Here is a 57,671-nt window from a genome sequence, read left to right as displayed (position 1 = left end):
GCCGGTCACAAGTGCCTTCTTGCCGGTCATCGAAAAGAGTTCGTCGAGGTAGCCCATACAATCTCCTGCTGCTCATTCTAACGGATTCCGTTGACAATCCGGGCGGCCGCCACACCGATGGCCTGCCGGCAAAGACACAAAAGGCAGTCCTGGTTCCAGCGGAACGGCTCCATCCGTGTGCCCTCGTGGATGCAATGTGTCCCATAGATTAGATAGGTCCTGATCAAAAGCCACGGTCAACTTCTGCTCCACGATATACAAGACCGATGCCTATTGCTTCATCAGGCGCATGACTGCGTCGACGATCTTTGGCGAGAAAGCTTCGGGGAATCCTCATCGAATGATCAGCATCAGGATGGCTTCCTTGCAAGCTACGAAAGTAGGTAGCATCTCGATCCGCGTTAAATCGTGTACTCATTTATCGAGCGCGCCGGCCCATGACGCAGATCATCACGATAGGGAAAGCTGCCTTGGTGAAAAGCATAGTTAACCCATTGAACATCTCACGATTTCTTCAAGTATATGATGACGACGCCACCGAAAAGGGCATCAACATTTCGATAGGATTCGATTTTCATAAGTATGTCTCGATCACACGGGCCACTCCAACAAAGAGTCCAACCTATCCGAATTTTCGGCCAGATCGTTCGCCAATTACAGCAGGCGAGGGATTTTGGATTGTCGGCCTCGACTATAATGGCGAAGTCGCGCTTCTTGATGCTGCTCGACTATATGACCTTTCACACAGCAATTTTGCAGAACATCTTCAGTCATTGAAGGCGTTTTATGCTGACCCTACCATACACGCACATCCTCACGACAGTTGTACTTGCATGGCACCGAGTGCAAAGAAAATCACCGGGAAGGTATCCTACTTCGGGGATCTTTGGGTGCGGAAAGACTACAGAGGACAGGGCGTGCCCAGGATCGCGGCAGGAATAGCATTCGGCGTATCTTTTGCCTTGTGGGCTCCAGACTTCCTATGTGGACTTGTAGCGCGTTGGTCACTAGAAAAGGGCGTCGTTGCGCAATATGAAATGCCGCATCATGAACCGGGCGGGTCAATATTAAAGCTGGTAGAAGAGAAGATTGTAGACGACGATTGGCTTGTTTGGCTAACCGGCGAGGAGTTGAGGAGCCGTATTGATTCTCACAACAAACCGAGCTAGTCAGATCGGATCGACCAATGGGTCGCATCGCTGGGCGTGGAGCGCAACGTCCGCTCGATCACGGCGGCGACCTGATCGTCATCGATCGTCCGGGGCCTGCCTGGCCGGGCTTCGTCCAGCAGACCCTCCACGCGATCCTTGAGGAAGCGGCGCCTCCACTTGCCGACCGTGTGCTCATGCACCCCAGCTCAGCTGCAACGGCCTTGCTGGGAATGCCGTCGGCGCAACGAAGAATGATCCGGCACCGCTCGGACATGGATCGCGCCACACGCTGCTGACGCACCTGTCGTTCCAGATACTCGCGCTCTCCCCGCCCCAGAACAGAGGCGCCGTCGGTCGGCCTGTCGCGTTCGCCATCGCTGCACTCTCGATCGAATAAGCAAACAGCTTACAATGTAACGAACTTCAGTTCCAGATGACTAGGCTAGTCTAGGCCGCAGACTCATAATAGCGTAGCCAGATACGGACTGAAGCGAGTTTGATTGCGGCGACGAAGTTGAGCGGATCTCGATCGTATCGGGTGGCTATGCCTCTGAACTTATTTGAGCTTGTTGAAATATCGCTCGACGAGATTGCGCTGCCTGTAGACCCATGAGTTGAAGGGGATGGTGCCCGTTCTGTTTTTCTTGGGCGGGATATTGGCCCAAGCGCCTCGCTCCGCGGCAAGGTTTCGGATCGCGTCGCTGTCGTAGGCGCGGTCAGCAAGCAGGATCGCAATGGGCTTGAGCGTTTCCAGCATGGCAGCGGCAGGCTTGCCGTCATGGGCCTGTCCTGCGATCAGGACGAGATCGATCGGCCTGCCTTCGGCATCGACAAGCGCATGGATTTTCGTGGTGAGCCCGCCACGGGAACGTCCCATGCAACCATCGTCGGAACCCCCTTTTTTGCCGTGGCCGCGTGCTGGTGAACGCGAACACAGGAACTGTCGATCATAACGATGTCATCGTCGAAAGCCTTGGAAACCGCCGCCAAAAGCCGATCCCAGACCCCGGCTTTGCGCCATCGAACAAACAGGTTGTAACAGGTGGTGTAGGGGCCATAGCGCTCCGGCACATCGGCCCAGGGTGAGCCGGTTCGGAAACGCCACAGGATGCCGTGAGAACCCGCCGGTCATCGACACCTGCCACGCCGCGAACCTTGCAAGGCAAGTTTGGCTGGATCACGCTCCATTCAAAATCGCTCAGTTCGTAACGACGCATTCAAGTCTCCAAAAGAAGCCTTGAAACAGAACGGCATACGGGTCCGTAGCACCCGGTTTGATCGGATTAAGCTTTCGCAGAGACGTGGAGGCGAGGGAGATCGAGAGACACGAAGTAATGGTTGCACAGGGCCTGTTGGGCCGCCGGGTGTCCTGACATGCACCAGAATCCCGTCGTTGAACCGGCGGCAACCGGAGCTCCGAACTTTGGTACGCCTTGACGACGCAGTTCCTTGAAGCGGTTGTGCCCGTTCCCCCATTGCCCCCAGAGATACTTGCGTAGTCTTCGGCCGATCCACGCTTCCAGGTGTGTGAGTACTCGAGGCGTCTGGCAGAAGCCGAAGTAGCCGCGCCAACCGACGAGCTATGGCTTCCGCTCCTTGATCAGCTGCGGCAGACTGATGCCCCGGGGTCGGCGTGTCATGTCCCAGATCCGCGTCTTGAATCTGGCGAGGGCCTTTGGGGCGATGCGCCGCTCGCTCCCGTGATTTGAGATGCTGAATCCCAAGGAACTTCCGCTCCTCCGGTCGCGCCCAGCGCACGTTTCCTCGTTGACCTTCAGCCGCAGCTTCACGGTCAGGAATCGGCCGATAGAGGCCATGACCCGTTCGCCGGCGGCTGCGAACATCGATGTTGCCGTTGTCAGCATAGCGGTAGGCCACGTCGGGTCAGTTGCCTGTCAAGATCGTCGAGCAGGAGGTTGCTTAGGAGGGGCAGAGCGAGCCGCCTTGTGGGATCCCTCGTCCACCGGACGGACGAGGCCGTCCTCCATCATCCCTGCATTGAGGAATGCACGGATGAGTTTGAGCGCCCGTTGTAGACACCCTGGCGGCGACGCGCCATCAGGCTATCGTGATTAACCCGATCGAAAAAGCTTTTCGAGATCAAGATCCACCACGTAGCTGTAACCCTCGGCAATGTAGCATTGCGCTTGGACTACTGCCTGATGGGCAGAGCGTCCCGGACGGAAGCCGTAGCTGTGCTCCGAGAACATCGGGTCCCACTGCTCTTGGCGGATCTGCAGCAGAGCTTGCTGGGTCGGTCTGTCGACTGCGCAAGGCACGGCGAGTTCTGACCCGCCGTCGGGCTTGGGGATTTCGCGGTTGACGGGTTCTGCGGTGAGCCCATTACGCAGCCGCGCGATCGAGGACATGACGCCTCGCAATCTGTCGCCGCCACGCAATCGATCCTACCTTCATGAAGGTGACAGTTCAGCCGTATTTGGGCGTTCGCCGGACCGTCTGGGGCTGGAGAACGTACGTGCCTATCAGGCCCCGACCAGACAATCTGCGCGCTCGGCTTCTTCAGTCTATTGCGTGACGCTGGATCCTAAATTCTCGAACGGATTGCTTGTGCCCGCAAGCCGCGCAAACAGTCAGCGAATTGAGCGCGGACTAGGTATGCGTTTTCTCAATGCGGTGCCGTTTCTGAAGTTACGCACCGCGTTGACCAGCGCCGTCGAGACGCCTTGCTCGTGATAGAACAATCCACTCTGCCACGGCAGCGGCCAAACCCACATAGGCTGAGACCTGCCTCCTGTTGTCGGGGCGAAAAAGGGCGGCGATCTCAGGCCTATACCCTTGATATCAAGCAGCATTCTCGCGAGCGACGGTTTAGCGCAGCTGATCGCTGTACCGCAACAGGGCGTTGCGTTCGGCCTCGACTGGCTCGACGTTTTTGAGCAGCAGCTCAAGCCGATTAAGGGCCCCGACCGTCCGGGCCATCTCGACGCAGAAAATAGGGCTGTTCCGGCACTTCGATATCGCCCGCAGATCGCCCTAAGCAAACTTGCGGCAGAGCGGATCGGTCCAACACGAGCAAGGCGTGTCGAAGCCGGTAACCCCCGGATGGGAAGGACGATGGTCAAGTTGGCCTGGTTGGCTGCGCAATCAGCCGGGCTCGGCGCTTGCCCGCTAGTTCCACGAGCGTGAGGCGCAATCAGGGGACCTCTAGAAGATAACCGTCGGTCGCCCTTGGCAAGGAAGCTGCTCGTTGCGCTGTGGAAATACGTGGCCGCAGGCGCGTTTATCGAAGGTGCCATTATGAAATCGGGCTAACGCGACTTGGAGTGCTCCCCGTTTCACCGGACAGTCGGCTAGTGTTGAGATTGCCCTGATGAACTCCCGAGGAGAAGCCATTTTGAGCGCGGAGTGAGGGTGGGATTCATTTAATCTGTCATCCATCCATCGATCTACCGGAGCGCGGTTTCGGCGTCCTGAAGGTTTGAGATGCGGACGTAGTCCCGCTTCAAGGTTTTGACGAACGCTTCGGACATGCCGTTGGACTGCGGGCTGGCGACGGGTGTGAAGCAGGGCGTCAGATTAAGTGCCTGAGCAAATAACCTGGTTTCCCGCACCGTGTAGGGCGAGCCGTTATCGGACAAGTGCTCGATGGCATGCGGCGCTCGGGTCGCGCCGAAGCGTTTCTCGACAGCCTCCAGCATCATGTCGCGGACATCGGAGCCCGATATCCCGGCATTGGCGACAGCCGCCCAGGCGATAATCTCCCGGTCGAACGCATCGATGATGAAGGCGAGACGGATGACCTCGCCATTCCAGCAGGTGAACTCCAGACCGTCCGAACACCAGCGCAGGTTCGAGCACATCATCATGACCTTGCCATCGTGGACACGCCCCTTGCGCACAGCTGTATGTTTCTCCAGCAGCATGGCGTGATGACCCATGATGCGGTGGACGCGCTTGGCGTTGACGGCTGGCTTATCGGCGGCTCGCCTTTCCCGATTGAGAAGGGCGGCGATCCGCCGATAGCCATAGGTCGGCCGCTCACTGACCAACCTTCGGATGGCTGGCAGCACCTCTGCATCCTCGGCCTTGCGATAGGGACCACGAGGCTTCGACTTGCCGTGCATTCGCTCGACGAGGTTGGAGCGGGAGACACCCAAGGTATCGGCCACCGTCTTCATCGGGAACCGTCCTTCGACAACAAGAGCGGCCGCGAGATCGGTTTTTTTGACTGGGCTTTGGAAAGGGCCTCGCGCACTATCTCGGCTTCCAGCGTATTGCGGCCGAGCATGCGCTCCAGCTCGCGCACGCGATCGAGCTTCTTGACTTCGGAATTGCCGACGACAGGTTCGTCTGAATCCACGGCGGCTGCCCCTCCCTCGCTCAACAATCTGCGCCACCGATAAAGGAGATTTGGCGCAACCCCATGCCGGCGGGCGGTAGACGATACCGTCTCGCCCGCCTCAAAGCTCTCCTCGATGATCTGCAGCTTTTGCTCGGTTGTCCACCGCCTGCGGCGGACGTCGCCCGTTATCACTTCAATGCGTCGATACTCTTTGGACATAAGCTTATCCCCAAGCCTGTGCTTGAGCCTTTCTGCTTATGCCGACTGTCCGGTCGAAATGGGGGGCACTTCAAACCGAGCCGCGTCACGCAATTGGGCCTAGCTGGATTCCGCAGCCAATTGGAGGCACGTGCCGCCCGAACACCCCGCTTGACATCAGCGTCGTCATGTGAGCCTGGGATCAAACATCTAACCTAATCAGCGGGCGTCAATCTACAAGTGCTGAGGGGCAGGTCGTTCGGGACTGTAGTGTCGATTTGTCTGACGACACCTTCTCTGCTTGTGCCAGCTCTCCTCGGAGAGCATGGCCATACCGATAATGCCCTCTCTCGCTAATTGCGCGATCTCGGTATCGGAGAGGCCGAGAAGCCCTGATAGGATGTCTCTGTTATGCTGTCCGAGTGTCGGCGCCGCTGTGCGTATCGCATAAGGCCCCGCACCTTCGCGGATCGGCATCGAGGGCTGCGGATGTAAGCCCACGAAAGCGCGTTCAACTTCTTGCAGAAATGCGCGCGAGGCGAGATGCCGATCCTTAAATAGGTCATTTGGCATGCGAGCCACGCCGGCAGCAACTTTTGCTGCTTGCAACTCGGACATGGCCTCATCCGCGTCGCGAATGCGCGTCCAGGCTGCGATGCCTCTCTCGATGTCATCCTCAACGGCCCGGCGAGCTTCCGCAGATTTCAGCGATGGGTCCGCACCCCAATCTGGCCGGCCAATAAGGATGGCGAGCCTCTGCCACATGTCCTCGTCGGTCGCGGCTACCATGATCCAGTTGTCCTCACCCGTACACCGGAAGCAGCCATGAGGCACAAACTGCGGATGTCGATTGCCATACCTTTTCGGCGACATACCGCCGATCGAGCCGACGGTGATCCATGGTGCCGCAAACGGCATCATGCATTCGATCTGCGCAAGATCAATGAACTGTCCCTGCCCGGTGTTGCGGGCATGAATCAGTGCAACCAGAACTGCAACGCAGCCGTTCAACCCACCAACGGCATCGCCGAAGGCGACGTGGCTCATCACGGGCGGCCCGTCGGGATCTCCGATCACACTCGGCAACCCTGAGCCCTGCTCGAGAGTTGAGCCGTAGGCCCGGCAGTCGCGATGAACGCTGTCCGCACCAAAGGCTGACATCGACATCATGACAAGGCGTCGGTTGAGCGTTCTGAGCACGTCGTACCCGAGTCCGAGCTTCGGCAGCACGTCGACCGAATAATTGCTGACGACAATATCGGCTCCCACTATAAGCCGTTTTGCAAGAATGAGGCCTTGCGGCCGCGTCAGGTCGAGTGTGATACCGCGCTTGTTGCGGTTCATGATGCAGTAGCACATCGCCTTTTCGTACAAATGGTCGTCGAGGTAAGCAGGGCTTCGATCAACACCGCGAAACCAGTCCGGATATTGGATAGCCTCGATCTTGATGACGTCCGCGCCGAGATCACCCAGGGTGCGCGTACACAACGGGCCCGCCCAGCCCATCGAGAAGTCGATCACGCGAATCCCCTGCAACGGCTGCGAGTCGGCATCGATGCAGCCGGACGACGTCAATGCGGTGCCGGTCAAGTGTGTTCGCTCATTCGCGAAAGCCTGCTGCTCGCCGGGAGATGGAACCTTCCCTCCCCGGCGCGGCTGCGTCAATGTCAGCCGCTGCATCGAGCCCGCGGTCAAGCCCTTTTCTTCGCCAAGCAAGACAGGCACGATCGCGCCGCGCGCTTTTTTCTCGGTATCGCGGAGCAGATCGGATATTTCCGGTACTGGCACGATGGGGATCTTCCGTTTCAATCCCTCCTCGAACCAATCTTGCGCTGTTCGCTCCCTCAGCTTTGGGATGAACTGTCGTTCAATATGTTCCATGTGTTGCAGACGATCTTCGGCGAGGACCAGAGCCGGATCATCACGCAATTCGGATAGGCCGAGCATGTCGCAGAATGCGCGCCATTGTGCCGGGGTCCACGTCGTGACGCCAAGCCAACCCCTCTTGGTTTTGTAAATGCCGACCGGAAAGCCCGGCCAGAAGCGGTTAGTGCCAATCCGGTGCATCACGTCGCCGCGCGCAAACGCCTCGAATATAAGATACTCGCTGACAGCGAGGCTCGATTCGAAAATACTGAGGGACCATGATCGCCCTGCCCCGCCCTGCATTCGCGCAACCGCCGAAGAAGCCACAGCAATGAAGCCCCACAGGCCGGCAAGGATACCCGTCTGGAAATCGGGCGCGTGCAACGGCGGGCCCTGGACCGGTCCGGCCAGCTTGACCAAGCCAGCGAGCGCGCGGACGGTCGAATCAGTTGCTACGAATCCCGCATAGGGCCCCTCGCGGCCGAACCAGCTCGCTTCGAGGTAGGTCAACCCGGGGCGCCGCTGCCGGATTGCGGCGATATCAACGGACGGGCAATCCGCGGAACCGACATCGCGGCCATCGATCAGAATGTCGCAGTTCTCGATTAGTGTCGTCAGCCGGGCGATCGCGTCCGGGTCGGTGGCATCGATGATGTTGCTAGACTTGTTGAAGTTCAGGAATGCGAACCACGCGCTCTGTCCACCCGGCGTGACTGGCGCGGTGCGGCGAAGTGGATCGCCTGTTGGCGGCTCGACCTTCTGAACGTCGGCGCCAAAATCGGCAAACAGCCGCGCGCAATAACTGGTTGCGGCCGAGCTTCCGATCTCGACGACCTGCAGATGCGATAACACTCCCATCGAGGGCTCCTTCCCCGGCCATGCTGATGCTCCAGAACATCGTCGGCCACGCGATGCGAGCCTGTGGCAACCGCGCCTACTTAAAGCCTCGCCAGCGCCAGCGTGCAGTCGATTTTCTTGTGATCACGGTAGCAACCGCCCGCAATGGCCCGTGCTGTCCGCATAATTGTCAGCAACTTGGTCGTACCTCGCAGTTCCATTAAATTCCTCCGCTGAATCGTCATCAACACCTCAGGGGAGGATCGGCCCCGTACGGGGCTTGCCGGATGTGTCGGCTACCTTTTCGAAAATGCGGTCGCACAGCCGCTCTATATCTCGGACCTCATGATCGGCCGTAATGCACACGCGGATCCCCGCCATTCCTTGCGCGACGGTCGGGAAGAACGTCACCGAGGTATAGAAGCCTGCATCGAGAAGCTCTCTTGCGATTGCAATCGCCTTGGTCTCCGATCCGATGGCGATCATTCTGATCGGAAGTGAATTGCCTTGCTCGGTGGTTGCGACACGACGGTCAAAGAGATCTATGCGTTGCGCCAATCGCCTCTGCCGCTGGCCGAGTTCTGCCGAGCGGTGAATCTTGCATGAGCCAAGCGCCGCGCCAACCGCCGCCAGATTGGCGGCCGCCGAGAACGCATGGGGGATGGAATACCGTCGAAACAGAGCCTCCTGGTTGGCCGTTCCGAGCATCAACATGCCGCCCGAGGCGCCGAATCCCTTGCCCAGCGAGGCCGCTATGATCGTGCGGTCACCAAGCCCTTGCGGAAACTGAGAGCGCGCAAATCCCTGGCCGTGGCGTCCGAACAGCGATATGCCGTGGGCATCGTCGATATAGAGAAAGAGCCCATAGCGTTGCTGGAGCTGGCGCAGTTCCTTGAGCGGCGAATGGCCTCCCATGGAGTAAACACCGTCGCATACATAGGCGACCACGGGCTCCTGGCGGCACAAGCGTTCGAGAGCGGCAAGGTCGTTGTGCTCAATCGTTTCCACCCGCGTTTCATCAGCCACCATCGGCTTGTGATAGGCGAGCGAGATGTGCGCAACGCGATCGAACACAACGACCGGCTTCCTCCCGCCTGTCAATTGGCCCGAAGCAAGCAGTGGCATCGCGCCGAGATTGGCGAGCATGACACTGGAAAAGGCGAGCACGCGCGCGGAGAATATTTGTGACAGGGTTGCTTCAAGCTCTGCCAGAAGATCGAAATTGAGTCGCGTTCGTGCGCAGGACCAGTGCAATGACCGGTGCGCCTCAATCGCCTCGATCGCACCGGCGATGATCATAGGATGGTTGTCGAGACCCAGATAGGAGCATCGCGCGAAATCAATCACCTGCGGTCGACTGTCAAGCGGACCGGTGCCCAAAGCAAAAGTGCGCCCTGTCGTGGAACGCCCATGGACAGCCAAGAGACCAGCCGCGTGGGCCGCATCGAAATACGTCCTGCTCTCGTTGATCACGTAAGGGGTGTTCCGAAAGTGTTCGGTCGGGCGATCACCATCCGAGAGAGCGATTCGCTGTTGCATTTCATTCTCCATTCTGATCTGCCCAAAATACGCCGCGACCGCTCAGATGAGTCGGCACAAGAGCGCGGGTTGGCGACATGGGTCCGAACTGAAGTGCTGCACAGATCTTGCCGCAGTTCGATCGGCACCTTGGTTCAAGCCAACTCAACCACTGGCCATGTCGATTGAAAACCTACCAACCCAGATAGGGGTCGAGCGTGAAGCCGGCGCGAACAACGCAAACGGTCGCTTCCCCACAGGTGGTGTAGCTCGGCGGTAGCGAAGCCGCTCGCGAGCGCGCCCTCGATAGCGCTGTAGCGAGCGAGCGGCTTTGCGGTGGTCATCGACAGTTCGCCGTTAAGGTCGGGTTGCTGACACCAACCTGATTCGAAGGAACCATCGATGACCGACGACATGATGAACCTGCGCGCGCTCGTGGAGAAGACTCCGGATTCCGATCTCTTGCGCGAGATGATTGGCTTTGCCGCCGAGCGGCTGATGGAGCTGGAGGTTGGCGCCGCCTATGGCGAGAAGAACCTGTTGCGCACGGCCCAGCGCAACGGCTATCGCGAGCGCGATTGGGAGACGCGAGCGGGAACCATCGAGCTGCGCATCCCCAAGCTCAGGAAGGGCTCCTATTTCCCCGGTTTCCTAGAACCGCGCCGCATGGCCGAGAAGGCGCTGACCGCCGTCATCCAGGAGGCCTACGTCCCAGGGTATCTCGCCGCTCAGTCGACGACCTGGTCAAGGCCATGGGCATGAGCGGCATCTCCAAAAGCCAGGTCAGCCGGCTGTGCGAAGAGATCGACGGCAAGGTCAAAGCGTTCCTTGAAAGCCCATCGAGGGCTACTGGCCATACCTGTGGATCGACGCTACCTACCTGAAGGTGCGCCGCGGCGGCCGCATCGTCTCGGTCGCCTCATCATCGTTGTCGGCGTCAACGCGGACGGCCGGCGCGAGGTGCTGGGCATGGTCATCGGCATCTTCCCAAATGATGACGCCCTCGTCCGCCTGGTTGGCGCGATCTTGCTCGAACAGAACGATGAATGGGCCGTGCAGTGCGCCAGATACATGAGGCTGGAAACCATCAGCCAAATGAGCGATGATCCTCTCATCGCCTCCCACTCGTGGCACGCTGATCAGTCCGGCCCCATGCCGGAGAGCGCGGCGGCCAAGCCGTCAGCTACACCACTCTCTGGGACACGATGACGCAAACGGTCGCCAGCGGCGTAACCGGCGAGCCCACAGCGCCAGGAAGGCAGAGCGGTGCCGCAGTCAGGAGGAAATATCGTCGTTGTCGTTGCCGCATCCACTTGGCCAGCTCCGTAAGATACCAGAGCTCCCCCAGTGCATCCGGACCTTGAAAAGGCAGAATTCGTGGAGTGGTAATGAGGCATGTTTTTCACCATCGGCCGCCCGTGCGGGAATTGCCTCTATCCCGAAATTGTCCGAGATGAGCGCGGAACTTGAGCAGGCGTTGATCGCGTCCATCCAATTCGGGGCAGTTGGCAGGTTGTAAGTCAGAGCGATCGAGCTTGCCCGCAGATGAAACGACAAGGTCACCAAAACCTGAGTAAAAGCACACTAGATCTCCCGGCTTGACCTCAATACCATCCGCCTCAATTATTCGCATAATATCGTCATAACCGACGACGCGTCGGGTGCGGCCGAGATGGTGACACAAATATTAGGCCGCGCCCCTGCAGGCCAGCTCGCGCCATTGTGTCTACACCTAGACGAGACGTTTGGCGGCCGGGCGAACACAATGGAACGTTCCGAGGCAACAACCTAGCATTCGTGACCGCAACGTCTGCGTTGCGGAAATATTGGACGAATAAAAAGCTGTCAGGCAGTGTTACGGAAACGGGACGAATCCTGAGCGAGCGCCTTCGGCAGGTTGCACAAGGCAGCCGAGATTTCAGCCTTTCCGTGCGCGGAAGGGGCATGATGCTGGGCCTCGATTGCGGCATGGGCAAACTGGCCGAAAAAATCGTCCGCAAGGCCTTTCAAGATGGGCTGGTGGTAGAGCGATGCGGCGCAGAGGGCCAGGTTATCAAAGTTCTTCCTCCCTTGACGATTGACCGGCAGACGCTTCAACGTGGTCTGGACATTCTGGACAAGTCCGTGCACGCAAGCGCCTACAGGAGTTGTCGACCACCGTCGCTAGGCATTCCCGGCTGGAGGTCGTAATGCAGGCGGCGACAGCCGATGCGCCGGCGTTCTGCTGCAGCGTGTAACCTCATGTTCAGGCAGGAACCGTGCGGCCGCGACGAACGGTCCAAACGCGGGGCAAATGCCCACTGCACGGAGTTGATAGGGGGAAGCGCACCGTCAGGCCTCGAACTCCGACCAGCCGATGCGCCGGCTTTTCTGGGCACGCCGTCTCAGACGCCGTAGCATATCCGGCGCATTTGCCGATGGAGTCCGTCGAGCGCTGGGTAGTTGTGCGGCCTGCCGTAGTAGCCGTAGTGTCCACACAGAACGGCGGCGAACCACCTGTGCTGCGCAGCATTTGGCGCGTGCATGAGCCGTCAGGCATCCTGGCGCAACGCGGTCAGCTTGCGCGTCAGGCGTTTCCCTTTCGTCTTGTGTTTCACGATAAACCGGCGATCCCGGGTCCGCCCGCAGTAGTGGGTGAAGCCCAGAAAGGCGAAGGTCTCGGGTCGCCGCTCGCCCCCCGCTGTCGTTGAGAGGGCCGCGCACCGCCCAAACTCGATCAACCGCGTCTTGTCCTCTGGAGTGTCAGGCCAAGCCGGCCAGCCGCGCCTTGAGGGTCAACAGTATCTCCTCTGCATCGGCCTTCTTCTCAAAGCCCATGACGAAGTTCGTCGGCGTAACGCACGATTACAACGCAACCGTGTGCATGGCGACGACGCCATTGGTGGGCCCAGAGATCGAGGATGTAGTGCAGCAAGATATTGGCGAGGAGCGGACTGATGCCCGCCCCTTGCGGTACCCCTGTCCGTCTCTTGCTTCTCGCCGCTCTCAAGGACGCCAGCCCGCAACCACAGCCCAATGTGCCGTAGGATACGAGGATCAGCGATCCTGTGCGCCACCATCCGCAGCAGCCACTCGTGGTCGACCGAGTCGAAGAAGCTGCGGCATCGAGCACCCAGTTCACACGCTGGCTCATGATGCCCGTATGCAGGTCATCAAGCGCCACGGTGGGGCTCCGCCCAGGCCGGAAGCAGTAGGAAAATCCCGGGAAGTCGGGCTCGTAGACAGCACTCAGCACCTCGGCCACCGCGCTTTGGACGATCTTGTCTTCCAGCACCGGCACCCCGAGAGGCCGTTTACCGCCAGCGGCTTTGGGAATATAGACCCGCCGCACCGGTGCCGGTAGCGTCCGGTGCTGACTCGTTTGCAGAGATTGCGGAGGTTATCCTCCAACCCCTCTTCTTATCTCGCCTCTGTCACCCATCGACCCCAGCACTCGCCTGCCGCTTCTGTCGCCGACCGGCAGGCGCTGCATCAACGAGGGGAAAGGAGCCGATGACGAAGGCGATTGGAGCACTCCCTGGACACGATCGCATCTCTCGGTCTGGAGCAGCTCGTGTCTCCCAACGAACGCGGAGACGAACAGGCGTCCATAGTGAATGGTTATATTTGGCCCAGAGCCTTACTGCACATTTCCTGGGGCATTATTTGCGGGGATAAGCAGCGAACTGTAAGCCGAGCGCTGTTTAGCCATTCTCGACCCAAACGGTTCGCCAACTGCTCCAGGATACATTCGTTCATGAATCTGGCGCGCCAGGGAAATGGCGCGCTCATAATCATCGTCCAAGTGGACGCGCAACTCTGAAGAATCAGCCTCTGTCACTGCGGTTCTTGATCCAATGGCGATCGAGCGATTGCCCGTCAGCTCGATAAACCGCATTGCGAAATCAATGTCGCTCAAAATGCATATACCAGGCCCGTCGATGTCGTCCGTACAGATCGCGGTGATACCGTTTTCATCAAGAAGAGACCGGAGGTGGTCGCGTTCTTGAAGGCTGGCGCACGATAACACCGCCGCGTCGCGAGAAACTGTCACGGAACGGGTGTTCCCATGGCCTGCTACAATTGTGCCGGTGACGGCTCCTTCGCCGGTGAGCGATTTGCAAAAAATGGTGACCCCGTGTTTTTCGGCGTAATCCACCGCCCCGTGGTGCAGTACCTTTGCGCCATGTCGCGACATCTGTGCGATTGTCCCATACGCAATCTCCGGAATCAGCTGTGCCTCCGGGAGGAGATGAGGGTCCGCCGTATAGACGCCCGGAACATCCGAATATATTTCGCAAGCGTGCTCTCCCAACATGGACGCGATTACGATCGATGTCAGATCAGAGCTGTTTCTGCCGAGCATCGTTAACCTGCCGGACTGATCAATTGCCTGTCCGCCAGCGGCAATGACAACGTCATGTTCCTGAAATGCTGCAGCAATTGGCTTAGGATCTACGCTGTGTATTGAAGCGCGACCGAAGTCTGAATTCGTACGTATTCCAAGGGAATAGGCGTTCAAAGACATTACCGGAATCCTTAGCCGACTCACGGCTGCCTCCAACAGGCAGGCACTGAGCATCTCTCCGGTTGCAAGTGCCGCATCGAGGCTCGACGGTGATGCATGCTTGTTGACGTCGAGCATGACTGTCTTCAGGTTTCCGGTTGTTCCCGACATCGCGCTGACCACTGCAACGATTTTGTTTTCGCCTGCCGCCAGTCGGTCGGCTATGTGCCCAGCAACTCGGCCGTAGTCTTCAGGATGCAGAAAAGAAGAACCTCCAAATTTCAGAACGGTCGCGTTCATGTTCCACCAATCAGGTTGTTGGCAATTGAAAGTTGTGCGATGAGAAGTGCGTTAAGCGCAGCCCCAACCTGAAGATTGTCTGCGACCACCCAGATCCAGAGCCCGCACGGATCCCCTGGATTTAGTCTAACCCGCCCGACGTGAACTTCCGCTGGATCTTCCAGAAAGCGCGGCATGGGATATCCCTCGCGAATTCCGTCTGCGTAGAGCCGAACACCTGGCTCTTTCGCGAGTAAGTCATGAACCTGTTCGAGGCGAACCGGCTCTTCGAACTCAAGGTAAACCGCCTCGGAGTGCCCGTTCATCACGGGAACTCGAACGCAAGTGGAGGTCAACCGGAGATCAGGCACGCCCAAGATTTTTCTAGACTCTTGAACCAGCTTATGCTCTTCGACCGTTACGCCTTCCGGGCTTATCTCGCCAACTTGGGGAATCGCATTGAACGCAAGTGGGAAAGGGAAACGCTCCGCGCTTGGTCCCGCACGCCCGTCCAGCGCGCTTCTGGTCCCGTTCAATAGCTCGTCAATCCCTACCAGGCCGCCCCCTGAGGCGGCCTGGTAGGTGGCTAATATGATCTGATGAACGTCAAATGCCTTGACCAGCGGTCTCAGAGCTCTGACCAGCTGGATAGTGGAGCAATTTGGGTTTGCCACTATACCCGAGCGCGGGCGAACGGCGAGTGCACTCGGGTTAACTTGCGGTACGACAAGTGGTACATCAGGGTCCATTCGAAAGGCGTTCGAGTTGTCAATCACCAGGGCGCCTTGGGCTGCGAACCGAGGCCCAAATGCAGCGCTTACTGCGCCGCCTGCCGAAAAGAATACGATGTCGGATTTGATATCGTCCACCTCTCGGAGTGGCTCTACGATGCAGACTTCCTCTCGAAAGTTCGACTGGCGACCGCTCGAATTGCCGGACGCTATCAGCCGCAACCGAGAGACCGGAATTCGGCTTGATTCCAGCAGCCTTATTAATTCAGCTCCGACGGCCCCAGTGGCCCCAATGATTGAAATATCAAAGGCTTTCATGATATCCCTCATTCGGGAGTCGCGATGACAGTGTTCCGTCGCGGGAGTTGGTGCAAGAGAAGCGGTAACTCTGCCGCGTCTTGGAGTACGTAGTCCACGCCGAGCGAAAGCAATTCCTCTTTTGTTTCGGCTGCCTGTTCTCGGGTGACGCCAAGATTGCCGCCTACTATGACTGGGCATGAGATCAGAAGATCCCTCTTCGCGTCTCGGATGGATTTTAAGTCCTCATAAGCATGGCCATTTAAACTGCCTATAACTATAGCATCGGCGTACGGATGCGACTGAAATGCGGCCACGAACTCGTTGACCGGTGTGCATGCACCGAGGTTGATCACACTGAATCCAGCGAGGCTAAGTTCGTATTCGATCAGCTTGTTCGCAACCACATGAGCATCACTTTCGGCAACCCCAAGAATTATGAACCGACCTCCAGAGGACTGTTCGACGGCAGGTCGCGGATTAGCGGACATGTTCACTGCTTCCTCCTTTTGAGATCGCGTCAGGTTCCCGACTGGGGATGTCCGTGCACAAACTAGGCGGGCATGAAATTCTCAGAAACTACCAGGACCGGTAGGCGGCAGTGTTGGGTGCGCTGGCCGTGCCTCTCGGTGAGAAAGCATCCATTACACCAGTGCTGTATGCCTGCCACGCGCGACCGTGTGGGTAAAAACGGGCGCGGTCGCGGGGATGTGAGCGGGAGCGTCAACTACCAGATGCCGTTGTATCGATGCTTGCCCGTGGCGGCTTGACAGGGGAAGCCCTCGAACCCTCCACCTAGAACGGTTCCTGATTTGACGGAATCGAAGGGGATTCCGGATCAGTCGGTTTTGTGATTCAAGATCGAAAGCTTCAACGGGCGGATGCGGGACGAGTTGCTGAGTTCGGCCTCGACCATGCCCGAACAACCATCGCCGAATGGGCAGACGACTAGACGACTACAACCGATCGCGCCCACATTCGGCGCTCGGATACATCACGCCTGCGGCCTATGCCGCCAATCTCACCGCAACGGACGATCGGCTGCGCAACCCCGACCAGCTCCGCCGATCACCCGTTGCTCAACCCGCGCCATACGGCGTAAAACCCGCCGAGGCTCTAACTGCAGCCGGATGAAAATTCAGTGGCAGGTCATCCCGAACCTGCCGGTCAAAACTCGGCAAGGTCGTGAAACAGATTGAGACGCCTCGCTCTCCTACCCCATCATGCGGCGGACGAGCGCCGACCGCGAAGAGAAGTGAGTGACCTGCGGGATGGTCCAAGTGCAGGAGTGGCTCGATCTAACGATCCCAATCAGAGAGGACTCTTATGTTAAGCGGAAACCACTAGGTTCGGAGCCAAAGACCACTTTCAATGAGTTCGTGTCGGAAATGGTCGAGGCTGATCGCGTCTATGGGGTCAGCTAACGTGAAAGGTAACGATTTCGCTGGAGGGCAAGCGCATTTGGTCGCCAACCCTCGCGGCATGGTTGGGCCCGGACTGATGGGCGGCTGTCCGGCTTGCCCGAGATAAAGTCCTCATGGCGGACAGTCGCCATCTGAACTAACTGATCGCGCAGCGACGCTTCCTGTTAGCAGCCGTTCGTCCTGCCTCCGAGTTGCTGGAGATCAGCAACCAGATCAGGTGATTTGCGACAATCGCGTCAGTTCCTGATTGTGAGGGAAGTCTTTGAGAGCAGTTTGGATTAGGGTGCCCTGAGTTCCATCAAATCGCCGGCTTGCCACAATCGTCCGGAGCGCCGCAAACCAGGTCGCACGCCCGGTCATCGACGGCCTCGATGTGACGAACGTGGGTGGCCGCGCCACCAATGACGCGGCGGGAGCGAAAGCGCATGTCGTTGCCGTCCTGCCACCATCCGACGTCCTCCTTTGGCAACTGCCGCCATTTTGCCGCCCCGGCAGCGGGCGTTGAAGCGACAACTCCCCTATCCGACATTGTCGAACATCCGACAGGGTGGCAAATCCGCTAATTCCTTGTTCTAATGAAATTTCTGTCTCTGGCAAGGTCCATGCAGGCGGGTCTCCGAACGCACTAGCGAGATGTCGACCTGTGATTAAGCTCCCGAATGCCGTCTGCCGCAGTGAAGACTGTGCTCTCGCGTGAGGCCGAGCCGGTGGAAGGCTTTCGCATCATCGTCGAGGCGGCTGGCCGCACGGGCGTCAAATACCCCCATTCACCTTCGACAACCGGACTCGCAGAAAAATGCGCCTGCGGCGAGTCCTTCGGCTAAACACGATGACGAGAGGGATCTGCTCCATGTGGGACTACAGCGACAAGGGCATGCTGGAGACCGTCAATGCGGCCGGCGAGGTCGGTGCGATCGCCTGCGGCGACGGTCTCAAATTCATGATGAGCATCGACCCTAAGAGCGAGACGATCACTGCCGCTGAGTTCCAGACCTTCGGCTGCGGCTCGGCGATCACCGTCTACTCGGCGTTTGCCGAATTCATCGCCGGCAAGACTGTCGATGAAGCCCTTCAGATTGCTAATCGGGACATAGCGGGCTTCCTCGGCGCTCTACCCCCGCAAAAGTTGCACTCCTCGGTCGACCGCCTCCTGCTGGAGCGTGGCTTGGGACTGATGAGCGAATCCTTCCGTGCTGTGAAGCAGGCCTTTAGGGAGACACCAGGGTTGTCACGCCTCGTACTGGTTAAGGCCTTATCCGCATGAGCTACGCTATGGAGGCGCTTTACGTTATGAAAGGCGCAGAGCACGTGGAGTTCGGGCGAGTGGGTTTTCGGTGCCGAACCCGCCGCTGTCAGCGGATGCATGGCCACTTATACGTGTAGCGTGTCTGGAAGATCCCGCCGATCCAGATACGGGCTTTGTTGCCGATTTCCTCGATGTCGAGGCTGCTTTCGGACCGCTTTGGCAGCGTCTCGACCATCATTGTCTGCGATCTGGATTTGGGACCAGCCCAAGCCGGTTCTTCCTCAATTTGAGTCAGTAAAAGTTTTACGAGAGACCTCAATGCTGGCACGAGGGTAGACACGATGCAACCCTCTCCGGGCAGGAAACTCTGAACTGCCCGACGAGGCAGCCCTAGCCGAGGATGCGGATTCGGCCGCGCAAAGGCTCGGTTCTGTCGTGACGATCAATACGACTCCTCAACTCCTTGCCGGTTAGCCAAATAAGCCAATCGTCGTCCGCGATGTCCTCTTCCACCAGCCTTAATATCGACCCGCCAGGTTCATGATGCGGACGACCCCCTTATCCAATAACCAGCGAGGTACAAGCGAACATAGGAAGTCAGGATTCCACAAGGCAAAAGCAACGCCGAATGCCATTCCCGCCACGATCCTTGGCATACCCTGTCCTCTATAATCTTCGCGCACCCAAAAATCACCATGGTAGGATACCTTACAGATTATCTTCTTTGCGCTCGGCGCTGTGCATTTACAACTATCGTCGCGATTGGCGTGTATGGTCGGTTCATCAAAACGCCTTCAGAGATTGAAGATGCTCTGCCAGATTGCTTGATGAAAGATCATACAGTCGAATAGCCTCTAAAACCTCGACGTCGTTATTTTTGCCGACACCTTTAATCCAAAATCCCTCACCTGGGTTAATTCGCGAGCGATCTGGCCGGAAATTTGGATAGGTCGGGCTCTTTGTTGGAGTGGCCCGTGTGATTGAGACATACTCACGGAAATCGAATCCTATCGAAATCTTGACGCCTTTTTGGGTAGCATCACCATCATATACTTGAAGTAAGCGTGAGATTTTCAGTGGATCAGTTACGGTTTTCATTGATGCGCCTTTGTCCTGTCGCGCCGAGATGCATGAGCGGTACGTGATATTGCACCAGTAACAAGGGTCGAGATCCTACCTACCCTGGTGGGTTGCAAGAAGCCTAATTGGGGCGCATGGGAGGATGGATGCAGCCCAATTAAGCTCCCTGCAACAAGCCATCCTGATGTCATTCTCATCGACGAAACCACCGAAGCCCCCGGTCCAAGATCGCTGGCGCAGTTGTGCGGCTGATCTTCGAGATGTAGCAGTAGGGCATCGGTTTGTGCTCGGTAAGCAAAAATTGACCGTCGCGCTCGAGATCAGCGACAGTGTCTACGGGACACGGCAAGGTCAACTTGGAGGCACACTGGGGAGCTCCGCCCTCATAACGATATTCGACGCAAACGGTTGGAGTTATGCAAATGGTTGGAGGTATAATGGGCGGGCTCGGTGGCTTGGTTGGTGGCAACAGCAGGGTGTACGGGATTGTCGCCGATCCCATCGCGCAAGTCCGCGCACCTGAGGCGATGAACGAAATCATCGCGGCGCGCAAAAGCCACGCCGTGTTCGTCCCCTTCCATGTCCATGCAGATGACCTGCCTGTCTTTGTTGCCGGCCTTAAGGCATTGCAGAATCTTCCCGGCTTCACGCTTACGGTGCCCCACAAGGAAGCCGGACGCTTCCAGTGTGATCGCGTTGGACCGATGGCAACGATAACTGGATCAGTTAATGTTGTTCGAAAAGGCTCCGACGGTGCGTGGGAGGGCGAAACCTACGATGGCTTCGGTTTCGTGTCCGGATTGAAATCCCAAGCTATTGATCCTGCCGGCGCCTGCATCTATGTTCAAGGGGCCGGCGGGGCCGCCAAAGCGATTGTGGCGGCACTCGCAGAGGCTGGCGCCGCGCGCATCGCCGTGGCGAACCGCTCGCTGCTTAGGGCCACGACGCTGATCGATCGCTTGGAAACAGCATATCCTGGTCGTTGCGTGATTGCTGGGCCTTCCGATTTGGTTGCGGCAGACATCGTCATCAACACAACATCCGTTGGGCTGAACGTGAACGATCCTTTGCCGATCGACGCTTCGGTACTCCACTCAAGGCAGATTGTTGCCGAGGTGATTATGCGCCCCGATACCACAGCACTCCTCGATGAGGCACAGGCACGCGGCTGCCGCATTCATCAAGGCATCCACATGCTCAATGGCCAAATCCATGAGATCGCCAACTTTCTTGGGATCTAATCCCCGCTCACGGATGGAGTGGTTGATGACATGGCGCACGATCTCAGCCTCGAAGGCGCATGGCGCTTGTAGCATTTGCCGATCACGAAGCCCGAGGCGATATCGAGGGCTCCTAACAAGGAAGTAGTGCCGTGACGGAGATAGCTATGGGTCCGGCGCTCGGGAATGCCGGGCATCATCGGCGAGACGGGCTGTTCGCGTCGAGGGCCTGGATCTGGCTCTTCTCATCGACGCTGAGAACCAGCGCCCTGTGGGACGGTGACGGGCAAAGGCCGACGATATCGCGGACTTGTCGACTAGCAGCGGATCGCTGGAAAGGTTGAACGTCTGCGAGCGATGCGGTTGTAGGCCGAACGCGAATCGTGCGCGCCCTGCCAGAGCGCGCTTCATCCAGCAGGCCGTCAACGCGCTCCTTCAAAAAGCGCCGCCGCTATTTGCCGATGTTATGCTCATGAACACCGAGCTCGGCCGCCACGGACTTGCTGGGAAGGCCATCTCCGCACCGCAGAATGATCCGGCATCGTTCAGACATCGACCGCGCCACACGACGCCGGCGAACCTGACGCCCGAGATATGCCCGCTCATCCGCACTCAACACCAGCAGCGAAATCGGCCGCCCCGTCGCATTGGCCATCGTCTCGCTCCTTATTCAGTCGCGAACACGACCCCTAATGAGATGAACCAGTTTCAGATGACTAGGTTATTGCACTACAAGAAACAGTGGGTTGCTGACCTGTCGATTACATGGCTCTCTCCAAAGCAGCACACAAGAATCCATGGAGTGTGACGCATGACGGTGCAGACGGTGACGGGGCCGATCCCGGTCGAGCGCTTGGGCCGCACACTGATGCACGAGCATCTGTTCATCGCCTTTCCTGGCGCATGGTTTGATCCGCTCGCGAAATTCGACCGTGCGGAATTCATCGAGAAGGCGGTCCGGCGTTTGGTGCAACTGCGCACTGAGCATGGTGTGCGCACCTTCGTCGACCCCTGTCCGATCGAACTCGGTCGCGACGTCATGATGATGAAGGAGGTTTCAGAGAAATCCGGCATGCACACGGTCTGCACCACGGGATTTTATCACGAGGAAATGGGGCTGCCGTTCTACTGGCGTGCCCGGACCGTCGATGAGATCGCAGAGCTGTACGTCCGCGAAATCACGCACGGCATCGCCGACACCGGTGTGAAGGCCGGCGCCATCAAGGTCTCGACGGGCACGCCGGTTGTCACCGCGCATGAGAAGAAGTTCCTCGCCGCCGCCTGCATCGCACAGAAGGTGACCGGGGTGCCAATCATCACCCACACCGAGGACGGCTGCGCAGGCCCTGAACAGCAGCAGCTGTTCGCGGCCGGCGGCGTTGCCCCCCATCGCTGCCTGATCGGCCATAGTTGCTGCAACCTAGATACTGCCTATCATCGCCGCATCATAGATGCTGGCTCTTACATCGGATTCGATCAGATCGGGATGTCCCACCGGCCGGACAACGTCCGCGCGGACAATTTGGCGAAGCTCGTGCGCGACGGCTTTCGTGCGCAGGTCATGATTAGCATGGACCGCTTCTGCGGCAGACTCGGCAAGTTTAGTCGCCAGCTCACTGCCGATGAGATCACCAAGATCGAAAACCTGAAGTCGCAGGGACTCTACCAAGCCCACACCTACATGTTCACGGACTTCGTCCCAATGCTGTACGCCCGCGGTGTCACTCAGGCGGATATCCTCTCAATCCTGGAGGATAACCCGCGACGGTTCTTTGCCGGCGAGATTCTGCCCGAAGGGGCAACCCGCTAACTGGGCCGCAGACTAGTAGCACTATTTTGGCAGTTTAGGTTTGAGGGCGTCTGCGAGCAGCTTCTCACAGTGAGGACATCGCGGGGTCGCGGCCGCGTGAAGAGGTCGAGAATGGCTTGTCTAACAGCTGGCATGCTCGGTTGTGGCGGTGTCGCGTAGCCCCGTCCACATCGAATGGTCGGGCCAGAACCGTTCGATCCCCGTTCAAGATGACCGATCACGCGGTCGTTTCTTACCTCGAAAAACAAGGCGGAGATCGACGCCTTGCTCGCCGCTCCAGATCGTCGGACGGAGCAGGGTCGGCGCGACTACGCCCTGCTGCTGTTCCTCTACAACACTGGTGCGAGAGGGTCAGAGGCGGTCGACGTCAAGGTGGCGGACCTGGACCTGAACCCCCAGCGTCAAAATCCATGGCAAGGGCGGCAGGCAGCGATACTGCCCATTGTGGACCGCCACCGTCGTCGAGTTACGGGCACTCGTTGGTGACGGAGCCCCTTCTCGATCCGTCTTCCTCAATCGCTGCGGCCAACCCATCACTCGCGTCGGGATCCACACCGCCGTCGAGCGTTATGGCCTGAAGGTCGTCGCCAAAATGCCGTCGTTGGCGACAAAGCGCGTAAGCCCCCACTCCATCCGCCACACCCGGCGACCCATCTCCTGCGCGCCGGCGTCGACATCAACACAGTCCGCGGATGGCTAGGGCACGTCTCGCTGGACACCACGAACGTCCATCCAGAGGTCGAGTCGAGACCAAGGCTAAGGCGCTTGAAAAATGCGAGGCGCCGAGTCTCGGCAAGATCCAAAGCGATGGCGTGATCAACCGGCGCTGATGTCCTTCGGTCCCTGTAACCCGCTTTGTTAGGTGGGGCTCGGCGTCCTCACCGGCCTACCGCCTCTGGCCCGAGGCGGCCGACGCCACATCTCTACCGAAGCCACATTACGCACCAGCTCTTCCCGAGGGTAACCTGCGTCCTATCCGGGCTTGCGCCCAAGTTCGAGTGATGCGTGGAGCTAGCCGGCACCGGCCGGCCGATCGCCTGCACCTCCTCGATATACCGCGTTGTGATCGTGCGCTGCGCTGACGACTTCGTCATGGCTTTGAGAAGAAAGCCGATGCAGAGGAGATACTGTTGGGCTTCAAGGCGCGGCTGGCCGGCTTTGGCCTGACATTCCACGACGACAAGACGCGGTTGATCGAGTTTGGGCGGTTGGCCGCCCTCTCACGACAGCGCCGTGGCGAGCGGCGACTCGAGACCTTCGCCTTTCTGGGTGTCACCCACTACTGCGGAGTGACCCGGGATGGCCGGTTCGTTGTGAAGCACATGACGGAAGGCAAACGCCTGACGCGCAACTGACAGCGCTGCGCCTGCCTGGCGGCTCATGCACGCGCCAAGGGCTGCGCAGCACAGGTGGTACGCCGCCGTTCTGCGTGGACACTTCGGCTACTACGGCAGGCCCCGATGGAATCCGATGAGCGCTGTGTACGACGATCAGCACCCTGCTGGGTCGAGCGCTTCGGGCGTTTCTAGGCGGAGCCAACGGCCATGGCTGAGCGGCGGTAGGGCGATGGCCTTGGCGAGCGAGGCGATGATGTCGGCGAGCGTGGAGAAGTAGACGCTCTTTGCGGCCTTCACGGCCTCGACGGCGAGCGCGGTCGCCAAGTGGCTTTTGCCAGTGCCGGGCGGGCCGAGAAGATGGACTACCTCGGCGCGCTCGATGAACTTCAGTTCGGCCAGCGCCATGATGCGGTTTTTATCGAGCGATGGCTGGAAAGCGAAGTCGAAGCCGGCGAGTGTCTTGACGGTGGTCAGGCGCGCCATCATCAGAGCAGCCTTGATGCGCCGACTTTCGAGTAGAGTTAGTTCTTCGACCAGAAGTTGGTCGAAGACCTAGATGCCGTCGATCTCGCCCTGCTCAATGCGCCGCAGGGTCGCGTGAAGTGCTTCGAGCGCCCGCGGCATGCGCAGCCCGACCAGGCTCTTCCTGATGCTGTCGATCGTGGATGCGTGCATGGTCATGGCCGGCTCCCCGCGACGGCCAGTCGCTCGGCGACGGCCTGATAGAAGTCGAGCGAGCGCCGGGCGACATGGTCGCCGAGACGGCCGACGATAATATCCGGGGCGCTCTTCCTCGCCGCATGGCGAGCTGCCCCCTGACGATGAGCCGGATCGGTCCGATGTTGGCGGCGCCCCTCGAGCATAGGATGGCTGGCAACCAGCCTGCCTTCGTCCAGGATGCGGATGCACTCGGCAAGCTGATGAACCTCGACAAGGCGCCGGGTGCGATCGGGAACGCTATATTAGTTGCCGCCGGTCGAGACGAGACCATCATGGCTGACGCGACGGTCCAGCTTGAGAAGCGCGTCGAAGGGAACTGCCGGGAGAGATTGAAGTTCCGGCTGCTCGGCCGCAAAGGCTTCGCTGACGATGCGTTGCGTGGTGCCGTGCAGGCGAGCATTGGCGACGGTGTGGAGCCAATCTTGCAATTGCTCGTTCAGGTCGTCGAGATTGCGGAAGCTGCGGGCCAGGAAGAAGTCCTCGCGGATATAGCGGAATGGTCGCTCGACTTTGCCCTTGGTTTTGGCGCGACACGGCCGGCAGGCTCTGGGCTGGAAGCCAAAGTGCTTGGCCAGCGCCAGCAGCGAACGATTGTAGATGTAGGCCTTCGTTATCTTCGCCGCTAAGCGCCGTCTTCATCCTGTCGTAGAGGATCTCGATCGGCACTCCTCCAACGGCGTCGAAAGCCTGCATATGACAGCGCAGCAGCGTCTGCAGGTCCTGGTGCATGACGTAGCGGGCGAAGATGTAACGCGAGTGGCCAAGCACAGCGAGAACAGCCAGACAATGCGCATCACGCCCGGCGCGTCGGTGAACTCGGTGACGAAGCGCGCGAAGTCGACCTGTGCTCGATATCCGGCCGGAGTCTCGAAACGCACCTCGAAGGGACGCACCTGCTCCTGCGGCCGGACCGCGGCCACGAAGCGCTTCACGGCGGTGTACGCGCCATCATAGCCGCGCTCACGAATCTCGCGCGTTAGGCGCACGGCGCTCAGATCGGGAAAGGTCGAGACCCGTTCGCGCAGATAGTCGACAAACGGCGAGATCTTGTTTGGCCGCCCCGCCTGCCGCGGGCCATAGGCGGGAGTTCGAGCCCGCGCTCGATGTATTTGCGGACGGTCTTGGGATCGCGCCCCGTTCGCCGGGTGATCGCAGTCACGCACAGGCCCTGACGGTGTAGTCCAATATCATCAGAAGTTCTCCAAGTTGGACCACCAGCGCCGCTCCCGTCCCGCAAAGGTCGGGACGGACTATCGACACCCGGGGCGAAAGCCGCCAGTTCCGGGACGCGTCGCCCGCCGCCCTCAGCCGGCGGCTCGCCAGAGCCGTTCTTCGGCTTGATGCTCTTCATCAACACCCAGGCCTCGATCAATGTGCCATCGACCGAGAAGTGATCGGTCGACAGAAGCCTCTTCACCTTGGGCTGGGCCAGCACCGCCGCCAGGAACTTCGCCGCGATGTCGCCCTCAAGCAGCCGGTCGCGGTTCTTGGAGAACACCGAGTGGTCCCACGCCGCGTCGTCGACGCCGATCCCGACGAACCAGCGGAACAGAAGATCGTATTCCAGCCGCTCCATCAAAAGCCGCTCCGAGCGGATCGAGTAGAATGCCTGCAGCAACATCGCCCGCAGCAGTTTCTCCGGGGGGATCGATGGCCGTCTGATCGGCGAATACAGCGCCGCGAACTCTCGCGCCAGCGCTGACAGCGCCTCGTTCACAATCAGCCGGATTGCGCGCAACGGATGATCGCGTCGCACCCGCGCTTCAAGATCCACGTAGCTGAACAGTTCGCCCGTCAGTTCGTCCCCGCCTCGCATGCATCGGTCTCCGAATCCCTTCGCAGACAATGAATCATCGTTGCAGACTGTGGCGAGTTCCTTTTTCAACAGATGGGGTGATTGGGGTCTCGCCCGAGCCAAATTGAGGGCGGCTGCTCCTGTCGAGATGTGAGAACGTGGTCGATGTAGATCGCCACAAACATCAGGAGGAGCAGCCATGAAGTATTTTGCCGGACTTGACGTGTCTTTGGAAGAGACCGCGATCTGTGTCGTCGACGAGAGCGGCCGGATCGTGAAGGAAGGGCGGGCGGCGAGTGAGCCGAGGGCGCTTTATGAAGCCTTGCGGAAAATCGATCTGCCGCTGGAGCGCATCGGGCTCGAAGCCTGTTCGCTGACAGCCTGGCTTTATGACGGTATTCGCGCCGAAGGATTGCCGGCGATCTGCATCGAGACCCGGCAGGCCAACGCGGCGATGAAAACGATGCCGAACAAAACCGATCGCAACGACGCCCGCGCCTTGGCGCAGATCATGCGCACCGGCTGGTATCGGCAGGTGCATGTGAAGAGCCAGCAGTGTCGGCTCTGGCGATCCCTCCTCGTTGCGCGACGCACGGTCCTCAATGAAATGCGGACGATCGAAAATGTCGTCAGGGCGATTCTGCGGGAGGCCGGCATCAAGCTCGGCACTCCAGGCCGCGCAGCTTTCGCCCATCGCGTGCGCGAACTGATTGGCGCAGATACGGTCATCATGGCGCTTGTCGAGCCGCTTCTGGCGATCGTGGCAACGATGTTGCGCGAGTTCGGGCGACTGACAAAGCAGGTCTTCAATATCGCCCGCAAGGAGTAAGTCTGCCGGCGCCTCATGTCCGTGCCCGGTGTGGGACCCATCACCGCGCTCGCCTTTCGTGCCACGGTCGATCAGCCGGACCGCTTTCGCCGATCGAGGGATGTCGGAGCGCATTTGGGTCTGACCCCGGCACGCTATCAATCTGGCGAGACGGACATTTAGGGCAAGGTAAGCCGATGCGGTGACGAGCTCGCCCGCACGGCCCTCTATGAGGCGGCTCATTCGCTGCTTGTGCTCAGCAAGAAATGGTCGAGCCTCAGAGCGTGGGGTATGAACGTCGCCAAGCGGCGCGGTATGGCCCGAGCCCGAGTTGCTGTTGCTCGCAAGCTCGCTGTCATCCTGCATCGCATGTGGAGCGATGCGACAGAATTCCGCTTCGGCAAGGCACACGGCCCCGTATCGGCATGAAATACGGGATAACGGACCAACGAAGGAGGAGTTGATTCCGCCCGAAGGAGCGTGATCCGGATCGTTCCCGTGGGGACGATGGGCAAGGCGATCTCGTTAGCAGGCACGATCCTGGGACGAACTCTCCCAAGGTCGTTCAACAGATTGAGAGGGCTCGTGCCAACTCGTAGATCGTGACGATCGTCGGATTTCTGCGGCCTTTCTCCAAACCGCTTATATACTGCTGACCGAAGCCCGAAATCTCGGCAAGCTGCTCCGGCGTCAGATGGTTCTTTTGCCTAAACCTCTGCACATTTCGTCCGACCAACTGGCGCATGTCCATCCGCCAAGTCAGCGCATTAGGCATCTTGACTTTATCAACTACGTTTCAATCCGCCCGCGCAGCAGAGCGTAACGTCACCGTCTGGGAGAAAACATTCCGATACTGCCGTCCGTCAACGCATGTCAGCGCTCCGATGACTGCTGCCGTGGTTCGACGATTTTCTGATAGACGCTTCCACCCCTGCTGCCACCCCTGCTGCTCAGAGGCCGCGAGCGAACTAGCGCTTCGGCGGGGATTATCTCGATGATATCGAGATGGACCTCGCCCAGGACTATAAACCGAATCGAGGCAATATCTGTGTCGACCACTTCACGAATCAAAGCCAGATACTTGTGTCCGACTAGACGGGTATTCATGTATGCGCCATCATCGAGAACATGGACCACGAAAACCCTTGAGCGCAGCGCTTGCAAGCAGTGTAGATCCTGCCCCTTCATTCCTACAAGCGTCGTGAAAATCCGGATGCCAGGCCTCTGGCGTAAGGGCGCTCGACCATTTCGGTGCAATCCGGATTGAGCCAAGGCTCGGAGTACCCGGCGAAACTAATGTCGACGGAAGTTGGTACGCGCGCCAGACATCGCTTGAAAACTTCAAGACGAAGATGCTTCACATGAGAGACCGCTCTTTGCCGATGGGCGAACTTGTCGTGCGGACAATAAGAACATCCGACGATGCAGCCGGTGGTCGTCGTTATTTCCAAAACCCTGCCGCCCGGGATGGCAGAGTCCAGTTCCTGTAAGATCATCGGATTGCCTCTACTTTTCTGGCTCTCTTGAACAATCATGAATTTTCAAATAACAAGGTGACTTGTTTATTCCGGCGGAACGTTGTTTCTCCCGCAAGCATTATTGAATAATGTCTCTTATGATATCTGTATAGCAACCAGGATCTAATATTACACGATAATACGTTCAGCGAATTTTCGATTTACTCAGCAAATATCCATCGATCAAAATTTTCCAAATGAACTCAGTCAGCTTCGCGTTGGGCGGCAATCAACCGCCGGCTCCCTCGGTTTGCTGGGCGGCCCTCGAACCAGCTTTGGGCGCATCGCCGGCACGGCAGGACAGCGAAATCGTAATCTGTCGAGCGTCAGCCGTTGCGGAAGGTGTAGCTTTACCGTTGATGGCCGGCCCGCCGCCGAGATGCGCGCAGAGCACCTCGATCCCTCTGAAAGAAGCCTTTCTGGACGAGGTCGATCATTTCTTGCATGGATTTGCCCTCGTAGACGGGATCGGTAATTATACCCTCGAGCCGCGCACACAGGCGATGGCCTGCTTCGTTGCCTTGGACGGAAGGCCGTAACAGGGAGACGCGTACCCCTCGAGCAGCACCACGTCATCCTCGACGGTTTCCATGCCAAGCTTGACGAGCTTCGCAGTGTCCCGGGCAATGTTTAGCACCTGCGCCTTGGTTTGGGCGGGGCTGGCGGAGGCATCGACACCGAGCGCTGTCGACCGTCCTCGGCGAACCAAACGAGCATGCCGGCATGCGTCGAGCCCGTGACCGTGCAAACGACGATGTAGTCGAAGCCAAACCCAAGCTGTTTCTCCTGGGCGCGCACCTCCTAAGCGAACCCGACGTACCCACGCCCGCCATATTTGCGAACTGAGGCCCCGGCCGGTATCGCGTAGGGCCTGCCGCCCCTTGACTTGACTTCATCGAGCGCCTGTTCCCAACTGCGGCGGATGCCGATATCGAAGCCCTTGTCGACAAGGCGCACTTCTGCTCCATGATGCGGCTCAAGTGAATGTTGCCGACCCGGACGTAGACGGCATCCTCATGCGGAACCCGGCTCTCCTGAACCAGGAGGCATTTCATGCCGACCCTGGCGGCGACCGCGGCGACCATCCGGGTGTGGTTGGACTGCACGCCGCCAATGGAGACCAGCGTATCGCATTTGATGCGATCGCGTCGGGGATGATGTGTTCGAGCTTCCGGAGCTTGTTTCCGCCAAACACGAGACCGGAGTTGCAGTCCTCCCCGTTGGCTTAGATTTCCACCTTTTCCCTAGATGCTCGCCGAGGCGGTCGAGCTTCTCGATGGGCGTTGGTCCAAAGGTGAGCTGATAGCGTTCGAATTTTTTCCAGCATGTTCTCTCCGGCAACACGTGATGGAGCTGAATTAGCCATTCACGATTGATTCTAGAGGCGTCTTTGATTTGACGTCATCTTGCATACGGCGCCAGAAGAGCTCCCATTGCTATTTCCAGCGCCTCGTTCTCATTGAGAGTTGCAACCGCACGCCGGCGTGCGAGAGACTACCCCAATGCGTATGGCATTCAAGAACTGCATCTCTTGGATTGACTACAATGACCGGATTGCGGTCACCACGGACCTCTCAAGCACAGTATCCTTCTAATATCTGCCCAATGTTTATGGTTGGTCCAAAGTGGCGCCAGCTTGAGCACTGACCTTGTCATGGCGCCTCAAGGCAGCAGCAGCGATATGGCCAACATTTGATCGCGCTGGAGCAAATCTGCGGATTCATTCGTCACCTCATCAAGGCCTGGCGGCTCGGATCCAACTTCCTTGCAACTGTAGAAATGCAAAGCCCTTTGGCCAGCTCGGCTAACGCAGCCAGACCGCCAGATCAGAAAGAGCACGCTTGCGAAATAGGCCAACTGAAGGAGCAACGAACAAGCCAGCGTCGTGACGACTACTGTGCGGATGGAATGAGAAGCGAAGTAGACAATCAGAGCGTTGCTGCACAGCACCAGCCCCAGGACGCGACAAAAGATTTTTAAGGGCAACGCCGTTCTCCTGGTTTTGTCTCCTCAGATCATGCTGCGACCTGGTCGGCCGCAACATGGGTCTGGCAGTTCTTCGGGCAGACGCGGCCGCAGGCTCCGCAGCCAATGCAGCGGCCGGCATGGTCGACGACCATGATCATGCGATTGAGCTCGCCATCGAAGTCGTCGTCGTCCTCGCCGTCGCAGGCGCCGAGGATTTCACCCGCGTTATCGACGCTGTAGGGGTGCATGACCTCGCGCGAGCAGACTTTGAAACAGCGGCCGCAGCCGATGCAGGTCGTGCCGTCTATTGCGGTCAGATATTCCGGCATCCATCCGGAGCCGTCGCGGGTGAATGTGCTCCTCATCGTAACTTCTTCATTGCAGCGAGCTCTCTTTTAGCACCATCCAACTCGGCAAAAACGGCCGACGTTTCCTCGGCAACTTCCTCTATGTCCGTCCATTTTCCCGGGAGATTTTCTGCAAGGTCGAGCAATTTCATCTTGGCAATTGCCGCGCGTAGCTGAAGCTTTCGGAATTCCTTCCGCATCTCATCTAGCTTTGACATACATCCTTCCTCGAAATCGGTTTCATCACGCCGGCGCCACGCCGGGATAGGCTTCAATGGCTGCAGTCGCATCGTCGACCAGTTTCGTACCGGCCTCCGCGAGCTTCCTGAACGTCTCGAAGCCGAACCGGTGGATGTCTCGACAGAGCGACCAACCGCCCGGCCGTGAACACCAGGCGTCCGAAGCCCCCATGGGTTTCATCTCCGTCATTGGCGATGTCATCAGGCCGGAGCGCTCCTCGATCGCGAGCCCGACGGCGGTGTAGAACATGTCGAGCCTCCACAGCACGTCCGGCTCGGGATCGCCGATGACAGGCATCGCATGGCGCTGTTTTCTGGTGACGATGAAGTCGGCCAGCAGTTCGGCGTCCGATTTGCCTTCCCACGAGCCGTAAGAGTCTTGAGCACGGATCAGCCGCACGAGGCATCTGACGAACGGGTTGGCAAGGGCCGCCTCGTCCTCGTCGACAGCGGGGCTAACCGCGGCTTCAGACATTTCATTTCTCCTCATTCAGTCCTCTTCCTCGAAGGACGATTTCTGTTTTCTGGGACGCCTACTTTGGGCACACTTGCGCAGCCGACGCCCGGCTCGGGGCGGCCAATTCCACGCTATTGGTGTCGCTACGGCCGACTTTGGGCGCGTCCTCGACTGCGAGGTCTTCCACCACGGCGAGAATTCGCGACCTTATGCGCGAGCTTGTTCCCCCTTTGAGACGGGGCACGAGGGTTCAAGGAAGGGAGAGCATCGCTCGTCTTGCGCATCTGCGTGCAGTCAGCCTTCACTCAGTGTTGCTGACTCTCAATTCGCAAAGGCCGTGCCAACGCGCTAAGCGCGCAGTAAATGCTTGATTGCACTTAAAAACCGTCCGGGTGCCCAAGATAGCCGGTTGTATTGGACGCGACACTGTCAGGTCTTGGACACGCATCACGTGCTTCGCGTCGCCAGAGAAGCGTGGCCACGGACGACTCGACATATATTCGGGCTGATGGACGAGCAGATGGACATCGTGACTGCGTTGGCTACCGCCAGACTCGTCATCATCGTCGGCCTCAAGCCTTGCTTGAGCTTCTTGCCATCTCGGTCGCTGGTGGTAGCAGAACGCCATTGCGATTGCAGGGCCGCTCCATCCGAGCATCGCCTCTGCCCTACCCTTCCGCTTTGCCATTGATTTCCTGGCTCGCGACGCAGGAGTTCTTCACGAGGCCCGGTCCAGCTGCGGGTCGCGAGTACCGTCATCACCAGATTGACGATGACGATCGTGGCGAAGAGGGCCAGATGAGTGCCAGCATATGCCGGCCGGTGAACTCTGCGGGATCCCTCTTTGTGTTTACTTCTGTCTTCCGGTGCTCAGGTGCAACGGGACCTCGCGGCGCGACGTGAGCGTTGGCGGAATTGCAAACCCAAAGACCGCTCGGTCGCCACGCAGGTTGGGCCGGACCAACGGGAAACGCTGGAGATGCGGCTGTCCGCCACTAACCCGGGCTACGATCCCAGAGATGACAAGGCGATTGATGCCATCGTTCGCGCCGACGCCGGCAAGAGCCCGACCGTCCCGACTCGAAGGTCGGTGCCTTGGCCACTGCACGGTCGTTGCGGTGGTCAGCTCCCGGCCAGTGGTGAGGGAAATCGTGATAACGCCAATACGATGCGGCTACGGTCCGAACGCGGCCTGCCGCGCTGAAGCGACTCTCTTTCTCGACCTGACGCCGACCTGAAGCGGTGGTTCTGCATTGAGGAGCGCCTGTACCTCTGCGCGGCCTTTGGGCTCCGCGTTGCGGATCATCTCGGGCGAGGAGAACCCCCGAGCGCGCGTTAGAGACGTCCGGGATGATCCGGCGACGGCGCTTGCAGATTCGAGCCTCGCGAAATTTGCGCTTTGCGCGATCTTCCTCCGACTTGGCATCAGGATAGGTGACCCAAGGGGGGTAGAGCTTCGAACAGCGTCGGTGCTTGCTTGGAACCGTCAGCGAGCCAAAAACAACGGCAATGACGGCTTCCCAACTATCCATCTCGTCACGCCGCCGAAGAGCCGCTCGCGCAGCCGGCGGCTGCCGTAAGCGCCCATGACTATCATGTCGGCAGACGTGTCGATTGCGTGCTGCGCGAGCACCGTGGCCACTGGTTTGCCGGCGCTCGCCAGCCGGTCAATCGACACCCAAGCACCGTGCCGAGTGAGATAGGCGGCGATGTCGGCTCCCGGCTCGGTACCGTTTCCGGTGCAGGTCGCCTCCGGATCGACTAATGCGACACGAACTTCCTCAGCACCGGCTAGCAGATCCAGCGCTTCCCGAACCGAACGGGACGCCTCGACTCGCGAATCCCAGCCGACCAGCACGCGCCGTGGCGATAGAGTCGCCTCAGCGCCCTCCGGCACGACAAGCACCGGCTTTCCGGTATCGAACAGGCTGCCGTTGATAACAAGGGGTCCGAGATTAATGTCGTTGAGAAGTGCGGGGCCGACGATTGTCAGGTCGTTGCAGAGCGCCCGCTGTCGCACCGCGCCACCGACGCTGGCCTGATCGCAGTTGGCGATATCGACATCATAGCACCGCCACGTGGCTCTCAGCAGTTTGTGAATTTCCCTGAATGTCGTTTCCAGTCTGACCATGTCGTGTGAAAATCTCTCGATTTGCCTATATCGTTTTTCCAGTCTGGCAATGGCCTGTGCGCGTTGCGTAGGCCACACGGGGATGCCATCGCCCAGCAGCGGAGGCGACATAACGAGCCGCGGAGGCGACATAATCAGTACGGACAGATACGCGCCGACCTCGGCACACAGGCCGGCTGCTATTCTTATATCCTGATCGGAGTGGTCCGCTCCCGTCACACTGAGTACGCTTCTGAAAGCCATTTGACTGCTTCTTTCTGAATATGTCGTACCTGCCGGCGCGTTTCGAAGCCGCAAGACTTGCCCTCAGCACGGCGGAAATGCGGAGTGGCACCACATCGGTTATCTATTCAGCCGTCCGGCCACTCGAGCGAGTAGCCGGCCGACCTGACGGTACGAATGACGCTGGAGGGGGAGGCCGCCTTCAGCGCCCTTCTGAGCCGGCTGATATGGACATCCACGGTGCGTACACCGACATGGATATTGGCCGGCCAGGCCGCGCTGATCAGCTCGTCTCTGGTGAAGACCTTGCCGGGAGTCTCAAGCAAAAGCCGCAGCAGGTTGAACTCGATCGGCCCAAGGTGGACTTCGTGGCCATTACCCCGAACCCGGTGGGCATCGAGCCTTATCTCAAGGTCGCCACAGGAGATCCAGCCGCCGTTTTCAATCCCGTTTGAACCCGGCTTCGGCAGCGCCAGCTTCGTCCGTAAACAGTCAAGCAGCTTGGCCGGCGCGATCGGCCGCACAAAGCTCTCGTCAATGCCTGCCTTCAAGAGATCGAGGTGCTGGTTCTCGGCGCCGGGCGCGATCAGGGCAATAACCGGCAGGCCGCCGGTCCGGGGCTCCCCCTTGAGCCGGGCGCAGATTGTGGAGCCTGTCGCGCTTGCTGGCCCGCAGTCCAGCACTACCGCCTGGAGCTCCCGTTCATCGGCCAATGCAAGTGCTTCCTTCACGCCGCCTGCCGGCTCACTCGTGAAGCCGTCCACTCCCAGAATGTGGCTGAGGAACAGATACAACTCAGCATCTTGCGAACAGATCAGGACCAGTGGCTTCATCAGCGCTACCCCAAGAACCAAATCGGCCTCGACCGCCTCGGTTGAGTGGGCTGGCCATCGCATGTCCTCAAGGCCTGACATGATCCCCTTGATCGAAAATCGGTTTCATCACGCCCGCGCCACCTCGGGATGAGCCTCAATGGCTGCGGTGGCATCGTCGGCCAGTTTGGTACCGGCCGCGGCGAGTTTCCAGAACGTCTCGAAGCCGAACCGGTGGACGTCGCGCAGGGTCTTCGACAGAACGACCAACCGCCCGGCCGTGAGAAGCACGCGCCCGAAGCCCTCATGGCTCATCTCCATCATCGGCGATGCCATCAGGCCGGAGCGCTCCTCGATCGCAAGCCCGACGGCAGTGTAAAACATCTCAAGCCTCCACAGCACGTCCGGATCGGGATCGCCGATGATCGGGATCGCACGGCGCTGTTTTCTGGTGACGATGAAGTCGCCCAGCAGCTCGGCGTCCGATTTGCCTTCCCAAGACCCGTGGGAATCATGAGCCCGGACCAGCCGCACGAGACATTTGACGAACGGGGTGGCAAGGGCCGCCTCGTCCTCGGCGACAGCAGGGCTAACCACGGCGTCAGACATTTCGCCAACTCCTCATTTCAGTCCTTGTCCTCGAAGGACGGTTTCTGTTCGGCGACACCTGCCCTGCGCCAGCACCTTGCGCAGCCAAGGGGGAGGACACGTCCTGAGCATCATCTGCGTGCGCAACAGCACCTCTTGGATGGTTTGGGGGTGCGGCACTTTGATCGGATGAATTTTTGCCGAAACAACCTTGGCTGCCGAAGGTCCGCCGATCGCCAGACAAAACAGGAGATGACAGCCCTTCAGCGCCTCCACCTTCGGGGTGATGCGGTCGTCGCCCTCAGTTCGGTGCTCCCCGCTCTCATCGGAAACGTCATCGAAGGCCACGGCCTCGACGAGATTCCACTCCTCGCGCGTCACGTCGTAGACAGCAAAGCGCCTGGCCGAACCGAAATGGGCGTTGAGGTTCTTCATGTCCTGCGTGGCGACCGCCACGCGCAATGCGCCGGCTTGGCGTTCCGGCGTCGGTGCGTGAACCTCGTCAGTGACGAGCGAGAGGCGACGAACGGAGCTCATCTGGCATTTCTCGCTTACGGAGTGGATCGAGCGCCTCAGGTGTCGGCGCGTGCCGGTTGGCTTCAAAAATGTTGGCAACCTCGAAGATCAGGTCGCGGGTCCCTTGGTAGAGGATTGTGAGCTTGTGCTGGCTGCCGAGCCGGTCGAAGATCGGGAAGCCGACCCGCATGAGCGGAATGCCGAGGCGCTGCGCCGCCTGGCGGCCATGGGAATGGGTGACGAGAAGATCAGCGCCGGCGCCAAGAGCTTCCAAATCGCCGAGATCGCCGATCTGAACCGACTGCGCCGGTACTTCCTCCAAAATTTTCGACATGTCGGTCGTGGTGACCGCCGCCGCGATTTCGGAGCCCATTCCGATGAAGAAGCTCGCGAGTTGGTAGAGTTGGTCTGGTTCAGCAGCGATCGCAATTTTCTTGCCTCCAAAGTGGAAATGTCCGTCGAGCAACGCGTCCTGCAACTGCGCCCGGCGACGGCGCACCCCAGCCGGCGCCGCCGCGCCCGAAACCGCGGACAGCAGCGAGACGAACCGGTCGGCGTCCTTCAATCCAGTCAGCGACCGGAACAGCACGTAAGGCACGCCGGTCAACCTCTGCAGCAGCTCCGCCGGGCGGCGCATATGCTCACCGATGACGATGCATTGCTCGGCCGTGCCAAGCTCACGGATATCCTCGACACTGGTGCCGCCATAGGTGGTCGTGACCCAGCGGTCGGGCACCGTACCGTCGAGCGAGCCGGAGACGTCCGGCAGAATCACCGGCTTGACTCCAAAGCTTTCAACCATCTCACGCAAATGCTCGATATCAGCCACGGTGAGGTTCCAGCCAGGCAGGATCACGATCTTCTTCGACTGCCGCGCCTGCTCGCCGGGACGCGTAATCCTTTCGATCATGGCGGTGACAGCCTTGGCCCAGCCCTCTTCGATCGCGCCGTCGAAATCCGGTGTGTTGGCTAGCACCACCTCCGTACCCGCGAGTTCTTCCGTGCGCTTCAGCCTGATACTGGCGATATCTCCTGCGCAGTCTTCGCCCCGGGTTTCCACCAGCGCCGTCGTGCAGACCCCGATCAGCGTTGGCTTTGTGCGGGCCTTGAGGTTGAGGATCGCGTCTTCCAGATGCTCTGCCCCGCCGAGGATCGTCGCCACCTCGTCCATCGCCGTTGTCTGCAAGGGGATGGCTTCCTTGAAATGCCGCACGAAGAGCACGAGGGCGAAGCTGGTGCACCCTTGGCTGCCGTGGAACAACGGCATCGCACCGTCGACGCCAAGAAAGGCCAAGGCGGCACCCAGCGGCTGCGATGACTTCAGCGGATTGACCGCCGCCGCTTTCGTCTGGGGAAGGATGCGGACCATCGGCTTTCCTCAACACTCGCCGAGATCGTCGGCCATCGTGCCGGCGAATTTCTTGAAAGCCTGGACGGTCGCGGTCTCGCTCCTTGTGCTCGGCAGTTCCTCCCTCACCGCAGGCTGGCAATCCCATGGTGCCGGCTCCCGCACCTGGCGCCAGATCGGGTTATGAATGGCGAGGTCGATCTGGCGTACGAGTTCCACCATGCCGTCATAGCCGGCGTAAGGGTGTTGGCGCTCCTGGTTGATATCGAGCCAGGGTGTCTTGGCCTTAAGCGCGATGAACTGCGTGCGCCCGCCCGACAGCATGATATCGGCCTTGTGTTCTGAGAGCATCGCGTAAAGCTCGCGCGCTGCCATCTGCTCGAATATGTGGTTGTCGTCCTTGAGTATCTGCTTGATTCGCTCCTTGTCTTCGACCGTCGACTTCTTGACCGAGGTGCCGACGATCTCGATGCCGATCTCCATCAGCGCATGAACGACGGACCAGGACTTCACACCGCCGGTGTTGAGCAGCACGCGCTTGCCTTCGAGCCTCGGCCGGTAGGCCGTGAGCTTCTTCCAAGCGATCGCCTCCTCATCTGCAATCAATGCCTCGGTGCGGCCGAGGATCTCCGGATCGGCACCCTTCTTCACGAGCAGCTGAGAGATCTGCCGGAGCGCTTCCGAGGTGTCGGTGATGCCGTAGAAGGAGCCCTCGAAGAACGGAATATCCCAGTGCTGCTCCATCTTGCGGGCGAGATTGATGAGCGCGGTCGAGCACACCATCATAGCCGCCCGGGCGCGGTGCGCGCAGGCAATGTCGAGGTAACGCGCGTCGCCCGGAATGCAGGCGCGCACCCGGATGCCGAGCCGATCCAGCAGCGGCTTCACCAGCCAAAATTCGCCCGAGAGGTTGAATTCGCCAAGAATGTTGATGTCGTAAGGGCCGGCATCGTCGGGCTCCACCGTGCCGATGACATGCTCGAGCAACGCCTCGCCGGCAAGCTTGTTGCCGAGATTCTTGGAGCCTACGAAGCCCGGCGCATTGACCGGCACCACCGGTAGGCCGAACTTTTCCGCCGCGCGCGTACAGACGGCCTCGATGTCGTCGCCGATCAGCGCCGTCACACAGGTCGGATAGACGAAGATCGCCGGCGGCCCATACGCTTCCTTGATTTCGCGGATCGCTTTGAAAAGCTTCCGCTCGCCCTGCCCCATCACAACATCGAGTTCGGTGAGGTCGGTCGTGAAGCTCGTGCGCCACAGCGTTGGCCCGGACGAAGCCGCACCGCGGTTGTCCCAGGAATTGCCCTCGCAGGCGAGCGGCGCATGGATCAGGTGCGCGACGTCGGTGATCGGCTGCAGCACGATCTTGGCGCCATCGAAGGCACAGCCGCCGGCCGCCGCCCCGGGGGTCAGTGGCTTCGAACAGCCCTCCTTGCGCGCCTTGGCATCCTTGCCGCGGTTCTGCTCGCAGGCGGGCTCGTTGAAGACATCCTGGATTTTGGCTCTGAGCGAGGACATTGCGTCGGTCTCCAAAGTCCCTCGGGAAGACGACCGGCCTCACCGACGAGCCGGCGCCACGCTTAGCGGGTGAGGTCATACGAATAGTCCGTCACGCCCGTCTCGCTTGTCTCGCGATCGAGCTTGTCGAAGATCTTGTCGAGGATCGTCGTCAGGACGCGCAACCCGCCTTGGTAGCCCATAAGCGCAAACCGATGGTGATGGTGGCGGTCGAAGATCGGAAACGTCAGCCGGATCAGCGGCGTCCCGGTGTCGCGCTCCAGATACTTGCCATAGGAGTTGCCGATCAGCAGGTCCACCGGCTCGGTGAAGAGCAGCGAGCGCATCGCCCAGAGGTCCTTGCCCGCCCAGACTTGAGCATCCTTGCCGAAGGGTGATGATGCAAGCAGTTCCTTCAAGTCCGCTTCCCATGCCGAGGTGCCGTTGGTGGCGAGGCAATGGGTCGGCTCGCCGCCCGTCTCCATGATGAAGCGGGCCATGCCGTAGACAAAGTCCGGATCCCCGTAGATGGCGTATTTCTTACCGTGCAGCCAGGATTGGCTGTCCGCCATGGCGTCAACAAGTCGGCCGCGCTCCAGGCGGATTGCCTCGGGGATTTGCTTGCCGGAAATCGCGGAGACCTCCATCAGGAACTCGTCGGTCGCCTGGACTCCGAGCGGGTAATGGAACGAGGCAGTCGCCTGCCCTACCCCCTCGCAATACTCCAGTGTTTTTCGGGTGTTGTAATGCTGTAGCGAGAGTGTCGCCTCCGCGTTGAGTGCCTTCCTCACGTCTTCGATCTTCGTGCCGCCGTCGTACATGCGGTATTCGCCGTCCGACGGCGTGTCGAACTGGTCAGAGGCGTCTTGGATGAAGGTATAGGACACGCCTATCAGATCGAGCAGGCGCTTGAGCTCCCGGTTGTTGCCAACGCAAAAGCCGTCGAAACCCGGAATGATGTTGATGGTTCCCTCGGCTTCGGTTCGCTCCTCGCCTTTCCAGAAGTGCTCCAAAATGCCCTTGACCGTTACGTCATAGCCGTCGACATGACTACCGACGAAGGCCGGCGTGTGGGCGAAGGGCACGTCGAAGTCGCGCGGGACCGAGCCTTCGTCCTTGGCGTTCTCGATGAAGCTGTGCAGGTCGTCGCCAATGACCTCGGCCATACAAGTGGTCGAGACGGCGATCATCTTCGGGTCGTAGAGTTGGTACGTGTTGGCTAGCCCGTCGACCATGTTCTTCAGACCGCCGAACACTGCCGCGTCCTCGGTCATCGAGGAGGAAACTGCCGAAGCAGGCTCCTTGAAATGGCGCGACAGGTGCGAGCGGTAATAGGCCACGCAGCCCTGGCTGCCGTGGACGAAGGACATGGTTCGCTCGAAGCCCGCGGCCGCGAATACCGCGCCGAGCGGCTGGCAGGCCTTGGCGGGGTTCACGACAAGCGCTTCGCGAGCAAGGTTCTTTTCGCGGTATTCCCACGTCTTGGTGAATTCGCGTTGGTCGGTAACGACCTGGTCCGGGTGCGGACATTCGAAATTCAGCCTCTTCTCGGCGAGCATCTGCCTGTATTCCGGCTCGCGGAACAGGGGCGCGTGGTCGAGAACTTTTTCAGCCGACTGCGGCATGGGTGTTTACCTCTTCTCCCATCTGGCCGCGCCATACGGCGGGACAGGGACATCGAAACGTTTCAGGTCTCCCGCGGACAAAGGGCCACAGGCGTTTAACGGCCTCCCGGCTTACGGGAGGCCAGGTTTTCATTCGGCTGCGATCGCCGCCGACGGCTCGGCTTTTTTCTTCCAGGGGGCGTCGTAGAGGTTCCAGACCGGGTTGTTGATGGCCAGATCCATGTCGCGGGCGAAGATGGCGAAGCCGTCGTAGCCGTGATACGGGCCGGAATAATCCCAGGAATGCATTTGACGGAACGGTATGCCCATCTTCTGGACCGGGTACTTTTCTTTGATGCCGGAGCCAACGAGATCAGGATGGATCCCCTCAATGAACTTCTCCAGCTCGTAACCGCTCACGTCGTCATAGATCAGCGTGCCCTTCTTCACGTAATGGCCGGTACGCTGATAGTCGTCGTTATGGCCAAATTCATAGCCAGTGCCGACGATCACCATGCCCAGATCCTCATATGCCGTGACGACGTGACGGGGGCGCAGCCCGCCGACATAGAGCATCACCGTCCTGCCTTCGAGGCGCGGCCGATATTTGGCGATGACGGCATCGACCAGCGGCCGGTATTTGGCGATGACCGCCTCGGCCTTGGCCTCGATTTCCGGCCCGAAATGCTTGGCTATCTTGCGCAGAGAGGCTTCGGTCTGGGAGGGGCCGAAGAAATTATACTCCATCCAGTCGATGCCATACTTTTCCTCCATGTGCCGGCAGATGTAGTTCATCGACCTGTAGCAATGGATGAGATTGAGCTTGGCCTTCGGCGCGCGCTCTATTTCGGCCAGCGTAGCGTCGCCCGACCAGTTGCCGACCACGCGCAGGCCCATCTCCTCGAGCAGGATGCGCGAAGCCCAGGCGTCGCCGCCGATATTATAGTCGCCGATCACATTGACATCGTACGGGCCGGCCTCGAACTCAATGTCCTTCTTCTCGAAGACCCAGTCGCGGATCGCATCGTTGGCGATGTGGTGGCCGAGGGATTGCGAGACGCCGCGGAAGCCCTCGCAGCGCACCGGCACGATCGTCTTTTCGTGCTCCTTGGCCTTGTTGCGGGACACAGCTTCGGTGTCGTCGCCAATCAGGCCGATCGGGCATTCGGATTGCACAGTCATGCCCTTGTTCAGCGGAAACAGTTCCTCGATCTCGTCGATGATCCGTTCCAGCTTCTTGTCGCCACCAAAAACGATGTCCTTCTCCTGGAAATCGGAGGTGAACTGCATCGTGACGAACGTGTCGATGCCGGTCGTGCCGACGTAATAGTTGCGGCGTTGCGACCAGGAATATTGCCCGCAGCCGACCGGGCCGTGCGAGATATGGACCATATCCTTGACTGGACCCCACACCACGCCTTTCGAGCCGGCATAGGCGCAGCCGCGAATCGTCATCACGCCGGGGATGGACTTGATGTTCGATTTGACCTCGCATTCGGAAAGGGCCTCGCTATCCTCGCCAGCCTCGTCGCTGCTCTTTGCCACGCTGAGGTGCTTTTTGCGGCGCTTGGCCGCCTTGTCAGGATATTGCGACAGCACCTCCTCGATAAGCTTCGCATGGAGGGCGCCGTCATTCTCGTATTCCGGGCTCATGGGACCCCTTTCAAGGTTCAGGGTGACGCCTCACCGACGAGGCGCCGTTCTTTGAAAGGCGCGCCAGGTCCGGCCGCGCCCCCAGTCAGTAGCGGTCGTTACTGTGCGGCCGCCTTGGCCGCTTCCTTGACCTGAAGCTCGGCAAGCATCTGCTCGTCGGTCTTCATGATGCCGAAGTCGAGCAGCATGTCCTCGAGCTCCTCCATGGTGATCGGGGTTGGGATGGTGCCCTGGCCCGAATTGGCATGGATCTTCTCGGCTAGTGCCCGGTATTCCCCGGCCTGCTTGGAGTCCGGCGCATACTGGATGACAGACATCTTCCTGAGTTCGGCGTGCTGGACGATGTTGTCGCGGGGCACGAAGTGGATGAGCTTGGAATTGAGCCTGGAAGCCAGCGCTTCGGCGAGGTCGAGCTCGCGGTCGGTTTGGCGCTCGTTGCAGATCAGGCCGCCGAGCCGCACGCCGCCCGAATGGGCGTATTTCAGGATCCCCTTGGCGATGTTGTTGGCGGCATAGAGCGCCATCATCTCGCCGGACATGACAATATAGATTTCCTGGGCCTTGTTCTCGCGGATCGGCATCGCGAAACCGCCGCACACCACATCCCCGAGCACGTCGTAGGAGACATAGTCGACATCGTCGTAGGCACCGTTCTCCTCGAGGAAGTTGATCGAGGTGATCACGCCGCGGCCGGCGCAGCCGACACCCGGCTCAGGGCCGCCCGACTCCACGCATTTGATGCCTTTGTAGCCGACCTTGAGCACGTCCGCGAGTTCCAGGTCTTCCACCGAACCTTCCTCTGCCGCGAGGTGCAGGACTGTATCCTGCGCCTTCGCGTTCAGGATCAGGCGGGTGGAGTCGGCTTTGGGGTCGCAGCCGACGATGAGGATTCTCTGCCCGAGGTCGACAAGGGCGGCGAGCGTATTTTGGGACGTGGTGGACTTGCCGATGCCGCCCTTGCCGTAAAAGGCGATCTGACGCAAACCTGACATGTAGCTTTCCTTCCTTCGTTCCATTCATCGCGGCTGCCGCGACATGAATGCCGGTCGGGCAGCTGTCGCCGCCTCGCACCCAAGGATCTCAAGACTCGTGCCAATTTGGCTGATCGAACCGAAGAATAATTTCATGGTTGCTTTTCAGGGATTTAGCTCGAGGCCAAAGAAAGGATCGTCGGAACAAGCCGTGTAGCGGACCCGACAATGGCAACACAAAGCGTCGGATCGCGATCCTCAGTCACCGCATTCGTTCGAACCGCATCGTTGTGTCGAGGTGGGCGAACAGCATCTCGACCCTCTAGCGTTAATTGCGGGATGCTGCGAACTCTTCTGTTCCGGCGAGCTGACGTGCTTGGTTCTCGCGTGTCCTCATCGACACTGCGCGGAATCTTGCGCGCCACGCTGGCATACCATCGATCCCCGGCCATCCATGCGGGGCCGCGGGCGGATAATTCCGCCATATCACCAAACCAAGGGGACTCGGCTCACTTATCGGCGCAGGAGTTCAGTATCGGCGTCATCGCCTTCACATGTTCGTCGATCCGCTCGAGCACTTTCGCTGCGACAACGTCGCGCTCAGGCAGATGCCACCAGTGCTCGTTGACGAGTTCGACGGTCTCGACCACTGCCTTCAGGACTGCCGGCTCCGGAAGCCTTGCACGGTTCGCAAATGCTTTCCATCGCGGTGCTGCTAGCGCCTTGAACGAGCGCTCCCCTCCAAGCGAAAGCGCCGTGGCGTCGGCGGGAATATATGGCACGGTCGACAGAACGTCGTAGATTGGTGCAAGCGCCGGCTTGTCGCCGTTTCCGGGATAGATCAACGACCAGTTCTTCAGGTGCATGTCGCCATTGCCGGTGATGACGGTCAGTGCCAGGCGGCGGACGAATTCGAGAGCCGCCGTAGGCGAGACGGCCGCGCCAAGGGCCGAGGCTATGTCGTGATAAGCGGCGCCCTGATATTTGCGCGAGGGATAGACGCCGAAGACCTGAGCGAAATCCTCGATGTGAATCCTCTTGCCCTCAGCGCCGCGATCGAAGCGTTTGACGAGAAGGACCTTGCCCTCTGACAGCGTGTTGAATTCTTCGGGAATATCCTCGAAATCGGACTTCTCGACAAGTTCGCGTTCAGGCACCTCCATGCCGATCGCTGCGGCCAGCGCTAGGTTGGCGAATTCATTTTCGGAAACGCCCGGATACGCCGTCGAAGGGAACTTGGCGATGTACCGGCCCTGCTCGTCGTCCATCGGCAAGGTAAGGCCGCCGCCTTTTCCAGTGTTCTTCATGACCGACAGCTTCATCTGCACGCCGGCAAGTGAGAACCGTGCCTTGGGCTTATCCTTTGAAGCATCCTGCGATACCGCTATCGCGCCGTCACTGGGCAACGCCCGTACGGCTCCCGGCAGATCGGCGCCCAGCGCCGTTAAAAGATCGAAATCATTGCCTGGCCGCACATTGCCTTCGTGGTGCTTTTCCATCGCCTCGCGCAATTTCTCCTCCGGCAGGAGGTTCGCGAAGAAAGCGGGCAAGGCGCCCGCCAGAGGCTTCGGATCTTTCCGCAATCCTCCCGTCGCTGCCCGGAACGACAGGCTGACAACCGGAAAGCCGCCCGTCGCGCGGTAGGCCTCATCGAAGTTGAATGCATTGAAATCGCCCGGCGTCCTAACGATTGTGCCGATCTTCAGTGCGTTCAAGAGCACGTCCAGCGACGGGATCGTCTTAGGTGCGCGAAAGACTGGAGCCATGATCGTCATCGTCAGGTTGAGAAACAAAGGCGGGTCGATCGTCATCATCATGCGGACGCAATAGAGCCTGGACAGCCGGCACCATGACTTGCGGAACCAGCATCATTTCCAGACCGAGCGCGCGAGCGATATTCATGAGCGTCGTCGCACGCGCCGCTGCGGCTCCCTTTTCGATGTCGCGATAGCGGGGACGGGATATACCCGCCAAATCAGCGACCTGCTCCTGCGTCATGGCAGCGGCCAGCCTCGCCTGCCTGAAAAGCCCACCGATTTCGCGCAGAATTTCCGACTCAGAGTCGATCATGATACGTATACGATCCTTTCCAATGCGCGATGTTACGCAAAGGTATCTCATCCAGCGAGCAAGTCAAAACTTTTATGATCTGTTCGCGTATCATATATGAAGATAATGATACGCAAAGAGATCAATCCTTCTTCGAGGATCTCTCAGGCTTTAGCGCCGCACAGCGAACGGCGTTCCTCCGAGACCAGCTGCTATGGCCACCGGGCTCCTCTGATGGCGCTGCCGCCGGTTTGCCCGGCTTCTTGCGGCCTGCGGCCTGGCGCTGCTCTTCTTTTTCGGCCTCGGTCCGGCGCTCTTCTTGCGCCGCCAGCTTGGCCTCGGCTTCCAGCGACGCCATCGCCTGCTGGATCTTGGCCAGCCAGTTCTGCTTGTCGCCGGCCCAATCCGGCATCTCGTCGCCGCGCTTGTCCTTGCCGAAAGTCACGTCCCTCCTGGCCATCCGCGGCCTCGGCCGCCGTCAGCATGCGAGCGACCTCGGCTTTCAATTCCAGCTCGCGCTTCTTCATGCGCTCATAGCTCATCGCCTTGTGTTTCGACGCGTTCGCCTTGATCTTCTTGCCATCCAGCGCGACATGGCCGAGTTTGACCAATCCTGCCGTCTCACACAGCTTCAGAACCTGCACGAACAGCGCCTCGAGCGCCTTCAAATGCCGCTTGCGGAAGTCGCTGATCGTCCGGAAATGCGGCGGATCGAGCGCCACGATCATCACAAAATCATTCCGTTCGCGGCAGGCCCTGGCCGGCTGTTTTCGCCAGCTTTGGGCCATCGACCGCTGTCGCGTTCCTTCGCGCCCCTCTGTTCCTGCATCAAAAGGGCCGTCGCGGCGCACCCGCCCTTCCTGCTCAAATCACATTCAATTCCCTGAAAGCCCGCCCCTCAGCGACACGGCTGTACCCGAACGCCGAGCAATCTACCGTGCGATAGCGGCCATGCACGATCAGTTCGGCCAGCGCCTTGCCGACCGCCGGCGCCTGCTGCAGGCCGTGGCCGGAAAACCCGTTGGCGAAGAGGAAATTGCCGACCTCGGGGTGCGGGCCGATCACCGCGTTCTGGTCGAGTGTGTTGTAGTCGTAATGGCCGACCCAGGCGCGTGTCGGCTTGATCGCCTCGAAGGCTGGAATGCGGGTCGCCAGCACCGGCCAGATCACCTCTTCGAACAGCGGCCAGTCGGGGTCGAAGTCGGCGGGATCGGCTGGTCCTTCGCCCTCTTCCGGCTCGGCGCCGCCGGTGATGTAGACCGAGCCCTCCGGCCGGACATAGATGCCGCTCGGGTCGACCAGCAGCGGCATGTCCTCATATTTCTCGCGCGCCTCGAAGGCGAAGACGTTGCGCTTGCGCGGCTCCACCGGCAGCGCCAGCCCAGCCATTGCCGCCACCTTGCCGGCATTCGGCCCGGCGGCGTTGACGACGGTGCCGGCCTCGAGCCGCTCGCCATTGTCCAGAAATACACCAGTGACGCGGCCGCCTAGCCGCTCGATACCCGTCACCGACGCCGTGATAAAATCGATGTTCTTCGTGCGCAGTGCCTTGCGGAACAGCATCAGCATCGCATGCGCGTCGAACCAGCCTTCGCCGCTGCGGCCATAGGCGCCGGCGGAAATGCCCTCGACCGACAGCCACGGAAAGCGGCGGACGAGCGCCTCCGCATCCTCGAGCAGGATGTCGGCGCCCTCGGCCATCTGCGCTTCGTGGTTGGCCTGCAGGATAGGCAGCCCGTTTTCGCCGGCAAGGATGAGATACCCGCCTTCGCGAAAGCCGATATCGGCATCCGCGCCAAACTCTTCCCTGAGCCGCCGGAACAGTTTCAGCGTGAACTGCGACAGACGGATGTTTTCCGGGATCGAAAACTGCTGGCGGATGGAGGCGCAGGACAGCGTGGTGGCCGCATGAGAAAATTGCGGGTCGCGCTCGACAAGTGCAATCGAGCCCGAAAAACCTTCCTCGCGCAGGTAATAGGCCACCGACGAGCCGACGATGGCTCCGCCGATGATGATGATGTCGTAATGCACTTTTTCGCTTCTCCAGTTCTAAGGCCCGCCGCCACGTGCGGGCGATGCCGGCATCAACCGGCGGGCAGATGTGCCGAGGGCAACAAGCGCGCCTGACGCAACGCCGCCAGATCAGCCGAGCCGGTGCAGAAGCAGGCGACGGCCAACTGGCGGATGACGATCTCGAAATGCGCGACAACCGCCTCGGTGGATAGCGTAGCCGCGCGCAGCACGCCGGCCGCCTGCCCGGCGATGTCCGCGCCCAGGCGGATGGCCTTGGCCACGTCGACGCCGTCGCGGATCCCGCCCGACGCGATCAGCTTCACCATTGGCAGCGCCCGACGTACCGCCTGCACGCTGGCCGGGGTCGGAATCCCCCAATCGGCGAACGCCATCGCCACTGCACGGTCGGCGGCATCGCGGGCGCGCTCGCCCTCCACCGCGGCCCAACTGGTGCCGCCGGCACCGGCGACATCGATCACCGCCACGCCCGCCTCGACGAGCGCACAGGCCACCGGGGCCGACAGGCCCGACCCCACTTCCTTGGCCACGATCGGCACGCCCACGCTGCGCGCGGCGCGAGCGATCTGCGCCAGGACGCCGCGCCAGTCGCGGTCGCCCTCCAGCTGTACCGCTTCCTGCAGCGGATTGAGATGGACGATGAGTCCATCGGCCTCCAGCGCATCCACCGCCCGGCGCGCCAGGTCCAGGCCGTCGGCCTCGCGCAGTTGCGCGGCGCCGATATTGGCCAGCAAGGGAATGTCTGGGGCCAGGCGGCGCAGCGCGCGCGTCAGCCCCTGGGAGCTGCGGGATTGCAGGCTCACGCGCTGCGAACCGACGCACATGGCGATCCCCAAGGCTTGCGCTGCCTCGCTCAGATGCCGGTTGATGGCCTCGGCGCGTGGCATGCCGCCGGTCATCGAGCTGATCAGCAGCGGCGCGCGCATGGTCTTGCCCAGCAGCGAGGCGCGCAGGTCGATCTGCGTCAGGTCCAACTCGGGCAATGCGCAGTGTTCGAAACGGATGTACTCCCAGCCGGCGGCGGCCTTGGCCGGCGCCGTTCGCCGATCCAGCACGATGTCCAGGTGGTCGTCCTTGCGCCGGCTCAGGTTGGTGTCGCTCATGCTCGCTCCATCCGTCGCATCGGGCGACGGCGTTGCGTCGGATCGGACCGACGGCAGCGCGCGCACGCCGCCGCCTCCCGCGCGTTCAGGCCGGCGCACGCTGGCCTCCCCCCGCAGCGTCGCTGCGGTAGCGGCTGGTTGAGGTCTGGTAGTACTGCGCGCGGATGGCCGCCATTGCCTCGATCAACGGTCCCCACGGCGCGGGAAACCGTTCTTCCGCCATCACCCGGTGCAGCATGCGCGTATGGCCGGCCAGCTCGTCGTTGAGGAACTCCTCGACAGGCATAGCCGGAAAACGCCGCAGCAGCAGGATCGCCGCGTTGTCGGCCTCGCCGGCCGATCTGTCCTTGTCGCGTCCATGCAGATCGTTCTGCAGGCGCCCTATCGCGGAGATGAGCCGCAGGACCTGGCGAAACGCCGGACGCGCGCGCAAGGTCGCCATGTCCAGCCCCCACAGCAACGACAGGCAACAGAACACGTTCTTGTAGGCGATCGAATCGATGCCGTTGTGCAGGTACTCGGCGTAGGACCAGCGTTCCGCCCCTGCCGACTGCGCGTGTCCGGCGCGCAGCGCCGCGCAGTAGCACCGGGTATCGTCGAGAAGCTGAGCATAGTCGCGACGATCGTAGGCGAGCGCGGCCAGCGAAGCGCGCAGCACAGCGCAGCCCTCGAATCCGGGGAGCGCGCACGGAACGCCCTGCCCCAGCGCCTGCTCCACCGCGGCGAGCTGCTCCGGCGCGATCAGGCCAAGGTCATTGCAATCGTCGAGCCAGAACAGCAGCGCCAGTTCGCGATAGAACGCCACGATCAGCGTTTCGTCCTGCGGATCGCGGCCGGTGCGGGCGCTGGTGTCGCGCAGGCTCGGGTGGATGCGCTGCAGGATGTAGTGGCCGCCCCTGACCGCTTCCACGGCATGCTCGTCGGCGAAGCCGGTCAGGGAACGCCCCCACTCCAGCACCTGCTGCAGCGCGCGTTCGGTCTGGATCATGGCGCCGCTCCTGCTCCCTCGGCCAGGACGCGCCGCCCCCAACGAAGCGCCAGCCACAACCCGGCGAGTTCGGCCACGCGCACCACCCGGGTGGGGCAATACAGTTCCTTGCCGATCCACAGCGGCGTCTGCGGCAATGCATGCGCCGCGTGGCGGGCGAGCATCCACTTCAGCGCACGCGCCACCGCCTGCGCGATGCGCCGGCGCCCTGTCGGCTCTTCGCTCCCGTCCATCACGTGCAACGCGAACAGCGCATAGGCGGTTTCCTCGAATGTGGACGCGCGACCGGCGCCCCAGCCGCCGTCGTCGCGCTGCGCCTGCAGCAGCGCCGCCAGCGCGCGCTCGTCGCGCCACTGGGGCTTGCCTTGCGCCAGCGCAGCGACCGCATGCGCGGTGGGATACAGCCACGAAACGTGCCATTTTTCGTTGTCCCATAGACCGTGCGGGTTGCGATTGGCCTCGACGTAGGCGCTGGTGCCGGCGGCGGGCTTTCCCAATAGTCGCAACGCATGCAGGGCATGGATGTTGGTCGACACCGAGGCATTGCGCTCGCCGGGGAAGGTGACGAACAGCTCGCCGATTTCGAAATGGCGCAACGCATCGACCGCCGGGTCGCGGCCTGCAAGGCGCAGGACGCACATCGCAACGGCGGTGTCGTCCGCATCGGCCGCGAAGTGCAAGGCCGGGCCCAGACCGCGCTCGCCCAGGCGGGCGTCGAGCTGCGCGACGACCACTTGCACCGCCTCGGCGAGCGCGGGATGCGCGAACAGACCGGCCAGATGAAGGGTGTACAGCGACCAGCATGGCTCGAACACATTGATCGGCCAGACGTTGGGAACGACACCTTCGATGCCGCTGCGCGTCGCCCGCGATGCCGCGTGAAGATACGCGTCGGCGCGCCCGACCTGCGGCGTGTTCTTCTTTGTCACGGCGTGCGCACGCCACGCGGCGGTGGCCGCCGGACTGATGCCGATGCTGCCGTCGTCATCCGGGCATGCGGTGGTCGGCGACGTCCCCCAGGCTTCCCAGGAGTGCAGCAACGGATGGCCGCTCGGCAACGTCGCCGCCGCCGCCCCCAGCTTGACCAGGCACGCTTGCCGCAACGGCAACAGCGCCGGGTGGCGCGGAAACGCCACGCCGCCCAGCAAGGATGCGGCCTCGCCGCACAACTGCGGCAGGATCAGCTCCGCGCCGATCGGCGCATCTTCCGGCACCGCATGTGCGTAGGGATCGGGCTGGCGCTCGAGGAACCGGGTTGCAGCCTGGACTGCGTCGGCAGCGCCGGGAAGAGGATCGGCACTCTGCAATGCCAGCAACGCCGCCCACGTGGGCGCATGGCGGAACAGCGGGAAGTCCGCACTTCCCCATCCGCCATCGGCCTGTTGCTGCGCGATGAGCCACGCGTATGCGTCCTGCCGACCGGTGACGTTGCCGTGGAACTGCAGAGCTCGCGCCGTGTCGTAGACGGACGGACCGACGCTGCCGCCGTCGCTCATCTCGCTCAGCAGGTGGCGCAATTCGGAAAGGATCTGTTCGGACAGCGCGTTCACGCGGGATGTTCCTTCTGCAGACGGTTGACGAGAACCAGGATCGGCAGACGCCGCGCACATCGCCGCGGACTTGGGCACAGTGCAGCATGCACCGCTGCCGCCGGCCGATCGCACCGGCACAGGGGCGACTCCATTTGGACGGGCGTGCTCATGCGCATGGCGCGTGCTTGAACAGATACCCGTTGGCCCGCTGCAGTATCTGCGCCAACCGTTCCGCACGCGGCCCCAGCGGGGCGATGGCTTCCCCGGCGTCGCGCAACAAATCCAGCGCGAACTGGCGCGCTGCCTGCAGCCCCATGATCGACGCGCAGGTCGGCTTCTGCGCCGCCGCGTCCTTGCCGGGGGTCTTGCCCAGCGTCGCGGTATCCGCTGTCGCGTCGAGAATGTCGTCGACCACCTGCAACGCCAGGCCGAAACAGGCGGTGTACCGATCGAGCGCACAGTACAGCGCAGCGTGCGCGGCATCCTCCGCGATGGAGCATAGCGCGCCCATGCGAACGGAGGCACGCACTAGCGCTCCGCTCTTCATCCGGTGCATCGCCACGATCCTGTCCAGCTCCGCGTGCTTTCCGACCAGCGACAGATCCATGGCCTGTCCGCCTGCGGCACCCTCGGCGGACACGGCCTGCGCCAGTTCGCGCACGAGCGCGATACGGTTGTCTCCCGGCGCATCCAGGCTCGCCAGGGTCAGGAAGGCGTGCGCCTGCAGCGCATCGCCGACCAGGATCGCAGTGGCTTCGCCGAACTTGACGTGCACGGTCGGAAGGCCGCGGCGAAGCACGTCGTCGTCCATCGCGGGCAGGTCGTCGTGGACCAGGGTACAGGCGTGCATCATCTCGATGGCGGCGCCGACATCGTCGAGCATGTGCGCCGGCGTGTCGGCCAGTGCGCCGGCCGCCAGACAGAGCAAGGCGCGGGTGCGCTTCCCGCCATGCAAGGTGGCGTAGCGCATCGCCGCCATCAGCTCGGTCTCACCGTCGTCTTCGGCGCAGAGAAGACGCGCCAGCGCCTGTTCGACCCGCTTTGCGCCGTCCTGCATCCAGATCTCCGGCAGCAGCCTGCCGGATGCGCCGCGCGCCTGCGCGCCCAATCCGCCGAGCGCGGAAACGCCAGTTCGGTCGTCGTGCAGCGTGGAACCGGTCTGCATGTTGTTCATGTCCTTGTACCTGACACGAGATGGCCACAGCGAGCGCCAAGCCGCAGCGGTGTTGCCGGCGTCGCACCGAGCGCGTGCGCTGAGTGCAGCAATGCCGCGCCTCGCCGGCGCCGCTGCCTCGCCACACGGGGCATGCGATGCCAGCTCATGAGAAGCCTATGCGGATTGCCATGGACGGATGTGCGGTCGGGTAATACCGCCGGCCTTTTTCGACGCCGCTTAGCAACCGCGGCCGCACCCCGGCCTTGTGCATGATCAGCGCCAAGGCGATGCAGAACTGCACCATTTCCAGCCATACCAGGTGGTAGCCGATGCAGACGTGTGGGCCGGTACCGAACTGCAGCATGTCCACCGGCCGGATCGGCTCCGTGCGTTGCAGCCACCGTGCCAGGCGGAACTGATCAGGCGCCTCGTGCAGCAGCGCCGAGGTCGAGAAATGCAGCAGCGGGATGCACAGATGGGCGCCCGCGGGAATGCGCCGTTGGCCGAGTTGCAATTCCTGCAGGGCACGACGCGGCAGGAGCGTGGTCGCCGGATGCAGGCGCAGCGTCTCGCGGAACAGCGCCTCCGCGACCGGACACTCCGCCAGGTCCTCGTGCCGGGTCGGCACCGCGCCCACGCGTTGCGCCTCCTCGACCAGGGCGTCCCACAGCACAGGCTGCCGCGCCAGCTCGATCACCATCCAGGCCATCGTCGAGGCAGTGGTGTCGTGACCGGCAAGCAGCAGCAAGCGGATATTGGCGACCAGGACGTCATCGGAAAGCGCATCGTCGCTGCGGTCGAAGGCGCTCACCATGTCGTTGATCAACCCGGTGCGCGCGGCATGCGCGCGCGCGTCGCGGACGAACTGGCGCAACTGCGCGTCGATCCAGTCGCGGGCGGCGCGGCCGCGCCGCAAGGGCAGTCCGGGCAGGTCGACCGGGGGCGCGACGATCAACTGCAGCAGTTGCCGGTATTTGCGATGCCATCCCGGCAGGTCCTGCGCGGGGATTCCCATGAGGCTGAAGATGAGCTTGAGCATCAGGTCGCCGGTTTCGCGCAGGATGGTTGCCTCGCCGCGGTCGCGCCACGCCTGCACCCGCGCCCGGATGACGGGCGCGAACAGGTCGCCGATGCCGGCCTGGGTCAGCCCCTTGGGCAGGAACGCCGCCTTGATCGCATCGCGCGCCTGCCGGTGCGCGCCGCCGTCCTGGGCAACCAACGTTCCGCCAAGCAATTCGGGCGCGATCTCTTCGATCAGCGCCGAGGACACGTCCTTGTGCCGGAGCAGTGCGAACGCTTCCGGATCCACGCAGGTCATCAGGTGTCCGGCAGGGCCGAAATCCAGCCAGAAGTGGCTGCCCAGCGTCCGTTCTGCGCGCTGCAGCAGGCGCGGCAGGTCGCAGACAATGGCGGGAAGATGCCCGACCAGGGGGAAAGCGCCAGGCATGACCGGGATGTCGCATCGCAGCCGGTGCCGACGGTTGAGTGGGTTGAGCAGCATGTCCATCAGCAGCGCGCCGCCGCCGCCGATTCGGTGTCGCCGGCAGGGCGCGCGGCACAGCTGTTGCCACCGTCGGCGTATGTCGGCACATGCGCCAGCATGCCGCCATCGATGCACACGACCTGGCCGGTGATGAACGCAGCATCGTCGGAGAGCAGGAACGCCACGAGCGCGGCCACGTCCTCGGGACGGCCGACGCGCGGCAGGAGCTGGTGCCGGCGCAGATGCCGTTGCATGCACTCGTCCAGCTTGCCAAGGAGACGCTCGGTCATGACGAGACCCGGCGCAACGGCGTTGCAGCGGATCTGCGAGTGACCGTACTGGGTGGCGAGCGAGGCCGACAGCATGTTCATCGCCGCCTTCGAGGCGGCGTAGGACGTCTGCGCGGTATCACCGCTGAGCCCCTGGCACGACGACATGTTGACGATCGCGCCACCGCCACGGGCGATCATCCGTGGGATGGCCTGCCGGCAGCAGAGCAGCGTGCCGCGCAGATTGGTCGCCATGGTCTGGTCCCAGACCGCCAGGTCCAGGTCGAGGATCGCGCGGTCGCGCGGGGTCAGATGCATGGCGCTCGCATTGTTCACCAGCAGGTCGACCCCCCCGAAGTGCCGCTCCGCCCTCTCGAACAGCGCTGCCACCGCCTGCTCATCGGCGATATCCATGGCTATGGGCAGCGCGTGGCCTGCTTCGGCCGCGATCTGCGCGGTGCAGGCGATGGCCGCCGAGCCATCAATGTCGGCCACCACCACTCTGCCGCCCCCGCGCGCGATGGCGAGAGCGCATGCCTTGCCGATGCCGGCGCCGGCGCCGGTCACCACGGCCACTTTGCCTTCAAACCGTCCCATCGTGTCTCCTGAACTGCATTGGTCTTTCGCAGCATGCCGCTTGGCCTGCGCCGGAGAAGGCGCAGGGTCGGCGCTGGCGCACTCGTCATGGCCAGCGTCGCTTTCGACGACTCGAATGGCGGCGACCGGGCACTGGTTGGCCGCAAGCCGCACGGCGGCGTGCAGCGCCTGCGGGACCGTCGCCACGCACACTTCGGCCACGCCGTCCGGTTCGCGCTGGCGAAAGGTGCCCGGCAGCGTCAGCACGCACTGCCCGGTAGTTCCGCACAGATCCTGATCGACCAGGACGCGCATCTCAGCCCTCCTGCCCATGCAGCCGCACCGGCAGCGCGCGGAACGTCCTAAGGAACGCGGAGGGCTCCCGGGTCGGCTGCTCGGCCAATGCCAGCGTGGGGAAGCGCGCCTGGATCCGCGGCAGGCTTTCGGCCAACTGCACCCGGGCCAGTTGCGCACCAAGGCAGAAGTGGATGCCGTGGCCGAAGGTCAGCATGATCTTCCCGTCGATCGACATGCCAGGACTGGTGCCGTAGAACCGCACGGGATCGAAGCGGTCGGGATCGGCGAAGGCGTCCGGGTCGCGATTGCCGGCCGCGATCAGCACGCGCACGTCCGCGTTCTTCGGGATCACCACGCCGCCCCGTTCGATGTCGCGCTGGGCGATACGCGGAATGGAGCTGAACATGGCGGGCGCGTCGTAGCGCAGGGCTTCTTCGACGAATGCCTTCACCCCCACGGCATCTCCCTTCAGCCAGTGCCGCTGTTCGGGATACGCCAGCATCGCCAGGACCGCATGGCCGATGGCCGCGGCAGTGGTGGCGAAGCCGCCCAGCAGCATGCCCCACAGCATGCTGATCAATTCCGCATCCGACAGCATCTCGGCATCGTCGTCGTGTGCGCCGACCAGCATTGACACGATGTCGTGGCGGGAATCGGTGCGCTTGCGCTGTATGAGGTCGCCGAAGTAGGCCTGCACTCTGGCGCTGGCCGCGTCCCCCGCAGCGAGTTGGGGATCGCTGGCGTGGGGGCTCAGGCCTTCCAGAATGGCGCTGATGCCGGTGACGAGCCCGAGAATGTCGTCCGGGGGCATGCCGAACAGTTCGCCGAAAACCAGCATGGGCAAGGCCAGCGCGAATTCCTGATGCAGGTCCACCGCCTCCCCGCGCTCCAGCGCGGGCGCCATGCCGTCCAGGCGCGCTGCGACAATGCGAGCGATGGTCGGCCTCAGGTTGTCGATCTGGCCGATGGTGAAATCGCGCGAGATCAGCCGGCGCAGACGCGTATGAGTCGGTGGTTCCTTCATGGCTAGTGTGGACGCCAGCAGATTGAGTGACAGGCTGGTCGCCGCCCGCGGGAAATAGCGCGCCAGTTCGCCCGGCGCCGGTCCCCGAAAAGCATCGCCCGTGGCCTTGAGCGCCCAGTAGATGTCGGCGTGGCGGCTCAACAGAAAGAGGCCCGACGCCGCGCGATGCACCGGATCGTGCTCGCGCAACCACCGCATGAATGGATACGGGTCCTGAATGCACGCTGGCGACGCCAGTTCGGCGAAGGCGTCCCGGCATGCTGCCGTGGTTTCTTGCACATCCATTGGTCACCTGTTGGCTGGCTGATCTGACCGGCGCGCGGCAGGCGCGCCGGCGAATTCGGAGAACATCGCGGTTCCCGGTGGCGTCCGCGCATCACCAGAGCACCGGGAACTCCTCGAACCCGCCAGTGATGATCTCCTTGCGCAACTTCAGTTCTTCGGGCGCCACGGCCAGGCGCAGCGCGGGAAAGCGCTGGAAGATCGAACCGAACACCACCTTGAGTTCCAGCCTGGCCAGCGCCGCGCCGATGCAGTAGTGCGGCCCATGGGAGAACGCCAGGTGCGGGTTTTCGTCACGTCCAATGTCGAAGATTTCCGGGTCGTTGAAATGGCGCGGATCGAACGACGTCGCCGGCAGGCCGACCAGCACCTTGCTCTCCGCGGGAACATGCACGCCCGCGATAGTCACGTCGGTCCTCGGATAGCGCATGATGCCGTCCCAGCCCGCGCCCGGCGGGTACATGCGCAGGATTTCCTCCACCGCCTTGTCCACCAGGGATAGATCGCCGACCAGGCGTTCGCGCTGTTGCGGATGGCGGAACATGGCCAGCAGGCCGAATTCGATCTGCGTGACGGTGCTCTCGTGCCCCGCCACCAGCATGCCCGCCGCCAGGCCGATCGCCTCTTCCTCGGTCGCCTTGCCCTGGTCGACCGCCGCGAGCAGATCCGTCAGCAGGTTGTCGCCCGGATCCTGGCGCTTGTCCCGCATCTTGCCGCGAATGTAGGCACGCAGTTCTTCCCAGGCCAAGCGCGACGCGCTGCGCGGGCCGCTTTCATGCTGGTGCGTCATCACCTCGTCCGACAGCCCGGCGAAAAAGGCGTGATCCTCGTAGAGCACGCCCACCAGCGCGCTGATGACCATGCCCGGAAGCGGAAAGGAGAGGTGGCGCCGCAGGTCGGCGGGCTGGGGCTGGGCCGCCAGCGTCTCGAACAACTGCGCGGCGATCGCCTTGACCTGTTGCGCGAGCAGCTTCACCCTGCCGTTGCTGAAGGCCGGCGCCACGATCGCACGTAACCGCGCATGCTCGCCCCCCTCGTGCGAGACCAGCCACCCCGGCGAACCGAGAATCACCGAATCCGGGGTGAATGCCGCCGGCGGCATTCCGGAGGGCCGGAACGCCGCGTCGGACAACACCGCCTTGGCCTCGTCGTAGCCTGTGACCCACCAGCCTTCGTGCCCGGACGGGAAGCGCACGCGGTGGATTGGACCGTTGGCGCGTAGTGCCAACATCTCGGGCGAGGGCTCAATGTGATCGACGCGCCACATCGGCAGCGTCGGCAAAGGTTGTTCGGGCATGGTGGCACTTCACTCTATAGCGATGGAAGGGCGGAAGGTGACCGGCGGGCGCTGCGGCAGCGAATGACCTAAGACGGCATACAGATGACGTCCTCCGACGGCCGGCCTGATTATCAAGATCGGCCAACGTGTAACTGTCTAGGCACACCGCGCGGCGAGATGCAGAACTTTATCCTGCACCATCGATTTCAGGATAAGGTCGGTGTGGTGGGCCTTTGAGCCGCCGCCGGCCAAGATTTCCTGAGCAAGGGTCGACAAGGGCGGCGAGCTGTTGGGTAAGGGCGGTTTCGCCGAGGACCCCCTGCCCATAGACGCTATCCGACGCGGATTTGACATTTTGCTTTTCTTTCTTCGTTCCATTCGTGCCATCCACGAAATGAAAGTCGGTCGGCGGCTCCCGGCCCGCAACGAAGGTGCTTCAAATCTCGTGCCAATTTGGCCGCAGCAGAAAAAGATTGTGGCAGCTTCTCAGCGGCTTAGCCTGAGGCCAGAGAAGAGCTAGGCGAAATAAGCCGGTGTCGCGGGCCAACAAAGGCGACGGAACAGTGTCGGACAGAACGCCTCGGGCGACCTTTAGGTCGGGCTTGCGACATTCTGGTCCAGTT

Annotated in this window: 43 protein-coding genes and 15 pseudogenes (1 of these 58 cut by a window edge); 12 read left to right on the top strand and 46 right to left on the bottom strand. The window is 61.2% G+C overall.

Going from position 1 to position 57,671, the window contains the following annotated elements:
* Positions 1–57: the 5' portion of an SDR family oxidoreductase gene (locus NKH59_RS11485; RefSeq protein WP_353021902.1), read on the bottom strand. 759 nt of this gene lie to the left of the window's left edge; the window shows 57 of its 816 coding nt (coding positions 1–57); its start codon is at positions 55–57; its stop codon lies beyond the left edge, outside the window.
* Positions 58–437: 380 nt separating this feature from the next.
* Here NKH59_RS11485 and NKH59_RS11480 point away from each other — a divergent pair, with 380 nt between their 5' ends.
* Positions 438–1,169, top strand: coding sequence for a hypothetical protein (locus NKH59_RS11480; RefSeq protein WP_353021899.1), 732 nt, complete (start codon positions 438–440; stop codon positions 1,167–1,169).
* A gap of 2 nt (positions 1,170–1,171) precedes the next feature.
* Here NKH59_RS11480 and NKH59_RS11475 read toward each other — a convergent pair.
* The 4 genes and pseudogenes from NKH59_RS11475 to NKH59_RS11460 form a co-directional block, all read right to left on the bottom strand.
* Positions 1,172–1,526 (bottom strand): annotated as a pseudogene (locus tag NKH59_RS11475) (helix-turn-helix domain-containing protein); the annotation flags it as partial.
* A 72-nt stretch (positions 1,527–1,598) separates the two neighbouring features.
* A pseudogene (locus NKH59_RS11470) lies at positions 1,599–2,368 on the bottom strand (IS5 family transposase).
* Between the two features lie 66 nt (positions 2,369–2,434).
* Positions 2,435–2,674: a hypothetical protein gene (locus tag NKH59_RS11465; RefSeq protein WP_353021945.1), complete on the bottom strand. Its 240-nt coding sequence runs from the start codon at positions 2,672–2,674 to the stop codon at positions 2,435–2,437.
* Positions 2,675–3,223: 549 nt separating this feature from the next.
* Complete coding sequence (locus NKH59_RS11460; protein ID WP_353021897.1) at positions 3,224–3,520, bottom strand: RNA-dependent RNA polymerase family protein; 297 nt, start codon at positions 3,518–3,520, stop codon at positions 3,224–3,226.
* A 587-nt stretch (positions 3,521–4,107) separates the two neighbouring features.
* Here NKH59_RS11460 and NKH59_RS33525 point away from each other — a divergent pair.
* A pseudogene (locus NKH59_RS33525) lies at positions 4,108–4,424 on the top strand (IS110 family transposase); the annotation flags it as partial.
* Between the two features lie 36 nt (positions 4,425–4,460).
* Here the strand turns inward: NKH59_RS33525 and NKH59_RS11455 are convergent.
* From NKH59_RS11455 to NKH59_RS11445, 3 genes and pseudogenes are all read right to left on the bottom strand, one after another.
* Positions 4,461–5,673 (bottom strand): annotated as a pseudogene (locus NKH59_RS11455) (IS3 family transposase); the annotation flags it as partial.
* A 213-nt stretch (positions 5,674–5,886) separates the two neighbouring features.
* Complete coding sequence (locus tag NKH59_RS11450) at positions 5,887–8,376, bottom strand: CaiB/BaiF CoA-transferase family protein (protein WP_353021895.1); 2,490 nt, start codon at positions 8,374–8,376, stop codon at positions 5,887–5,889.
* A 231-nt stretch (positions 8,377–8,607) separates the two neighbouring features.
* Positions 8,608–9,894 (bottom strand): aminotransferase class I/II-fold pyridoxal phosphate-dependent enzyme, encoded by a 1,287-nt coding sequence (locus NKH59_RS11445; protein WP_353021894.1) that lies wholly within the window; start codon positions 9,892–9,894, stop codon positions 8,608–8,610.
* A gap of 381 nt (positions 9,895–10,275) precedes the next feature.
* Here NKH59_RS11445 and NKH59_RS11440 point away from each other — a divergent pair.
* Both NKH59_RS11440 and NKH59_RS11435 read left to right on the top strand, forming a co-directional pair.
* A pseudogene (locus tag NKH59_RS11440) lies at positions 10,276–10,854 on the top strand (IS256 family transposase); the annotation flags it as partial.
* A gap of 741 nt (positions 10,855–11,595) precedes the next feature.
* Entirely contained in the window at positions 11,596–12,063 is a 468-nt protein-coding gene (locus NKH59_RS11435; protein WP_353021892.1) for an aminotransferase class III-fold pyridoxal phosphate-dependent enzyme, read from the top strand.
* Between the two features lie 616 nt (positions 12,064–12,679).
* Here NKH59_RS11435 and NKH59_RS11430 read toward each other — a convergent pair.
* The 4 genes from NKH59_RS11430 to NKH59_RS11415 all read right to left on the bottom strand — a co-directional run bounded on the left by NKH59_RS11430 (position 12,680) and on the right by NKH59_RS11415 (position 16,157).
* Positions 12,680–13,147, bottom strand: coding sequence for a hypothetical protein (locus tag NKH59_RS11430; protein WP_353021891.1), 468 nt, complete (start codon positions 13,145–13,147; stop codon positions 12,680–12,682).
* 345 nt (positions 13,148–13,492) lie between these two features.
* Positions 13,493–14,659 carry an amino acid kinase family protein gene (locus NKH59_RS11425; RefSeq protein ID WP_353021889.1) on the bottom strand — a complete coding sequence of 389 codons (1,167 nt, stop codon included), beginning with the start codon at positions 14,657–14,659 and terminating at the stop codon, positions 13,493–13,495.
* On the bottom strand, positions 14,656–15,687 hold the full coding sequence (locus NKH59_RS11420) for an aspartate-semialdehyde dehydrogenase (RefSeq protein WP_353021887.1): 1,032 nt from the start codon (positions 15,685–15,687) through the stop codon (positions 14,656–14,658). Before NKH59_RS11420 ends, NKH59_RS11425 begins: the two co-directional genes overlap by 4 nt.
* Positions 15,688–15,695: 8 nt before the next feature.
* A complete protein-coding gene (locus NKH59_RS11415; RefSeq protein ID WP_353021944.1) occupies positions 15,696–16,157 on the bottom strand; it encodes a cobalamin-dependent protein in 462 nt (153 codons plus the stop codon).
* Positions 16,158–16,526: 369 nt separating this feature from the next.
* Between NKH59_RS11415 and NKH59_RS11410 the strand changes: the two are divergent.
* Together NKH59_RS11410 and NKH59_RS11405 are read left to right on the top strand one after the other, a co-directional pair.
* Positions 16,527–16,800 (top strand): annotated as a pseudogene (locus NKH59_RS11410) (integrase core domain-containing protein); the annotation flags it as partial.
* Between the two features lie 1,140 nt (positions 16,801–17,940).
* Positions 17,941–18,354: an iron-sulfur cluster assembly scaffold protein gene (locus NKH59_RS11405; RefSeq protein WP_353021886.1), complete on the top strand. Its 414-nt coding sequence runs from the start codon at positions 17,941–17,943 to the stop codon at positions 18,352–18,354.
* A gap of 88 nt (positions 18,355–18,442) precedes the next feature.
* Here the strand turns inward: NKH59_RS11405 and NKH59_RS33520 are convergent, their stop codons facing one another.
* Positions 18,443–18,574, bottom strand: a complete 132-nt coding sequence (locus NKH59_RS33520; RefSeq protein WP_502908693.1) for a hypothetical protein — start codon at positions 18,572–18,574, stop codon at positions 18,443–18,445.
* A gap of 545 nt (positions 18,575–19,119) precedes the next feature.
* The gene (locus NKH59_RS11395; RefSeq protein ID WP_353021883.1) at positions 19,120–19,434 is read right to left on the bottom strand and encodes a hypothetical protein; all 315 of its coding nucleotides are present in this window, start codon (positions 19,432–19,434) and stop codon (positions 19,120–19,122) included.
* 419 nt (positions 19,435–19,853) lie between these two features.
* Here NKH59_RS11395 and NKH59_RS11390 point away from each other — a divergent pair, with 419 nt between their 5' ends.
* Positions 19,854–20,657, top strand: coding sequence for a shikimate dehydrogenase family protein (locus NKH59_RS11390; protein WP_353021880.1), 804 nt, complete (start codon positions 19,854–19,856; stop codon positions 20,655–20,657).
* 59 nt (positions 20,658–20,716) lie between these two features.
* On the opposite strand, the pseudogene NKH59_RS11385 reads toward NKH59_RS11390, so the two are convergent.
* Positions 20,717–21,291: pseudogene (locus tag NKH59_RS11385) on the bottom strand (helix-turn-helix domain-containing protein); the annotation flags it as partial.
* A 156-nt stretch (positions 21,292–21,447) separates the two neighbouring features.
* Between NKH59_RS11385 and NKH59_RS11380 the strand changes: the two are divergent.
* The 3 genes and pseudogenes from NKH59_RS11380 (at position 21,448) to NKH59_RS11370 (ending at position 23,801) form a co-directional block, all read left to right on the top strand.
* The gene (locus NKH59_RS11380; RefSeq protein WP_353021878.1) at positions 21,448–22,446 is read left to right on the top strand and encodes a phosphotriesterase family protein; all 999 of its coding nucleotides are present in this window, start codon (positions 21,448–21,450) and stop codon (positions 22,444–22,446) included.
* 216 nt (positions 22,447–22,662) lie between these two features.
* Positions 22,663–23,146, top strand: a pseudogene (locus NKH59_RS11375) (tyrosine-type recombinase/integrase).
* A 430-nt stretch (positions 23,147–23,576) separates the two neighbouring features.
* Positions 23,577–23,801, top strand: coding sequence for a hypothetical protein (locus tag NKH59_RS11370; protein WP_353021875.1), 225 nt, complete (start codon positions 23,577–23,579; stop codon positions 23,799–23,801).
* A 213-nt stretch (positions 23,802–24,014) separates the two neighbouring features.
* Here NKH59_RS11370 and NKH59_RS33515 read toward each other — a convergent pair.
* The 3 pseudogenes from NKH59_RS33515 to NKH59_RS11350 all read right to left on the bottom strand — a co-directional run.
* Positions 24,015–24,464: pseudogene (locus NKH59_RS33515) on the bottom strand (ATP-binding protein); the annotation flags it as partial.
* A pseudogene (gene istA, locus NKH59_RS11355) lies at positions 24,461–25,718 on the bottom strand (IS21 family transposase). The pseudogenes NKH59_RS33515 and istA, both read right to left, overlap by 4 nt.
* A gap of 76 nt (positions 25,719–25,794) precedes the next feature.
* Positions 25,795–26,319, bottom strand: a pseudogene (locus NKH59_RS11350) (transposase); the annotation flags it as partial.
* Positions 26,320–26,497: 178 nt separating this feature from the next.
* Here NKH59_RS11350 and NKH59_RS11345 point away from each other — a divergent pair.
* A pseudogene (locus NKH59_RS11345) lies at positions 26,498–27,535 on the top strand (IS110 family RNA-guided transposase).
* Between the two features lie 136 nt (positions 27,536–27,671).
* Here NKH59_RS11345 and NKH59_RS11340 read toward each other — a convergent pair.
* The 18 genes and pseudogenes from NKH59_RS11340 to NKH59_RS33510 form a co-directional block, all read right to left on the bottom strand.
* Positions 27,672–27,857: a helix-turn-helix domain-containing protein gene (locus tag NKH59_RS11340; RefSeq protein WP_353021941.1), complete on the bottom strand. Its 186-nt coding sequence runs from the start codon at positions 27,855–27,857 to the stop codon at positions 27,672–27,674.
* A 1,092-nt stretch (positions 27,858–28,949) separates the two neighbouring features.
* Positions 28,950–29,964 (bottom strand): annotated as a pseudogene (locus NKH59_RS11335) (1-aminocyclopropane-1-carboxylate deaminase).
* Between the two features lie 321 nt (positions 29,965–30,285).
* Positions 30,286–30,609, bottom strand: a complete 324-nt coding sequence (locus NKH59_RS11330) for an exopolysaccharide production repressor protein (protein WP_353021869.1) — start codon at positions 30,607–30,609, stop codon at positions 30,286–30,288.
* Between the two features lie 29 nt (positions 30,610–30,638).
* Positions 30,639–30,956, bottom strand: coding sequence for a ferredoxin III, nif-specific (gene fdxB / locus NKH59_RS11325; protein WP_353021867.1), 318 nt, complete (start codon positions 30,954–30,956; stop codon positions 30,639–30,641).
* The gene (locus NKH59_RS11320; protein ID WP_353021864.1) at positions 30,953–31,156 is read right to left on the bottom strand and encodes a CCE_0567 family metalloprotein; all 204 of its coding nucleotides are present in this window, start codon (positions 31,154–31,156) and stop codon (positions 30,953–30,955) included. The genes fdxB and NKH59_RS11320 overlap by 4 nt, the downstream gene beginning before the upstream one ends.
* Positions 31,157–31,181: 25 nt before the next feature.
* Positions 31,182–31,652 carry a NifX-associated nitrogen fixation protein gene (locus tag NKH59_RS11315; RefSeq protein ID WP_353021861.1) on the bottom strand — a complete coding sequence of 157 codons (471 nt, stop codon included), beginning with the start codon at positions 31,650–31,652 and terminating at the stop codon, positions 31,182–31,184.
* A 1,468-nt stretch (positions 31,653–33,120) separates the two neighbouring features.
* Positions 33,121–34,008, bottom strand: coding sequence for a universal stress protein (locus NKH59_RS11310; protein ID WP_353021858.1), 888 nt, complete (start codon positions 34,006–34,008; stop codon positions 33,121–33,123).
* Positions 34,009–34,115: 107 nt separating this feature from the next.
* Positions 34,116–34,820, bottom strand: a complete 705-nt coding sequence (locus NKH59_RS11305) for a response regulator transcription factor (protein ID WP_502908692.1) — start codon at positions 34,818–34,820, stop codon at positions 34,116–34,118.
* Positions 34,821–34,928: 108 nt separating this feature from the next.
* Complete coding sequence (locus tag NKH59_RS11300; protein WP_353021854.1) at positions 34,929–35,408, bottom strand: NifX-associated nitrogen fixation protein; 480 nt, start codon at positions 35,406–35,408, stop codon at positions 34,929–34,931.
* Between the two features lie 17 nt (positions 35,409–35,425).
* Positions 35,426–35,924, bottom strand: a pseudogene (gene nifX, locus NKH59_RS11295) (nitrogen fixation protein NifX).
* Positions 35,890–37,272 carry a nitrogenase iron-molybdenum cofactor biosynthesis protein NifN gene (gene nifN / locus NKH59_RS11290; protein ID WP_353021852.1) on the bottom strand — a complete coding sequence of 461 codons (1,383 nt, stop codon included), beginning with the start codon at positions 37,270–37,272 and terminating at the stop codon, positions 35,890–35,892. Before nifN ends, nifX begins: the two are co-directional and overlap by 35 nt.
* Before the next feature lie 9 nt (positions 37,273–37,281).
* Positions 37,282–38,772 (bottom strand): nitrogenase iron-molybdenum cofactor biosynthesis protein NifE, encoded by a 1,491-nt coding sequence (gene nifE, locus NKH59_RS11285; protein WP_352843535.1) that lies wholly within the window; start codon positions 38,770–38,772, stop codon positions 37,282–37,284.
* Positions 38,773–38,834: 62 nt separating this feature from the next.
* Positions 38,835–40,376: a nitrogenase molybdenum-iron protein subunit beta gene (gene nifK / locus NKH59_RS11280; RefSeq protein WP_352843534.1), complete on the bottom strand. Its 1,542-nt coding sequence runs from the start codon at positions 40,374–40,376 to the stop codon at positions 38,835–38,837.
* A gap of 129 nt (positions 40,377–40,505) precedes the next feature.
* Positions 40,506–42,008 (bottom strand): nitrogenase molybdenum-iron protein alpha chain, encoded by a 1,503-nt coding sequence (gene nifD / locus NKH59_RS11275; protein ID WP_353021851.1) that lies wholly within the window; start codon positions 42,006–42,008, stop codon positions 40,506–40,508.
* Between the two features lie 98 nt (positions 42,009–42,106).
* A complete protein-coding gene (nifH, locus tag NKH59_RS11270; RefSeq protein ID WP_023801970.1) occupies positions 42,107–43,000 on the bottom strand; it encodes a nitrogenase iron protein in 894 nt (297 codons plus the stop codon).
* A 488-nt stretch (positions 43,001–43,488) separates the two neighbouring features.
* Entirely contained in the window at positions 43,489–44,745 is a 1,257-nt protein-coding gene (locus NKH59_RS11265; protein ID WP_353021849.1) for a type II toxin-antitoxin system HipA family toxin, read from the bottom strand.
* On the bottom strand, positions 44,720–45,049 hold the full coding sequence (locus NKH59_RS11260; protein ID WP_352542096.1) for a helix-turn-helix domain-containing protein: 330 nt from the start codon (positions 45,047–45,049) through the stop codon (positions 44,720–44,722). Before NKH59_RS11260 ends, NKH59_RS11265 begins: the two co-directional genes overlap by 26 nt.
* A 121-nt stretch (positions 45,050–45,170) precedes the next feature.
* Entirely contained in the window at positions 45,171–45,473 is a 303-nt protein-coding gene (locus tag NKH59_RS33510) for a hypothetical protein (RefSeq protein WP_502908691.1), read from the bottom strand.
* Between NKH59_RS33510 and NKH59_RS33505 the strand changes: the two genes are divergently transcribed.
* Positions 45,460–45,915 (top strand): hypothetical protein, encoded by a 456-nt coding sequence (locus NKH59_RS33505; RefSeq protein WP_502908690.1) that lies wholly within the window; start codon positions 45,460–45,462, stop codon positions 45,913–45,915. The two genes, NKH59_RS33510 and NKH59_RS33505, sit on opposite strands and share 14 nt — an antisense overlap.
* Here the strand turns inward: NKH59_RS33505 and NKH59_RS11250 are convergent.
* The 10 genes and pseudogenes from NKH59_RS11250 to NKH59_RS11205 all read right to left on the bottom strand — a co-directional run bounded on the left by NKH59_RS11250 (position 45,893) and on the right by NKH59_RS11205 (position 57,066).
* Positions 45,893–47,059: an NAD(P)/FAD-dependent oxidoreductase gene (locus NKH59_RS11250; RefSeq protein WP_353021848.1), complete on the bottom strand. Its 1,167-nt coding sequence runs from the start codon at positions 47,057–47,059 to the stop codon at positions 45,893–45,895. The genes NKH59_RS33505 and NKH59_RS11250 overlap by 23 nt on opposite strands.
* Before the next feature lie 53 nt (positions 47,060–47,112).
* Positions 47,113–48,162 (bottom strand): type 2 isopentenyl-diphosphate Delta-isomerase, encoded by a 1,050-nt coding sequence (gene fni / locus NKH59_RS11245; RefSeq protein ID WP_353021846.1) that lies wholly within the window; start codon positions 48,160–48,162, stop codon positions 47,113–47,115.
* An 85-nt stretch (positions 48,163–48,247) separates the two neighbouring features.
* Positions 48,248–49,150 (bottom strand): terpene synthase family protein, encoded by a 903-nt coding sequence (locus NKH59_RS11240; RefSeq protein ID WP_353021843.1) that lies wholly within the window; start codon positions 49,148–49,150, stop codon positions 48,248–48,250.
* The gene (locus tag NKH59_RS11235; protein WP_353021841.1) at positions 49,147–50,700 is read right to left on the bottom strand and encodes a hypothetical protein; all 1,554 of its coding nucleotides are present in this window, start codon (positions 50,698–50,700) and stop codon (positions 49,147–49,149) included. Before NKH59_RS11235 ends, NKH59_RS11240 begins: the two co-directional genes overlap by 4 nt.
* A gap of 148 nt (positions 50,701–50,848) precedes the next feature.
* Positions 50,849–51,847 carry a polyprenyl synthetase family protein gene (locus NKH59_RS11230; RefSeq protein ID WP_352623450.1) on the bottom strand — a complete coding sequence of 333 codons (999 nt, stop codon included), beginning with the start codon at positions 51,845–51,847 and terminating at the stop codon, positions 50,849–50,851.
* A gap of 154 nt (positions 51,848–52,001) precedes the next feature.
* The gene (locus NKH59_RS11225; RefSeq protein ID WP_353021838.1) at positions 52,002–53,345 is read right to left on the bottom strand and encodes a cytochrome P450; all 1,344 of its coding nucleotides are present in this window, start codon (positions 53,343–53,345) and stop codon (positions 52,002–52,004) included.
* Positions 53,345–54,187, bottom strand: coding sequence for an SDR family oxidoreductase (locus NKH59_RS11220; RefSeq protein WP_353021939.1), 843 nt, complete (start codon positions 54,185–54,187; stop codon positions 53,345–53,347). Before NKH59_RS11220 ends, NKH59_RS11225 begins: the two co-directional genes overlap by 1 nt.
* A 168-nt stretch (positions 54,188–54,355) precedes the next feature.
* Positions 54,356–54,481: pseudogene (locus tag NKH59_RS11215) on the bottom strand (ferredoxin); the annotation flags it as partial.
* 1 nt (position 54,482) lies between these two features.
* On the bottom strand, positions 54,483–55,772 hold the full coding sequence (locus NKH59_RS11210) for a cytochrome P450 (protein WP_353021835.1): 1,290 nt from the start codon (positions 55,770–55,772) through the stop codon (positions 54,483–54,485).
* A 91-nt stretch (positions 55,773–55,863) separates the two neighbouring features.
* On the bottom strand, positions 55,864–57,066 hold the full coding sequence (locus tag NKH59_RS11205) for a cytochrome P450 (RefSeq protein ID WP_353021833.1): 1,203 nt from the start codon (positions 57,064–57,066) through the stop codon (positions 55,864–55,866).
* Positions 57,067–57,671: the final 605 nt, after the last annotated feature.

It is taken from the genome of Mesorhizobium sp. M0998 (assembly GCF_040318885.1).
Lineage (GTDB): Bacteria > Pseudomonadota > Alphaproteobacteria > Rhizobiales > Rhizobiaceae > Mesorhizobium.
This window is presented reverse-complemented; position numbering and strand designations above follow the sequence as displayed.

Bases quoted from the DNA above. Each gene is read 5' to 3' on its own strand.
- nifD (WP_353021851.1), bottom strand. From the start codon at position 42,008: ATGAGCCCGGAATACGAGAATGACGGCGCCCTCCATGCGAAGCTTATC.
- NKH59_RS11390 (WP_353021880.1), top strand. From the start codon at position 19,854: ATGGGCGGGCTCGGTGGCTTGGTTGGTGGCAACAGCAGGGTGTACGGG.
- NKH59_RS11445 (WP_353021894.1), bottom strand. From the start codon at position 9,894: ATGCAACAGCGAATCGCTCTCTCGGATGGTGATCGCCCGACCGAACAC.
- NKH59_RS11315 (WP_353021861.1), bottom strand. From the start codon at position 31,652: ATGTCTGAAGCCGCGGTTAGCCCCGCTGTCGACGAGGACGAGGCGGCC.
- NKH59_RS33520 (WP_502908693.1), bottom strand. From the start codon at position 18,574: ATGATGGTCGAGACGCTGCCAAAGCGGTCCGAAAGCAGCCTCGACATC.
- NKH59_RS11420 (WP_353021887.1), bottom strand. From the start codon at position 15,687: ATGAAAGCCTTTGATATTTCAATCATTGGGGCCACTGGGGCCGTCGGA.
- NKH59_RS11300 (WP_353021854.1), bottom strand. From the start codon at position 35,408: ATGTCTGACGCCGTGGTTAGCCCTGCTGTCGCCGAGGACGAGGCGGCC.
- nifH (WP_023801970.1), bottom strand. From the start codon at position 43,000: ATGTCAGGTTTGCGTCAGATCGCCTTTTACGGCAAGGGCGGCATCGGC.
- NKH59_RS11230 (WP_352623450.1), bottom strand. From the start codon at position 51,847: ATGCAGACCGGTTCCACGCTGCACGACGACCGAACTGGCGTTTCCGCG.
- NKH59_RS11320 (WP_353021864.1), bottom strand. From the start codon at position 31,156: ATGTCAAAGCTAGATGAGATGCGGAAGGAATTCCGAAAGCTTCAGCTA.
- NKH59_RS11450 (WP_353021895.1), bottom strand. From the start codon at position 8,376: ATGGGAGTGTTATCGCATCTGCAGGTCGTCGAGATCGGAAGCTCGGCC.
- NKH59_RS11220 (WP_353021939.1), bottom strand. From the start codon at position 54,187: ATGGGACGGTTTGAAGGCAAAGTGGCCGTGGTGACCGGCGCCGGCGCC.
- fni (WP_353021846.1), bottom strand. From the start codon at position 48,162: ATGAGCGACACCAACCTGAGCCGGCGCAAGGACGACCACCTGGACATC.
- NKH59_RS11310 (WP_353021858.1), bottom strand. From the start codon at position 34,008: ATGGCTTTCAGAAGCGTACTCAGTGTGACGGGAGCGGACCACTCCGAT.
- NKH59_RS11415 (WP_353021944.1), bottom strand. From the start codon at position 16,157: ATGTCCGCTAATCCGCGACCTGCCGTCGAACAGTCCTCTGGAGGTCGG.
- NKH59_RS11405 (WP_353021886.1), top strand. From the start codon at position 17,941: ATGTGGGACTACAGCGACAAGGGCATGCTGGAGACCGTCAATGCGGCC.
- NKH59_RS11460 (WP_353021897.1), bottom strand. From the start codon at position 3,520: ATGTCCTCGATCGCGCGGCTGCGTAATGGGCTCACCGCAGAACCCGTC.
- NKH59_RS11240 (WP_353021843.1), bottom strand. From the start codon at position 49,150: ATGATCCAGACCGAACGCGCGCTGCAGCAGGTGCTGGAGTGGGGGCGT.
- NKH59_RS11265 (WP_353021849.1), bottom strand. From the start codon at position 44,745: ATGGCTCCAGTCTTTCGCGCACCTAAGACGATCCCGTCGCTGGACGTG.
- NKH59_RS11225 (WP_353021838.1), bottom strand. From the start codon at position 53,345: ATGGACATGCTGCTCAACCCACTCAACCGTCGGCACCGGCTGCGATGC.
- NKH59_RS11340 (WP_353021941.1), bottom strand. From the start codon at position 27,857: ATGGACATGCGCCAGTTGGTCGGACGAAATGTGCAGAGGTTTAGGCAA.
- nifN (WP_353021852.1), bottom strand. From the start codon at position 37,272: ATGGTCCGCATCCTTCCCCAGACGAAAGCGGCGGCGGTCAATCCGCTG.
- NKH59_RS11395 (WP_353021883.1), bottom strand. From the start codon at position 19,434: ATGAAAACCGTAACTGATCCACTGAAAATCTCACGCTTACTTCAAGTA.
- NKH59_RS11205 (WP_353021833.1), bottom strand. From the start codon at position 57,066: ATGCCCGAACAACCTTTGCCGACGCTGCCGATGTGGCGCGTCGATCAC.
- NKH59_RS11425 (WP_353021889.1), bottom strand. From the start codon at position 14,659: ATGAACGCGACCGTTCTGAAATTTGGAGGTTCTTCTTTTCTGCATCCT.
- nifE (WP_352843535.1), bottom strand. From the start codon at position 38,772: ATGTCCTCGCTCAGAGCCAAAATCCAGGATGTCTTCAACGAGCCCGCC.
- NKH59_RS11380 (WP_353021878.1), top strand. From the start codon at position 21,448: ATGACGGTGCAGACGGTGACGGGGCCGATCCCGGTCGAGCGCTTGGGC.
- NKH59_RS11480 (WP_353021899.1), top strand. From the start codon at position 438: ATGACGCAGATCATCACGATAGGGAAAGCTGCCTTGGTGAAAAGCATA.
- nifK (WP_352843534.1), bottom strand. From the start codon at position 40,376: ATGCCGCAGTCGGCTGAAAAAGTTCTCGACCACGCGCCCCTGTTCCGC.
- fdxB (WP_353021867.1), bottom strand. From the start codon at position 30,956: ATGAGGAGCACATTCACCCGCGACGGCTCCGGATGGATGCCGGAATAT.
- NKH59_RS11260 (WP_352542096.1), bottom strand. From the start codon at position 45,049: ATGATCGACTCTGAGTCGGAAATTCTGCGCGAAATCGGTGGGCTTTTC.
- NKH59_RS11210 (WP_353021835.1), bottom strand. From the start codon at position 55,772: ATGGATGTGCAAGAAACCACGGCAGCATGCCGGGACGCCTTCGCCGAA.
- NKH59_RS11305 (WP_502908692.1), bottom strand. From the start codon at position 34,820: ATGAAGCCACTGGTCCTGATCTGTTCGCAAGATGCTGAGTTGTATCTG.